This is a genomic window from Planctomicrobium aquicomposti, assembly GCF_051466325.1.
In the GTDB taxonomy this organism is placed as follows: Bacteria; Planctomycetota; Planctomycetia; order Planctomycetales; family Planctomycetaceae; genus Planctomicrobium.
The window spans coordinates 4,453,014-4,510,684 of the sequence record NZ_CP195792.1; the positions used below are offsets into that span (position 1 = coordinate 4,453,014).

45 protein-coding genes, 1 tRNA gene and 1 pseudogene (2 of these 47 cut by a window edge) are annotated in these 57,671 nt (G+C 58.0%); 28 read left to right on the forward strand and 19 right to left on the reverse strand.

The genetic code is table 11. From position 1 onward, the window contains the following. Nucleotides 1-872: the start of a molecular chaperone DnaK gene (gene dnaK, locus SH664x_RS17145; protein WP_437202964.1), read on the reverse strand. The gene continues 1,018 nt to the left of window position 1, outside the view; the window shows 872 of its 1,890 coding nt (coding positions 1-872); the start codon lies at nucleotides 870-872; its stop codon lies beyond the left edge, outside the window. Between the two features lie 534 nt (nucleotides 873-1,406). Between dnaK and SH664x_RS17150 the strand changes: the two genes are divergently transcribed. The 3 genes from SH664x_RS17150 (at nucleotide 1,407) to glpK (ending at nucleotide 4,214) form a co-directional block, all read left to right on the forward strand. Further along, entirely contained in the window at nucleotides 1,407-1,610 is a 204-nt protein-coding gene (locus SH664x_RS17150) for a carbon storage regulator (RefSeq protein ID WP_437202966.1), read from the forward strand. Nucleotides 1,611-2,232: 622 nt separating this feature from the next. Further along, nucleotides 2,233-2,604, forward strand: a complete 372-nt coding sequence (locus SH664x_RS17155) for a VanZ family protein (protein WP_437202967.1) — start codon at nucleotides 2,233-2,235, stop codon at nucleotides 2,602-2,604. Between the two features lie 128 nt (nucleotides 2,605-2,732). After that, nucleotides 2,733-4,214 (forward strand): glycerol kinase GlpK, encoded by a 1,482-nt coding sequence (gene glpK / locus SH664x_RS17160; protein ID WP_437202969.1) that lies wholly within the window; start codon nucleotides 2,733-2,735, stop codon nucleotides 4,212-4,214. 70 nt (nucleotides 4,215-4,284) lie between these two features. Here the strand turns inward: glpK and rpiA are convergent, their stop codons facing one another. Next, on the reverse strand, nucleotides 4,285-4,974 hold the full coding sequence (rpiA, locus tag SH664x_RS17165; protein ID WP_437202970.1) for a ribose-5-phosphate isomerase RpiA: 690 nt from the start codon (nucleotides 4,972-4,974) through the stop codon (nucleotides 4,285-4,287). Between the two features lie 180 nt (nucleotides 4,975-5,154). Between rpiA and SH664x_RS17170 the strand changes: the two genes are divergently transcribed. Continuing rightward, nucleotides 5,155-6,516: a cytochrome B6 gene (locus tag SH664x_RS17170; RefSeq protein WP_437202971.1), complete on the forward strand. Its 1,362-nt coding sequence runs from the start codon at nucleotides 5,155-5,157 to the stop codon at nucleotides 6,514-6,516. Between the two features lie 231 nt (nucleotides 6,517-6,747). Here SH664x_RS17170 and SH664x_RS17175 read toward each other — a convergent pair whose 3' ends face one another. Beyond that, nucleotides 6,748-7,074, reverse strand: a complete 327-nt coding sequence (locus SH664x_RS17175; RefSeq protein WP_437202973.1) for a YbjQ family protein — start codon at nucleotides 7,072-7,074, stop codon at nucleotides 6,748-6,750. A 330-nt stretch (nucleotides 7,075-7,404) separates the two neighbouring features. Here SH664x_RS17175 and SH664x_RS17180 point away from each other — a divergent pair, with 330 nt between their 5' ends. After that, nucleotides 7,405-9,210, forward strand: a complete 1,806-nt coding sequence (locus SH664x_RS17180; protein ID WP_437202975.1) for an ATP-binding cassette domain-containing protein — start codon at nucleotides 7,405-7,407, stop codon at nucleotides 9,208-9,210. A 117-nt stretch (nucleotides 9,211-9,327) separates the two neighbouring features. Here the strand turns inward: SH664x_RS17180 and SH664x_RS17185 are convergent, their stop codons facing one another. From SH664x_RS17185 to SH664x_RS17195, 3 genes are all read right to left on the reverse strand, one after another. Then, nucleotides 9,328-10,701: a DUF1552 domain-containing protein gene (locus SH664x_RS17185; RefSeq protein WP_437202977.1), complete on the reverse strand. Its 1,374-nt coding sequence runs from the start codon at nucleotides 10,699-10,701 to the stop codon at nucleotides 9,328-9,330. A 171-nt stretch (nucleotides 10,702-10,872) separates the two neighbouring features. Next, entirely contained in the window at nucleotides 10,873-13,179 is a 2,307-nt protein-coding gene (locus tag SH664x_RS17190) for a DUF1588 domain-containing protein (RefSeq protein ID WP_437202979.1), read from the reverse strand. 413 nt (nucleotides 13,180-13,592) lie between these two features. Beyond that, on the reverse strand, nucleotides 13,593-14,042 hold the full coding sequence (locus tag SH664x_RS17195; protein WP_437202981.1) for a Fur family transcriptional regulator: 450 nt from the start codon (nucleotides 14,040-14,042) through the stop codon (nucleotides 13,593-13,595). Nucleotides 14,043-14,736: 694 nt separating this feature from the next. Here SH664x_RS17195 and SH664x_RS17200 point away from each other — a divergent pair. The 9 genes and pseudogenes from SH664x_RS17200 to SH664x_RS17240 all read left to right on the forward strand — a co-directional run bounded on the left by SH664x_RS17200 (nucleotide 14,737) and on the right by SH664x_RS17240 (nucleotide 24,700). Further along, nucleotides 14,737-15,528 carry an IS5 family transposase gene (locus tag SH664x_RS17200; RefSeq protein ID WP_437202983.1) on the forward strand — a complete coding sequence of 264 codons (792 nt, stop codon included), beginning with the start codon at nucleotides 14,737-14,739 and terminating at the stop codon, nucleotides 15,526-15,528. A gap of 45 nt (nucleotides 15,529-15,573) precedes the next feature. After that, the gene (locus SH664x_RS17205; RefSeq protein ID WP_437202984.1) at nucleotides 15,574-17,877 is read left to right on the forward strand and encodes an RHS repeat domain-containing protein; all 2,304 of its coding nucleotides are present in this window, start codon (nucleotides 15,574-15,576) and stop codon (nucleotides 17,875-17,877) included. A 23-nt stretch (nucleotides 17,878-17,900) separates the two neighbouring features. Next, a complete protein-coding gene (locus SH664x_RS17210; protein ID WP_437202986.1) occupies nucleotides 17,901-18,434 on the forward strand; it encodes a DMP19 family protein in 534 nt (177 codons plus the stop codon). Between the two features lie 1,098 nt (nucleotides 18,435-19,532). Beyond that, complete coding sequence (locus SH664x_RS17215; protein ID WP_437202988.1) at nucleotides 19,533-20,174, forward strand: hypothetical protein; 642 nt, start codon at nucleotides 19,533-19,535, stop codon at nucleotides 20,172-20,174. Between the two features lie 421 nt (nucleotides 20,175-20,595). After that, a complete protein-coding gene (locus SH664x_RS17220; RefSeq protein WP_437202990.1) occupies nucleotides 20,596-21,249 on the forward strand; it encodes a class I SAM-dependent methyltransferase in 654 nt (217 codons plus the stop codon). After that, nucleotides 21,137-22,915, forward strand: a pseudogene (locus tag SH664x_RS17225) (glycosyltransferase); the annotation flags it as partial. The gene SH664x_RS17220 and the pseudogene SH664x_RS17225, both read left to right, overlap by 113 nt. 3 nt (nucleotides 22,916-22,918) lie before the next feature. Continuing rightward, nucleotides 22,919-23,815 (forward strand): tetratricopeptide repeat protein, encoded by an 897-nt coding sequence (locus tag SH664x_RS17230; RefSeq protein WP_437207257.1) that lies wholly within the window; start codon nucleotides 22,919-22,921, stop codon nucleotides 23,813-23,815. Beyond that, entirely contained in the window at nucleotides 23,815-24,192 is a 378-nt protein-coding gene (locus SH664x_RS17235) for an iron-sulfur cluster assembly scaffold protein (RefSeq protein ID WP_437202992.1), read from the forward strand. Before SH664x_RS17230 ends, SH664x_RS17235 begins: the two co-directional genes overlap by 1 nt. Nucleotides 24,193-24,217: 25 nt before the next feature. After that, the gene (locus SH664x_RS17240; protein WP_437202994.1) at nucleotides 24,218-24,700 is read left to right on the forward strand and encodes a DUF6171 family protein; all 483 of its coding nucleotides are present in this window, start codon (nucleotides 24,218-24,220) and stop codon (nucleotides 24,698-24,700) included. On the opposite strand, the gene SH664x_RS17245 is transcribed toward SH664x_RS17240, so the two are convergent. After that, nucleotides 24,701-24,904, reverse strand: a complete 204-nt coding sequence (locus SH664x_RS17245; protein ID WP_437202995.1) for a hypothetical protein — start codon at nucleotides 24,902-24,904, stop codon at nucleotides 24,701-24,703. 1,085 nt (nucleotides 24,905-25,989) lie between these two features. Here SH664x_RS17245 and SH664x_RS17250 point away from each other — a divergent pair. The 7 genes from SH664x_RS17250 to SH664x_RS17280 all read left to right on the forward strand — a co-directional run bounded on the left by SH664x_RS17250 (nucleotide 25,990) and on the right by SH664x_RS17280 (nucleotide 36,155). Continuing rightward, complete coding sequence (locus SH664x_RS17250; RefSeq protein WP_437202997.1) at nucleotides 25,990-29,580, forward strand: RHS repeat-associated core domain-containing protein; 3,591 nt, start codon at nucleotides 25,990-25,992, stop codon at nucleotides 29,578-29,580. Nucleotides 29,581-29,636: 56 nt separating this feature from the next. Next, a complete protein-coding gene (locus SH664x_RS17255; protein ID WP_437202998.1) occupies nucleotides 29,637-29,975 on the forward strand; it encodes a hypothetical protein in 339 nt (112 codons plus the stop codon). A 59-nt stretch (nucleotides 29,976-30,034) separates the two neighbouring features. Further along, nucleotides 30,035-30,820 (forward strand): RHS repeat domain-containing protein, encoded by a 786-nt coding sequence (locus SH664x_RS17260; RefSeq protein WP_437203000.1) that lies wholly within the window; start codon nucleotides 30,035-30,037, stop codon nucleotides 30,818-30,820. 314 nt (nucleotides 30,821-31,134) lie between these two features. Continuing rightward, a complete protein-coding gene (locus SH664x_RS17265; protein WP_437203002.1) occupies nucleotides 31,135-31,626 on the forward strand; it encodes a hypothetical protein in 492 nt (163 codons plus the stop codon). A 73-nt stretch (nucleotides 31,627-31,699) separates the two neighbouring features. Further along, nucleotides 31,700-32,584, forward strand: coding sequence for a hypothetical protein (locus SH664x_RS17270; protein ID WP_437203004.1), 885 nt, complete (start codon nucleotides 31,700-31,702; stop codon nucleotides 32,582-32,584). 761 nt (nucleotides 32,585-33,345) lie between these two features. Further along, entirely contained in the window at nucleotides 33,346-34,446 is a 1,101-nt protein-coding gene (locus tag SH664x_RS17275; RefSeq protein WP_437203005.1) for a hypothetical protein, read from the forward strand. A 212-nt stretch (nucleotides 34,447-34,658) separates the two neighbouring features. Next, a complete protein-coding gene (locus SH664x_RS17280; protein WP_437203007.1) occupies nucleotides 34,659-36,155 on the forward strand; it encodes a recombinase family protein in 1,497 nt (498 codons plus the stop codon). On the opposite strand, the gene SH664x_RS17285 is transcribed toward SH664x_RS17280, so the two are convergent. The 3 genes from SH664x_RS17285 to SH664x_RS17295 form a co-directional block, all read right to left on the reverse strand. Beyond that, nucleotides 36,137-36,210: transfer RNA gene (locus SH664x_RS17285), tRNA-Pro, on the reverse strand. The genes SH664x_RS17280 and SH664x_RS17285 overlap by 19 nt on opposite strands. A 752-nt stretch (nucleotides 36,211-36,962) precedes the next feature. After that, a complete protein-coding gene (locus SH664x_RS17290) occupies nucleotides 36,963-38,318 on the reverse strand; it encodes an NTP/NDP exchange transporter (RefSeq protein WP_437203008.1) in 1,356 nt (451 codons plus the stop codon). Nucleotides 38,319-38,549: 231 nt separating this feature from the next. Continuing rightward, nucleotides 38,550-39,497, reverse strand: coding sequence for an aldo/keto reductase (locus SH664x_RS17295; RefSeq protein ID WP_437203009.1), 948 nt, complete (start codon nucleotides 39,495-39,497; stop codon nucleotides 38,550-38,552). Between the two features lie 374 nt (nucleotides 39,498-39,871). On the opposite strand from SH664x_RS17295, the gene SH664x_RS17300 reads away from it, so the two are divergent. Next, entirely contained in the window at nucleotides 39,872-41,032 is a 1,161-nt protein-coding gene (locus tag SH664x_RS17300; RefSeq protein WP_437203010.1) for a D-2-hydroxyacid dehydrogenase, read from the forward strand. 240 nt (nucleotides 41,033-41,272) lie between these two features. Here the strand turns inward: SH664x_RS17300 and SH664x_RS17305 are convergent, their stop codons facing one another. Continuing rightward, the gene (locus SH664x_RS17305) at nucleotides 41,273-42,280 is read right to left on the reverse strand and encodes a zinc-dependent alcohol dehydrogenase family protein (RefSeq protein ID WP_437203011.1); all 1,008 of its coding nucleotides are present in this window, start codon (nucleotides 42,278-42,280) and stop codon (nucleotides 41,273-41,275) included. A gap of 212 nt (nucleotides 42,281-42,492) precedes the next feature. Here SH664x_RS17305 and SH664x_RS17310 point away from each other — a divergent pair, with 212 nt between their 5' ends. Both SH664x_RS17310 and SH664x_RS17315 read left to right on the forward strand, forming a co-directional pair. Beyond that, complete coding sequence (locus SH664x_RS17310) at nucleotides 42,493-43,599, forward strand: DUF4185 domain-containing protein (RefSeq protein ID WP_437203013.1); 1,107 nt, start codon at nucleotides 42,493-42,495, stop codon at nucleotides 43,597-43,599. 89 nt (nucleotides 43,600-43,688) lie between these two features. Continuing rightward, complete coding sequence (locus SH664x_RS17315) at nucleotides 43,689-44,816, forward strand: dienelactone hydrolase family protein (protein ID WP_437203014.1); 1,128 nt, start codon at nucleotides 43,689-43,691, stop codon at nucleotides 44,814-44,816. A gap of 60 nt (nucleotides 44,817-44,876) precedes the next feature. Here the strand turns inward: SH664x_RS17315 and SH664x_RS17320 are convergent, their stop codons facing one another. From SH664x_RS17320 to SH664x_RS17355, 8 genes are all read right to left on the reverse strand, one after another. Beyond that, nucleotides 44,877-45,632: a DUF1559 family PulG-like putative transporter gene (locus tag SH664x_RS17320; RefSeq protein ID WP_437203016.1), complete on the reverse strand. Its 756-nt coding sequence runs from the start codon at nucleotides 45,630-45,632 to the stop codon at nucleotides 44,877-44,879. A 43-nt stretch (nucleotides 45,633-45,675) separates the two neighbouring features. Then, complete coding sequence (locus tag SH664x_RS17325; RefSeq protein WP_437203017.1) at nucleotides 45,676-46,419, reverse strand: DUF1559 family PulG-like putative transporter; 744 nt, start codon at nucleotides 46,417-46,419, stop codon at nucleotides 45,676-45,678. A gap of 43 nt (nucleotides 46,420-46,462) precedes the next feature. Continuing rightward, the gene (locus tag SH664x_RS17330; protein WP_437203019.1) at nucleotides 46,463-47,224 is read right to left on the reverse strand and encodes a DUF1559 family PulG-like putative transporter; all 762 of its coding nucleotides are present in this window, start codon (nucleotides 47,222-47,224) and stop codon (nucleotides 46,463-46,465) included. Between the two features lie 40 nt (nucleotides 47,225-47,264). After that, nucleotides 47,265-48,017, reverse strand: coding sequence for a DUF1559 family PulG-like putative transporter (locus tag SH664x_RS17335; protein WP_437203020.1), 753 nt, complete (start codon nucleotides 48,015-48,017; stop codon nucleotides 47,265-47,267). 40 nt (nucleotides 48,018-48,057) lie between these two features. Then, nucleotides 48,058-48,810: a DUF1559 family PulG-like putative transporter gene (locus SH664x_RS17340; protein ID WP_437203022.1), complete on the reverse strand. Its 753-nt coding sequence runs from the start codon at nucleotides 48,808-48,810 to the stop codon at nucleotides 48,058-48,060. Between the two features lie 109 nt (nucleotides 48,811-48,919). After that, a complete protein-coding gene (locus SH664x_RS17345) occupies nucleotides 48,920-49,993 on the reverse strand; it encodes an AAA family ATPase (RefSeq protein ID WP_437203023.1) in 1,074 nt (357 codons plus the stop codon). A 229-nt stretch (nucleotides 49,994-50,222) separates the two neighbouring features. Further along, a complete protein-coding gene (locus SH664x_RS17350; protein ID WP_437203024.1) occupies nucleotides 50,223-50,807 on the reverse strand; it encodes a response regulator in 585 nt (194 codons plus the stop codon). 339 nt (nucleotides 50,808-51,146) lie between these two features. Next, a complete protein-coding gene (locus SH664x_RS17355) occupies nucleotides 51,147-52,169 on the reverse strand; it encodes an AAA family ATPase (protein WP_437203026.1) in 1,023 nt (340 codons plus the stop codon). Between the two features lie 420 nt (nucleotides 52,170-52,589). On the opposite strand from SH664x_RS17355, the gene SH664x_RS17360 reads away from it, so the two are divergent. The 4 genes from SH664x_RS17360 to SH664x_RS17375 all read left to right on the forward strand — a co-directional run. Next, entirely contained in the window at nucleotides 52,590-54,326 is a 1,737-nt protein-coding gene (locus SH664x_RS17360) for a hypothetical protein (protein ID WP_437203028.1), read from the forward strand. A 299-nt stretch (nucleotides 54,327-54,625) separates the two neighbouring features. Further along, complete coding sequence (locus SH664x_RS17365) at nucleotides 54,626-55,396, forward strand: hypothetical protein (protein WP_437203029.1); 771 nt, start codon at nucleotides 54,626-54,628, stop codon at nucleotides 55,394-55,396. Between the two features lie 216 nt (nucleotides 55,397-55,612). Continuing rightward, nucleotides 55,613-56,665: a thioredoxin-disulfide reductase gene (locus tag SH664x_RS17370; RefSeq protein ID WP_437203031.1), complete on the forward strand. Its 1,053-nt coding sequence runs from the start codon at nucleotides 55,613-55,615 to the stop codon at nucleotides 56,663-56,665. A 114-nt stretch (nucleotides 56,666-56,779) separates the two neighbouring features. Next, on the forward strand, nucleotides 56,780-57,671 hold the 5' portion of the coding sequence (locus tag SH664x_RS17375) for a hypothetical protein (protein WP_437203033.1). 380 nt of this gene lie beyond the right edge of the window; 892 of the gene's 1,272 nt are visible here — the first part of the coding sequence; its start codon is at nucleotides 56,780-56,782; the stop codon falls past the right edge of the window.

Genomic DNA, 57,671 nt, shown 5'->3' on the forward strand with positions numbered 1-57,671 from the left:
TTGAGCTGCAGGTGCTTCGCCTCGTAGATGAACGGAAGATTGATTTCCGTACTCTGCAGGGAAGAAAGTTCTTTCTTCGCCTTTTCACAGGCTTCGCGGAGCCGCTGAAGCGCCATGGGCTGCTTGCGCAGGTCGATCTTCTGCTCTTTCTCGAATTCGTCGGCAACGTAATTGATCAGCTTCTCATCGAAGTCGTCCCCCCCAAGGTGGGTGTCGCCGTTCGTGGAAAGCACCTCGACCGAACCTTCTTCGACTTCAAGGACGGAAACGTCGAACGTTCCTCCGCCAAGGTCGAACACGGTAATCTTCTCGTCTTTCTTCTTTTCCAGACCGTAAGCCAGGGCGGCTGCGGTCGGCTCGTTGATAATTCGGGCGACTTCGAGACCGGCGATCTGACCGGCATCCTTGGTGGCCTGACGCTGCGCGTCGTTAAAGTACGCCGGAACGGTAATCACAGCCTTGTTCACCCGGTGGCCGAGATAGCTTTCCGCAGCATCTTTCAACTTCAGCAGGATCTTGGCGGAAATTTCCGGCGGCGTGTACTGCTTGCCGTTCACTTCCACTTTGACATACTCATTAGTGCCCCCCACGATTTTGTAGGGGACAATCTTCTCTTCCGACTGCACTTCATTGTGGCGACGCCCCATGAACCGCTTGATCGAATAGATCGTGTTCTGCGGGTTGGTGATCGCCTGCCGCTTGGCGGGCTCGCCGACGAGAACCTCGCCCTTGTCATTAAATGCCACGACACTGGGGGTGGTCCGTGCACCTTCCTGATTGGGGATGACTTTGACTTCCCCCCCTTCCATAACGGAAACGACGGAGTTCGTGGTCCCCAAGTCGATTCCGATGATTTTTTCTGAAACGGCCATTGATAGCTCCTGAACCGAAACTGGCTGACTGCAAACTGAGACCCGCGAATTGCATGGCAAAGCCACGAGGGGGTCGCTCCCCCTAGGGCAAATGGCGCGCCATTTTCAGCGGCCTCAAAAATTGAACGTTACCAATTTCGTAGAAACGACTTACAGACATTAGCCCGCACGTGAACACCGCCACTTTGGCACGCCTATTCAGGGCTCCCGCCAACCTTGCCCCTGCCAGTTTTGCAGTATCCTCGTGAACGGCCTGATGAAGCACTGGTCGACCCGCAACCAGCACGATTGATGCATTTTGCGTCACCGCTAGATTCCCTATCTTGCAAAATTACGTAATTTCGCAACATTTTTTCCATTCGCCCCCAGATTTTTGGCCAATATTCTGGAGTGCCTAGAATGAAAAAGCGTTTTTTTTCGTTCTGGCCCTGAATTCGCTAAAGATTTTTGGATCCTGGAGCCGGCGATTCCCGTCTAAGAATGTGGACGACGCTGTCCAGAAACTCGCATACAGCAATAGTCACGGAGGAAGAAATGCTGGTCTTAACTCGCAAAGTGGGCGAATCCATCATGCTGGGGGACAATGTCATGTTGACAGTCTCCCGGATTTCCGGAAACCGGGTTCGAATCTCGATCGAAGCCCCGCGCGAATGTGCGATCAACCGCTCTGAATGCGCTGAGGCGAAGGCTGGCCAGAAAAAGCTGTCCGCCGCACCTGTTCCCGTCGCCGCCCGTTAATCTGCTCCTGCCATTGCGGTGCTGCGGAAGAATTCCGCGTTGTGGGGGTGAGGAGCGTCTCGATCGGTCACACTGCGTCGGTAGGCGACCGGGGGCATCTTCCGTCCAGCCTGCTCCGATGAGGTTGGGCATGGTCGGAGCGAAGCTGATCGAGAGGTCAGGAAGTCGACTGGGCCACACTTGGCGAGTGTGGCAGGGATGTCGTCGGATCCATTGCTGCTCCTGCAGTCAGGCTGGAAGCACCGCTCTCCCGACACGGTGAGCGTTTTCCTTGGGCATCTTGTGGTGAAATTGCCCCGTCCTCACGACTCGGAGGTCAGCATTTTCACCAGACGAAATGCTTGCTGCGCAGCCACGGGACAGGGACCAAGTGCACTCAGGCTTATAGTCTGCAACCGTATCGCATCGTTGAATTGACAGCGGGAACGCGAAATTTTGTCGGCTCACATTGGTCCGCCCCCAGAGTTGTCTCTGCCTGCGCAAGGATCGCTCGGTTGGCTAGACCCGAACAGGGCGGACCTCCTCCTGGTTGGCAAACCACTCTCCAACGGCGACCACTCTCCCGACGTATGCACTGCCATCGTTTCAGTCAAAAACAGCGTGCAGAGAACGGCGGTGCAGTGTGACCATCCATTCCGGGAAATGGCGAGTCTTCTGGCTTGCCTGTTGGGCAGGCCTGATTTTTGGCACCTCGTGCACCGTCATCACCACCGATCAACTGTTCGCACTGGTCGGAGCGGTCGCGGGCGAGGGGGCAGCCGAACGATTTCAGATCTTTTGGGGAATCGTCTGGTTCAGCGTCGTCAAAGGCTGGCACGTCACCGAGTTCCTCATCCTGACACTCCTCCTGCAGCTCACTCTGCACCATTTTCGTCCCCGAGCCCGGGCGAGAAATCTTCTGATCGCAGCAGGCTGTGCGCTGGTCTATGCAATGACCGATGAATACCACCAGTCGTTCATCCCCGACCGGATGGGACGATCTGGGACGTCCTGATTGACAGTCTTGGTGTCGGTCTGGCAACCTCCTGGGGACTGGCGCGGGAACGCCGCCGTCGCCTGACAGAAACCGACGGTCCGTTGACGTCGACATTGAAGCTCCTGGAATCGGAGACCTGAAGTTCCATGCCCGCCATCCTCGCGCTCGATCAAGGAACCACCTCCAGCCGTTCGATCCTCTTCGATGAGCAGGGCCTTCCACTGCATCTGTCACAGCAGGAGTTTCCCCAGCAATTTCCCCAGCCGGGGCATGTGGAGCATGATCCGGAAGAGATCTGGTCCTCGCAGTTGAACACCGCCAAAAAAGTGCTCGGCCAGATCGCCCCCTCGGAAGTCGCCGCCATCGGAATTACCAATCAGCGTGAGACGATCGTTCTCTGGGATCGCCAGACCGGCAAACCGCTCGCGAATGCGATGGTCTGGCAAAGCCGCCTGACCGCCCCCCGCTGCGAGCAGTTGATTGCCGACGGACATCAGAATCTGATCCGGCAGAAAACCGGGCTGGTGATCGACGCCTACTTCTCCGCCACGAAGATCGAGCACCTTCTCAAGACCCTTTCCGGGGCGCGTGAACGGGCAGCGAGGGGAGAGGTCTTGTGCGGCACCATCGACACATTCCTCATCTGGCGACTGACGGGAGGACGGGTTCACGCCACCGACGTCAGCAATGCCAGCCGGACCATGCTGTTCAACATTCATACTCTCGACTGGGATGAGGAACTCCTCAAGCTGTTCAACATTCCTCGCCAGATGCTGCCGGAAATCCGATCGAACAGCGAAATCTACGGAGAGACGTCTCCCGAACTCTTCGGACGCCCGATTCCGATCAGTGGCTGCATCGGCGATCAACAGGGAGCCACGTTCGGGCAGGCCTGTTTCGAGCCCGGAAATGCAAAGAACACTTACGGCACCGGCTGCTTCATGTTGATGAACACCGGCTCAAAGCCTCATTCCTCGGAGAATGGCCTGCTCACCACGGTCGGCTGGAAAGTCGGCAATGAAGTCACTTATTGCCTGGAGGGGTCGGTCTTCATTGCCGGGGCTGCAGTCCAGTGGCTGCGGGATGGCCTGAAGCTGATCGAGACATCCGAAGAGATTGAACCGCTGGCCAATTCCGTTCCCGATGCCGGTGGAATTTATTTCGTCCCGGCGTTCGTCGGCCTGGGAACCCCTTATTGGGATCCCAATGTCCGGGGGACGCTCGTCGGACTCACACGCGGGACCACCGCCGCCCATTTCGCCCGAGCGGCAGTGGACGCGATGGCGTATCAGACGATGGACGTGCTGCGCATCATGCAGAGTGACGCCGGCATTCCGCTCACGACGCTGAAAGTCGATGGGGGGGCCTCGGTAAACGACTCCCTGCTGCAGTTTCAGGCCGATCTCCTCAACGTCCGCGTACAACGTCCGCGCGTGGCGGAAACCACCGCTCTGGGAGCGGCCTATCTGGCGGGACTGGCCGTCGGCCTGTGGGACAGCCAGACAGCGATCGCCGCCCACTGGGCACTCGATCGCGAATTCGAGCCGGAGATGTCAGCCTCCCGGCGAGAGGAACTCGCACGGGGTTGGGGCCGAGCCGTGCAGGCTGCCCGCAGCTTTGCCGAGTGAGTCACGCGTGCATTCGCAACGAGTTCTCGTTCCTCGCCAAATGTCGGGCGCCAATCCACCTCCGAAGGCTCTATTCCGCCTGGAACCGTGTGACGGTCTCTCCATCCCCCATCAGCACTTCATCTGCCAATCCGAGAAACAGCCCGTGCTCGACAACGCCGGGAAGCGTCGCCAGTTCCGCAGCCAATTCCTCAGGCTGAGCGACGACCGGCAAATGCAGGTCAATAATATAGTGCCCTTCGTCAGACAGAAACGGATCACCTGCTGAGGTCCGTCGAAGACGGGGGTGCAGATCCATTCTTTCGAACCGAGTCATGAGCGGAGCCGTCCCGAAGGGAACAACTTCGACCGGGACCGGAAAGCCGGAGAGGGGATTCGAGCGTTTGGCTGCGTCCGCGATAATCAGCACCCGGGCGGAGGCAGCCGCGACGATTTTTTCCCGGAGCAGTGCCCCTCCTCCTCCCTTGATGAGATTCAACTGGTCGTCAAACCGGTCGGCCCCATCAATCGTCAGATCGATCGCAGGCGACGAATTGAGATCGGTCAGTTTGATACCGGCCTCGATCGCCAGCAAACGGGATTTTTCCGAGGTGGGGATGCCAAGAATCGACAGCCCTCCCGCCACGCGACGGCCAATCCCCTCAATCGCGAATCCTGCGGTGGCACCGCTTCCCAAGCCGACAATCATTCCGTCACGGATCTGTTCGACCGCTGCCTCGGCAGCGTTCTTCCGTTCCTGATTCCGATCTACCGTTTGCATGAACAATTTCACCACTCGGGAAGTCGGGGCGGGCGGCCGGAGATCAGACGCCACTCCCCTGGAGGTTGAAAACCCGCAATAAAGCGACTTTTTTTCTTATGGAGCAGTTCCAATCCCAGACTATAACACAGGAAGGGATTTTGTCCGTCCTCGCCAGACCCGCTATTGAGGAACTTGCTCATGAGTACCCGTCTGTCTCAGCGCCTCTTCCAGGCGACCCTCGGAGCAGCCTTGCTGCTGCTTCCTCAGGGAACTCGAGTCTTCGCTCAGGAAGACTTTCAGGCCCTGGTGAAGCAGCTGGAAGCTGAAAAGCCGAAGTTTGCGGAACGTCAACAAAAACTTCTGAACGAACGCTATGACCTGTCTGACCGACCGGGGGACACAAAGATGTCTCGCGGTAAACCGGTGCAGACGGGGGTGAGGGTCAAGTTGCCTGCTGGCCAGACGTGGGACTCTCTCAGCAACATGTCCCCCGCCGAGATCAAAGAAAAAGACTTGTGGCCGGCCGGATTCTATCCCCTGCCCCATCCCCACCATGAAGCGGGGGGCATGGTCTTTCCGAAGCCGCAGATCGAGGGAATTCTTAAGCAGGACCGTCGTGACCTCACCCGATTCGACCTGGATCACGACCTCCCCCTGCACTTCATTCCCGAACTCCCCGCCCCGATCTATCTGACCACCCGGCCTGATCTGGGCGACGTCTCCAAAGGCCAGCTGGTAACGATCGACAACTACTACGAGTTGTTCAAAGACTGCCTGAACCCCAAACAACTCGACGGCTTACGTCTGCTGTTGACTCCCTTCCCGCAGCAGCAGTTCAACGCCACGGATGATCGCCGCAGCCTGCACGCCTCGCTGGGGGTCGCCTGCTTCGATTGCCATTCCAACGGCCACACCAACGCGGCCACGCACACCGTCGGTGACATTCGTCCCAACGAACACCGGCACCGCATCGATACCCCCACGTTGCGGGGAGTCAACATTCAGCGTCTGTTCGGGTCTCAACGGGCACTGAAAACAGTGGAGGATTTCACCGAATTTGAACAGCGGGCCGCCTACTTCGATGGCGACATCACCACCGCCGCGAAGAAAGGGATCAACCCGCTGGAACGGGGGAGCCAGGTGCAGTTCATGGCAGAATTCCAGGAACTGCTCGACTTCCCCCCCGCCCCCAAGCTGAATGTGTTCGGGAAACTCGACCCCGCCAAGGCGACCCCCGCCGAACTGCGGGGACAGGAGCTGTTTTTCGGAAAGGCCCAGTGTGCCACGTGCCATACTCCCCCATATTACACCGACAACCTGATGCATAACCTGAAGGTGGAACGATTCTTCAAAGAGAAGATGATCAACGGTCGTCTCGCCTCCGCCGATGGCCCGATCAAAACCTTCCCGTTGCGGGGCATCAAGGACAGCCCGCCGTACCTGCATGATGATCGTCTGCTGACACTCGACGACACGGTCGAGTTCTTCAACCTCGTGCTCGAGCTGAAGTTGAACACGCAGGAAAAAGCCGATCTTGTCGCCTTCATGAAGGCGCTCTGATCTGCCGACGCGGCTCACCAGGCCCGTGTCGATCTGATGTGGATTGCCACGAAAACAGGGGCGGTCGCCGGAACGCGGTCGCCCCTGTTGACGTTGATGGAATGGAGCTGATCCAGATCCTGGAGCATTTTGAACGCTGATGCCCCCGTTCTCGCCACGCGGAAGTCCCCATTTCACCTGGCGAGACGCTGGCTGCGCGGGCACTGGAAAGGACAACCTGCTCGAAACGTTCTAACGGGGAGTCACCACCACCGCGGTTCCATAACACAACACTTCGGTCGCTGACCCCTTGCTGACGACTTCGGATGCATCGTAGCGCAGGCCGACGATGGCATTGGCCCCCAGCTCCTGAGCATGTTCAATCAGCAGCTGATAGGCATGTTCCCGGGCCTGTTCGCACATCTCGGTGTAGGCGCCAATCCGGCCACCGATGATGTTCTTCAGCCCCCCGATAATCCCCTGCGCGATCGTAGGAGATCGAACAGTGATCCCCCTCACGACGCCCTTGTATTCCTCAATCCGGTAGCCCCCGATGTCGAGCGTGGTCGTCACAAACATCGCAGATCCTCTCCAAGGGTATGATGAGCCGGGAGCAAACCAATCAGGAACGGCTTGATTGTGAAAAAGTCGATCCCCATCCCACAAGTCGCTCCCTCGTGAATTCCGGTCGGGGTTGCTGCTGCGTGTCCCCGTGCAGCGGTTGTCTGATTGACGAGTCGCACAACTCCACGCGGCATGTCCGGGGGGACCAACAATCAAGAGGCTCCCCGCCCCTCCGGAGGGAGTCGTGGGCGCAGCAGGCATTGCGAGGGGGCTCCGGTTGTTTCCCCGCCAGTCCCCTGTAGACTGGCAGCCCGGGACATGCCGTCCCGATTGACGGAGAACCGGATGTCGCTGCTGAGTTTGCGTGGGGTCACCTTTACATGGAGCGGACCCGCATTGCTGGAAGAGGTCAGTCTGGAGATCGAGCGGGGAGAGCGGATCGGCCTGCTCGGCCGGAACGGGACTGGCAAATCGACCCTGATGAAGATGCTCGCGGGAGAACTCGCGCCCGATGACGGTGTGATCAAACCGGCTGCGAACATCAAGATCGCACGGCTGGTGCAGGAAGTCCCCGACAGCAGTTCGCAGCTCAGCGTGGCACAACTCGTCGCGCAGGGACTCGGTGCCGACGAGCATCCGGCCGAAGCCTGGAAGACTGAACAGGCGGTGGAACAGGTGCTCGCGCGCATGGGACTGCAAAGCGAACAGTCCTTCGACACGCTCTCTTCCGGGATGAAGCGCCGCGCTCTGCTGGCACAAGCGCTGGTACAGTCTCCCGACATTCTGCTGCTCGACGAGCCGACCAACCATCTCGATGTCGATTCCATTACCTGGCTGGAAGGATTTCTGCAGTCGTACGAGGGGACACTCGTCTTCATCACGCACGACCGGACGTTTCTTCAATCGCTGGCCACACGCATTCTGGAGATTGATCGGGGCAAGCTGTTCGACTGGACCTGCGACTATGAAACTTTTCTGAAGCGCAAGCAGGCACAGCTCGATGCCGAAGAAAAGCAGAATGCGCTGTTCGATAAACGACTCGCGGAAGAAGAAGTCTGGATCCGTCAGGGAATCAAGGCGCGACGCACCCGCAACGAGGGGCGTGTCCGAGCTCTGAAGGCGATGCGCGAAGAACGAAGCCAGCGTCGTAACAAAATCGGGAATGTCCGGATGCAGGCAGGTGAAGCAGACCGCTCCGGACATCTGGTAATGGAGGCGAAAGGAGTCGGTTTCAGCTATGGCGATCGACTGATCCTGCAGAATTTCTCCACCATCATCACACGGGGCGACAAGGTGGGGATTATCGGCCCCAACGGAGCGGGCAAAAGCACGCTGCTGAAACTGATTCTGGGAACTCATCAACCGACGAGTGGCAGTATCCGGCATGGAACCAATCTGCAGGTGATCTACTTCGATCAGCTGCGTGAGCAGATCGATGAAGAAAAGACCGTCGTCGAGAACGTCGGCGAAGGTCAGGAAACGCTGCAGATTCAGGGGCAGTCGCGGCACATCTACGGCTACCTGCAGGACTTTCTGTTTTCTCCCGAGCGAGCCCGTCGACCCGCGCGGTATCTGTCGGGGGGAGAACGGAACCGAATGCTGCTGGCGAGAATTTTCAAACGCCCCTCGAATGTGATGGTTCTCGATGAACCGACAAACGACCTCGACGCGGAAACGCTGGAGCTGCTCGAAGAGTTGATCAGCTCCTACGCGGGAACCGTGCTCCTCGTCAGTCACGATCGAACGTTCCTGAACAATCTCGTGACCAGCACGATTGTTCTGTCGGGCGATGGAACCGTCAGGGAATATGATGGGGGCTACGACGACTACATCCGCCAGCGGGATGCGGCTGCGAAGTCAGAGTCTCCCACACCTGCGGTGACAGCCAAACCGGCCACCGCCGCTCCCCCGACCGCGCCGAAGAACAAACTCAGCTTCAAGGAGCGCAAAGAACTCGAGCAACTCCCCGAGCGGATTGAAGAACTGGAAAACGAGAGCAGCCAGATTCACGAGAAAATGGCCTCGCCGACGTTCTTCAAGCAGCCTCCCCGGGAGATTGCCCTGGTCAACCAACGGCTGGAGGAGATCACGGCCAATCTGCAGAAGCTCTACGCCCGCTGGGAAGATCTGGCCGCCCGCGAGTCGGACTGAACGACTGACTCCGAACAGAGACACGGACACGAAACCCTGATCGCTGACAGGCTCAACGTCTGTCGCCGCCTCAGGGAGCGCGTCCTGACAGAAGATGAGCCTGAGCAGCGTCTGCCATCAGCTCAGTCCGGGCAACGCGCCGGTGCTGTCTCCGAACTGATCTGTTTCCACGCCCATGATATTCAGCATCGTGACGTAGAGATTGCACAGCGGCGTGTCGACCGCATAGCGCAGTCGGCGTCCGGGACGAATGGCCCCCTGCGCCCGCCCCGCAAGGATCAGCGGCAGGTCATGATTGTTGTGGGTGCTGCCGCACTTCAGGGTCGAGCCGAACATCAGCATTGAGTTGTCGAGCAGCGATGTCCCTCCTTCATCGAGCTGACGCATCTTCTCGACCAGATACGCAAACTGACCGATGTGCCACGTCCCGATCCGCTCATACGGATCGCGCTTTGCCGGGTCTTCCAAATGATGCGAGAGGGCATGGAAGCCATCTTTCACACCATCGAGGAAGGTGCAGCGCATTCCCGACTGCGCATTCCCAAACATGAACGTGCTGATGCGCGTGGTATCGGTCCAGAAGGCGAGCACCATGAGATCCAGCATCAGCTGCACATGATCTGGTCGCATTTCCGGGATGCCCGGCTCCGGACGTGAGATGTCGAGATGGGCTTCGTTGATCCAGCGTTTCTGAGGGGCCATTGTCGCCTCGATCCGCTGCTCGACAGACCGCACCGACTCCAGGTACTCGTCGAGCTTGGCACGATCCTGATTGCTGATTCTCCGCTCCAGCGCTTTGGCATCGTCACGGACCAGATCGAGTACGCTGGTGTCATCCCGCTGCAGCGCATGAATCACTTCCGGCCGCCGCGGATTGAACCCCGACAGAACCGGGCCCGCACTCGCCGTGCGAAACAGCCGGTCAAAGGCCAGTTGCGGCACAATCTCTTTGGGAACCGGAGTATGCTGGTCGCGCCAGGCGATGTGAGAACCGTAGATCCGCGAGAAGCCACCGCCGATGTTATCGACACCGGTATAAACAGGTTCGACACCGAGCTCGAATGACGGGAGCGGCGTGCGACTGCCAATTTTCTGCGCCAGCACCTGATCGAGCGAGATGCCGCCGACGTCAATATCCCGGCCGGAAGTCCGGATCACGTAACCTCCCGACAGAAAGGCCGGCACTTTGACCCAGTGGCCATTGCGGCCCGTCGTCTTTTCATGCCACAGGTTTTCCAGCAGGACCAGCTCATCTTTGACATTCTTGAGCGGCTGCAGCATGGGTGTCAGCTCCCACTGTTCACTTTCTCCGGGGGGAGTGTAGTGATCGGGAACCACACCATTGGGCATGAACAGAAATGCCGTCCGCAACGGCGGCCGCGTCAGTTGTTCCGTGGAACTGACAGCGGGGGCCATGGACTCCAGCCAGGGGAGAGCCAGGGCGGCCCCCAGTCCCTTGAGGAGATGTCGGCGTGAAATTGGCTGAAACATGCGTGGCTCCCTCAGGCGGGCAGAAACGGGGCACACTCAGGCAGGCGATGATACATTATCGGATTTTGATAACTGAGTTCCACTCAATTCTTCACACGCCCCGGGTTCTCCACTGTCTGACGGAGGAGCGTGACGATCGTTCCGGCACGGAACACGAGCCTTCAGCAGATATTAAGGCCGGTTCACCCCGTCCACAGGTGCTGGCTCCAGCACAGGCGATCCGTCCGCATGCACGAGTTGCTGGCTGCGAAACGGAACACTGAGCACGATTTCCTTGACGAGTTGTCGGGCCCGATAGTCGTTCGCCTGCAGCCGATCGGCGATTCTTTCAATCGTACAGGCATCCTGATCCAGCAAACTTCGCCCCAGGGCGTACCCCAGCAGCTTCTGTGTGAAATGCCGGACATACTGGGGCTGCCGCTTCAGAAGGACACGCTTTAAATCGGCAGGGCCATTGACTGCTTCGCCATCCGGCATCACACCAGAGGAATCAATTGCCTGGCCGCCAGCGGAATCCCGCCATTGGCCGACAAGATCATAATTCTCCAGCGCAAATCCGATCGGATCGATAATGTTGTGACAGGCAGCACACGCGGGCGAATCGCGGTGCGCGAGCAGTTCATCGCGGACAGTCACATTGCTGGTTCTATTCTTCGGCTTGAGCGGAGGAATATCGGGAGGTGGTGACGGCACGGGTGTTCCTAACAATGTCTCCAGCACCCAGGCCCCTCGCAACACCGGACTGGTGCGAGTCGCATTCGATGTCACCAGATGCACAGCCGCCATCCCCAAAACGCCGCTGCGCAGACGTTCCGGATCGGGAACCGGAACAAACTCAGTCCCATCCACATCCTGCAGCTGGTAATAGCGCGCGACATTGGTATTCGCGATGACGTAATCGGCATCAATCAATTCCAGAATGCTGCGATTGTGATCCAGGAGAAACTTCCAGAGATAAACCGGCTGATCTCTCAGGTCCACAATGGCCCGATTGATAATATCCCGATTGGCCGGACGCTCTGGAATGACTCGACGACCGACTTCGCGTGTCCCCAGCCACTGCCCCATGAAATCTTCCATAAACGCCAGCGCATGATCACTGTCGAGCAGCCGGTCCACCTGCTGCATCAACACGTCCTCCCGTTGCAACTTCCCCTCACGGGCGAGTTGCAGCAGCTCTTCATCGGGCATTGTCCCCCACAGGAAGTACGAGAGTCGCGAGGCGAGTTCATAGTCATCCAACGGATGAATGCCGGGTCTCGCGGGAGGCTCCTCGATCCGCATCAGAAATCGGGGAGAGACCAGAATCCCCTTCAGCGCCAGCTTGATCCGCTCGGGATATGGGTCACCCCGCTCTGTCGCTCTGTCATACAGCTTCAGGTACGGTTGCCAGACTTCCTCCGCCACAGGACGTCGAAAGCCCCGCTCAGCGAAGGCGGCGATAATCCGCTGCGCCTCGTCGCGCGTCTCCAGTCCTGATCCCGGTGCGGCTCCCATGATCCGCTGATGGGCCAATTGCTGTTGCGGCGTGAAGTTTCTTTCCGCCTCACGCAACGTCAGCTGCTGGATGACAATTGGCTGCCCCGTCTGCTGATTACGGAACTTCAGCGTGTGCAGTCCACGCGTCAGTTGCAGTTCCGCGGAGATCGACTGCTTTCCCGGGACAACCTGTTGGCTGTTGACCGGCAAATCGTCCACCAGCAATTCGAGCTGCGAGGGAAGCGATTCCCGATTCGTCAGCCGCAGTTGAATAATCGACTTTCCGTTGCGATACAGACTGATCAGAACTCCCGCTTCTGCTCCAGGGGGGAGGAGCAAACCCGCTTCGGACTGCTCCCCGAGTTCACTGACGAACTCCGACGCGGGGAACTCCCGCTGCATCGGCGGAGTGTCGATCGCCGTCTCGAGAATCCGCTGGGCGCTCTCGACATATTTCTCCATCAGCATCGGCGGGAGGTAAAGCGTCTCTCCGTTGTTATCGAATCCCTCGCCCCCGCCTCCATCGGCCGGAAAGGTCTCACTGAAATCGAAGCGGAGTCCGATCAGGTCGCGGATGGTCCGCTCATATTCCCTCAGGTTCAGCCGTCGCGCGACGACAGCGCCGGCATAATCCCCCTGATCGCAGGCGGTGGCCCGCAAAGTGTTATTGATCCAGTGTGCGATCTCCATGCGTTCCTGTTCAGAAGGCTGTACTTCCGATGCGGGGGGCATGGTTCGATTGAACAGCTGCGCGGCGACACTGTTCCAGAGTGTCCGCTTCCCGCCGATCCCCTGTGCAAACTCGGGAGTGAGAAACTGCACATGATTCGAGAGATCATCCGGATGATGGCAATCGCCACAATACTTCACGAGCAGGGGACGAATGCGATCCGGAAAGTAATTCTCCGGTTCCGGTCCGAGTCCCGCCTCCACGCGCGGAGCACCCGCGAGAAGGAAGAACAGAACTCCAGACTTCAGCAGCGTTCTGGACCAGAGCATGGTTCACATCCGAACGTCGAGGCAGGAACGGAAGCAGGCAGGGAGCCACTCGGCAGGTCTCAGAGCATGTTGTCGTTTGCTTGCCCCGTCCTCGCCACGCGGATGTCAGCATTTCACCAGATGACACGCAGGCTCAGCGAGGATTGAAAGTAGCAAACTGCTCACATTCAGTTTAGGAAATGCGTTCGGGCGGCGAAAGTTGGAAGCTGTGCAAGAGAGTGTGCAGCATGATTCGCATTGAAACCGCGAAGGACTCGCGCTCGCGTGACGGGCTCAATCCCGTCGCCACAGCGGAGGGAGGGAGGCCTGACCGGAATATGTGTCCCGGAGACATTCACAGCGATCAGGGCTCCCCCCGACCTCAGCCCCCCAATCTTCCGACCCGCTCCGGCCCAGACGCCGACCACCCCACCCTACCCCGCTGCCCCGGCACACGTCACGCAATGCCCCTTTAAAAGAATCTCCGTGATCTGTCCGATCTCACTGGAGCGTTTTCGCGAAGCGGTCGTCAACTCCACATCAGACAGACACGTGACCCCTCCACAATCGACACAGACAAAGTGCGGGTGGTCATCAGTATGCGAGTCGGTTCCCCGCAACTCGAAACGCCAGACGTGATCCCCCAGTTCCGTCCGCCGAACCAGATTCACGTCGGTCAGATCGTTCAGGTTCCGGAAGATCGTCGTCTTGTCGAACCCCGCCGGGACCAGCCGTTCGGTCAAATCCGCATGCGTCAGCGGAGAAGTCGCCGCCTCCAGTTCAAGCAGCACCGAAATCCGGGCCGGAGTGCTCCTCAAGCCTGCAGCCCGCAGAATCTCGCGGGCCCGATCCACTTGTTCAGGCGAAGAACGACGCGCAGCCATGCAACTCACTCCAGAGAATCCGCACTCAACAACCACAATCCTGTCTCGATTCTAATGCGACTGCGTCAGCGAGACAAATGCAATCCGACTGCAAATCGAGCCGCCTCGCTGCTCCAGCACCGTCAGGACTGGATGACCATCCCCCCCCGTGACATCGAGTAAACGATGGCACGGCCCACCCGCCAGTCAGGGTTCGGCATCGATACTGATAAGAAATGCGTCTCGGGGCTGCGTACAATCAACTCCAATTGGAATACAATGCAGGGATTGGCACTCCCCTTTCAACGCCAGCGCTGGCTGACTGAAAACAGCACTCGAGCCCACGAGATGAAAACATTCCGGATACGGTGATATCGCTCGTCTCCCGCACATCACAAACGATCATTCCCCTGTAGACGAATGCCGTATCGATGCAGATCGAATGCAAGTATGCTGCTGGCCTTCGCAAAGATTCAGCCCACAATGACGTAGTGGAATCATGAAGAACAGAAGCACAGTGACACTCAGCGGAGGACACTCCGACACCGCATATATCAAACTTCCTGGCCATCCTGACCAGCCTCAATACGGCATCGTGACCAAAACGATCCGCCTGGATTCTCTCTTAGAACGTGTTATGAAATTGCGATGAATTGAAAAAACGGCTACTGCTCCCTTGCGAACATCTTGGCAATCCCAGGAAGGAGCCGCAGGCGTGTTGAGGACGAAGTATTCCAGCAATCTCTCGGATGAGCAGTGGCAACTGATCCGGAAATACCTTCCCCAACCTTCCCGTCGGGGGCGTCCTCCCATCGATCGGCGGTGGGTTTTGGATGCCATCTGGTACGTGGTCAGAACCGGTTGCCAATGGAGATTGCTCCTTGGCGATTTTCCCAACTGGAGTACGGTCTATGGCATTTACCGACCATGGGTTCGCAGTGGTCTCTGGGAACAAATTCACCGGCACCTGAGGGAACAGCTCCGCCGGGCTTGGGGAAAGAAAAAACGTCCCAGCGTGGCGATTCTGGACAGTCAGTCCGTGCGGACCGCAGAAGGGGGATTCGAGCGGGGATACGATGGGGCCAAGCAAATCACAGGTCGCAAGCGGCACATTGCCGTCGACACGCTGGGCCTGATCGTGGCCTTGGTCGTGCACGGAGCGTACTGGCAGGATCACGACGGAGCCTGCTTTCTGTTGATGAAGTTGAGGCAGGTCTGTCCCAGATTGAAGGTTTTATTTGCCGACTCAGCCTATGGGCGTAAGGAACTGCCAAAGTGGGTTCGGCAGACATTCGGTTGGGTCTTGCAGGTTGTCCTCAGGCCAGTTGGGCAAAAGAAGTTAGTGGTCTTGCCGAAAAGGTGGGTTGTGGAGCGGACCTTCGCCTGGCTGGCCCGCTATCGACGACACTCCCGAGACTACGAACGAACACCCGAGTCGAGTGAAACGGTGACCGACATCGCCATGATCAACCTGATGAGCAAACGCCTCACTCGGCTTCAAAACTGATTTTTCAAACACGTTCTCAGCCGTCCTCGGGCGCAGATCAATGCCTTGGGGAACCGCACCTCCACCGTTTACGATGCCGCTGGTCAGTCGATCGCCCAGATCAATGAACTCAACAAACGCTACTCGCTCACTTATGATCTGGCGGAGCAACAAATCCAGCAAATCGATCCGCTGAACCGCCGCATTACTTCCACGTACAATGCCGACGGCAACCTGCAGACCCGCCGCGATGCTCGGGGAAATCTCACCACGTATGTCTACGATGCAGGCCATCGCGTGACCCAGCGGCAATATCCCGATGGCTCCCGCTCCACGTTTGTGTACAATGCACTGGGAGCGAGAACAGTCATGGCCAATGCCACCGGTCGCTATACCACGACCTACGATGAGCTGAACCGCAAGCGGTCGGTGACCCAGCCGAGCGGAGCGATTCTGACCTACAGCTACCAAGCGGCTGGCCAGCGGCGACAACTGCAAGCTGCCGGTGCCGGCGTGTTCACCTACTCTTACGATGCGAACCAGCAGCTGACTGTGGTCCGTAATCCCCAGAACGGCCGCACGTCATTCGCTTACGACAACGCAAGTCGCCGTACATTGAAGCAACTGGCCAACGGTACCCGCGCCACCTATAGCTATGATGCTGCCAGCCAGTTGACCGGAATCTCGAACCGCAAATCGACCGGTGACACGATCTCTGGATTCAGCTATCAATACGACAAGGCCGGGAACCGCACGCAGATTCTCACCGCCAGCGGCACCGTGACGACCTGGAGCTACGACAGGACGTATCGGCTCACGGAAGAGCATCGAACCGGAACTGCGACAGAACCGGGTTGGGCTCCATTCACCGCTGATCAATGGGATGCCTTCACAGCTGATCAGTGGAACTTGTTTGGGATAGACGGAAGCTCGCCGGGTAGTTTCCGGAATACATTCACCTACGATGCAGCGGGCAACCGGCTGGTGAAGAATGCCAACGGCGCCCGCACGACGTCGACATTCGATGCGGCCAATCAGACCATCAGCAGCATCGATGGCACAGGGACCACGACCTATACGTTCGATGCTGACGGGAACCAGACGGTGGTGCTCAAGCCCAGCGGCGAACGGACCACGACCACCTGGGACTACGAGAACAAGTCCACGCTCATTCAGCTGCCCAGCGGCTTACGCAACACCATGGCCTACGATCCCGACGGGCTGCGAGTCCGACTGGACGACAGCACCGGGACGAAGAAGTTTATCTACGACGGCCAGGCGTATCTGCTGGAAACCGATGCGGGGAATGTGCTGCAGTGCGCCTACACGCAGGAGCCTGCCACTTACGGCAACCTGCTGAGCGAATATCGGCTGGCCGGCGGAATCTGGACCCCGCGCTGGTATCAGCAGGATGTTCTCGGCAGCACCACCGAACTAACCGACGTCGGCCAGAACATCACCGATACGTTCGAGTACGATGCCTGGGGAGACGTGCTGGTCCGCACGGGCAATACGCCGACACCGTTCGAATGGATCGGCGGCGTGGGCTACTACAAAGACCCCGACACCGGGATCTACTACGTCCGGGCGAGAATCTACCAGCCGACGATCGGAAGATGGTGGAGCGTGGACCCGCTTGGGTTCGTCGATGGCATGAATCTGTACGCGGGACATTTTGTGCCTCAATGGATTGATCCCACGGGGTTGGCGCCCTGGGATCACCACTGGTTTCCCCAAAACCCACGACAACTCGAGAAGCTGCGCAAGCTGTGTGGGTGGTCTAATGCTCAAGAGGTGCAGGACTTCGTCAATCAATTTACGACACGATATGACCCTGGCTGGGGGATTGGATCTGAACATCACACCGTCCACCACAAACTAGGTGGTGGAACGTACATTGACCAAGTAGATGCAATATACGACAACGCTCCAGACTGTTGCTCCGCATTGAAAGGCATCAGATCGCTGATATACCAAGCGACATCGGAATTAAAAATGAGGCCTGGAAATATCGGTCCGGTCCCGTTTCCACACATTGGACCCTATCGTGGAGATCATACCGGTCCGTCGAACTTGGACTTCCTCAATAATGTTATCAATAACATGTGCGCTCCTCCCCCTCCCCCACAGCCACAGCCACAGCCACAGCCACAGCCACATTTTCGACCAATTGGGGCACCGCCATCAAGGGAATCCATAGCAGCTGCCTGTGGAGTGGGAGTAGGCGTGATTACAATCGCAGGAATAGCGGCATGCTCGGACCTTACACTTCCATTTGGAGATATGGCAGGAGCATGCATAATTGTGGGTGCGATAGCAATCAGCCAGCCAGGAAGTACAACCTACTGGGACGGGCCAAATTTTTTTTAATCCTTTCCCTTCTCGGGTTTACAATGCCATACACGAATGAGGAACGAAAAGTATTTTCACGCAATGTAAAGCGAATTGCCCGCTCCGGAATTGACAAAGTGAACTGGGACGTCGATCCGCATAAACCAGGAATGTCAGCGGAGTTTTTCTCAAGATGTTCTTCCGCGGAACGATATGCAGTTTTAATATTTGGGCTCATGCAAGATGTACTTATTGACGGATTGGTGGCATGGATCGGTCAAACTTGGGGGCACTTTTTCGAAGAAACCGTCGCGGCGTGTGAAGACATTGGGGCGCCAAAATACGCGACTTGCCTGCGCCAGTTTGGGATGTTGCTCGACGAACTAAATCAACCGCGAAGCCCGAAGGCATCCCAGGATATTCTGCATGAATATGGACTGACTCGAATAAGAGACATTGACAACACTATGGGAAATCTGTTTTTTGATCCAGAAGAGTGTATTGACATAAAGTTTATGGAATGGTACCGAAAGATTTCAAATGTTGACGACAACTTCGGCTTGCCTGAGTTCGATTCTGAGCAATCCTCCCCGTAGTGTAGTAACGGCCGGGTGCTCCGGTTGAGCGAGAATTGAGTGCCGGGTGCCCGGGTTGAGTGAGTGAGGATTTTGGGTGCCACGGCTCTGTGAGCCGTGCTGTTCGAGCGTCAGGGCAGCGGCTATTTCAATTTCCGTTCGCCTTGATGGATTGTCGTGAAAACTGTTCTTTGGCAACCTGCTTTCAAGTCTTGTTTCGCGGACCCAGAGTCCGCTGAATCGTTCCACGACCTACACGTTCGATGCCGACGGCATCCAGACGGTGGTGCTCAAGCCCAGTGGGCGGGGTGGCACTGTCGGCTGGTGAGGGATATTCGATTCGGAGGGGGTGCCACTGGCTCTGCCAGCGCCGATGTTCGGAGACTGAACCAACAGCGTTCGACGGGAGTCACGCAGTATGCGTCATCGGAAGCAGCGCAAACGATTTCACGAACCGGGCCACCTGCATGGGTTCACATTCTCCTGCGATCAGCGACGACCGCTGTTGACCAATGAAGTTGGGCTGAAGTGGCGGGCGGGAACGTTGACCGAAGCCTGCCGTTTCGAACAGGTCGACCTGGTGGCGTTCGTTTTATGCCGGAACATGTTCATTTCCTGGTCAATCCCCGGACTCCCGACCCTCAGTTGGGGAAATTCCCGACCCGGATCAAGCAACCGTTTTCCAAGCAGGTCAAATCTCAACTCGAACGAAGCAACTCGGCGTGACTCCATGAACTGACGATTCAGGAGCGGCCAGGGAAGACCTGCTTTCGGTTCTGGCAGGCAGGAGCAGGGTCTGACCGGAATCTCTTCTCGGCAGAGGCTCCGGCAGCCTCAGCATTGACAACATTCACAACAACCCCTGCAAACGAGGGCTGTGTGAGAGAGCGATCGACTGGAAATGGTCATCAGCCCGGTTCCATCTGCGACCTGAATCGGAACCAGATGACCCCGACTTGCCGAGCATCCACAGCCTTCGGAAGCACATTCAGAGCCTTCCTTCCATCGGCACTGCCACAGCCAGTGGCACACTTTGAGAGCAACGTCTGCACACGTGAAGCGTGCAGCTAAACAATCTTCATTTCAAGACTCGATTTAACCCCCTCAGGAGCTTGACCCATGGCGACGCTGACTCCCTACAAAGGTCTGGATGTTGTGGAAGGTGCCACCGGAGCAGGGGGCATCGCCCTCACCGATAACTTTAAAGAGCTGGCGGACCGGGCTCCGTATCAATCGGGCTCCAACCCGACCACCGGCAGTGACAGCAGTCAGGGCTTTGCCGTCAATGACCAGTGGTTGAACACCTCCACCGGCGTCACCTGGGTCTGTACAAATGCCTCCGTCGGAGCAGCAGTGTGGAAGTCGTTCTACTCCCGTTCGTCGACCTCACTGAACCTCATTCCCGCGGAAAGCAGCGAAGAGGTGACAGTGGCGGGTAAACTGACCGTCACTGGCACGGGAGACAGCAGCATCGCTGGCAATGTCGGTATCGGCACGACTTCGCCGGGCAACAAGCTGCATGTCTCCAGCAGCACCGGTTCCGCCGATGCCGCCCGGTTCGTCTCGACCAACAGCAATATGAGCGTGTATATTGAAAGTTATCCCACAGGCCAGGCGGTCGCCGGCCTGGTGCTGAGAAATGCCAGCACCGGTGATGCCGATCGGACGATGTTCCTGCGGACGCTCTCGACGCACGGAGCTGCCAACCGGCTGCTGGTCTTACACTATGTCAGCTCAACGCCGGGTGCCCGGGTTGAGTGAGTAAGGATTTTGGGTGCCACGGCTCTGCGAGCCGTGCTGTTCGAGCGTCAGGGCAGCGGCTATTTCAATTTCCGTTCGCCTTGATGGATTGTCGTGAAAACTGTTCTTTGGCAACCTGCTTTCAAGTCTTGTTTCGCGGACCCAGAGTCCGCTGAATCGTTCAACGACCTACACGTTCGATGCCGACGGCATCCAGACGGTGGTGCTCAAGCCCAGTGGGCGGGGTGGCACTGTCGGCTGGTGAGGGGTGATTGGTCCGGAGCGTGTGCCACTGGCTCTGCCAGTGCCGATGTGCAATGACTGAACCAACAGCGTTCGACGGGAGATATTTGACACCTGCCACTGGCGGGGAGGGGTGGGGGGGGAGCATTACGACTTCTGTCTCCAGTTGCAGCGAGCGGGCCAGCGGGTGGCCCAGGAGATGTCGATCTCCATCGACCACTACCCAGCCACACCAACATTGCCGGGTTATCGGGAACGTCGGCTGGACGTGGACCGCTGGCAGCAGTGGTTGCTCGATACGTGGGATCTCGACCAGGTGGTGCAGAACGGTCAGGTAATCATTCAGCGTCATGAACGTTCTCCTGTGCAGAGCTCCTCTGCTTCCAAAAATTCTTCGCTGCAGCCGCTCGTCAAATCCGCCACGTACTTCGAGCATGACCGTCCAGATGTGCTGGAGCTGGTGCCATCGACAGCGCAGCGGGTGCTGGACATCGGTTGCGGTTCCGGCCGATTGGGGGCAGCCCTCCAGCGACGACAGGGAGCCCATGTCACCGGTATCGAACTGAACCCCAAAGCGGCTGCACAGGCCCGACAGTCATTGGACGCAGTGTACGAGCGGCATCTCGAACAAGACCCACTGCCGTTCGAAACAAGCTCGTTCGACTGTGTGATCTGTGCAGAATGTGCTGGAGCATCTGCGCTCGCCGGAGACTCTGCTGCGGCAGATCCGCGAGTGGCTCACGCCGGAAGGTTGTCTGGTCATCAGTCTGCCGAACGTTCGCCATCACAGCGTGGTGCAATCCCTTTTAGCGGGGAACTGGACCTACGAATCAGCCGGACTGCTGGACGATGATCACGTCCGGTTCTTCACCCGCCGCGAGATCGAGAAGCTGCTGTACCGCACCGGGTTCGCGGTTGAGGAGTTGCGGATGGTGCCCGGTGACGGCTATCAGGAATGGCAGCAACAGGGGCAGCCGCAGCAGATCCGCATCGGCGCGCTGACGATGACCACAGCCTCACAGGAGGAAACCGCCGAGTTCTTCGCCTATCAATATCTGACACGTTCGCGGCCCCGGACCGAGCGCCCCTCCGGGCTGACCTCGATCATTCTGGTGACGCACAACCAGTGGGCCTATACGCAGGGCTGTTTGAACAGCCTTCGACAGCGGACTAATGAACCGTATGAGCTGATCGTGGTCGATAACGGCTCGACCGACGGGACACCGGAGTTCCTGAAGCAGGCAGGGATCGACGCGCTGATTCTCAATGCAGACAACTGCGGGTTCCCGGCAGCGGTGAACCAGGGGATTGCCGCTGCGCGGGGTGAGCAGATCCTGCTGCTCAACAATGACACGCTGGTGACTACCGGCTGGCTGCAGCGGCTGCTCGATGTGCTCCAGTTCGATGAAAGAATTGGCCTCGTCGGTCCGGTGACGAACTGCATCAGCGGTGAGCAGCAGATTGCCGTCGCTTACCAACAGCTGGCAGACCTGGACGGATTCGCCTGGGAGTGGGGACAACAGCATGGTCATGAGCTGGTCGCCACCGACCGGCTGGTGGGGTTCTGTCTGCTGATCCGCCGCAGCGTGATCGACAGCATTGGCGGGTTCGATGAGCGGTTCGGGATCGGCAACTTTGAAGATGATGACTTCTGCCGCCGCGCGCTGGCAGCGGGACAGCGGGCGGTGATCGCTCGCGGCGCGTTCGTGCACCACTTCGGCAGCGTGACGTTCCGGGGCAGTGATGTCGACTTCGTCTCTGTGCTCCGCAAGAACCAGCAGCTCTATAAACAGAAGTGGAACGGTTCTCATTCCGAGCACGCAACGTCACTTTCAGAGCACGAAGCGTCAGCGAGTGCTTTTAATCTTCCCGCACCCGCGCGTGCTGGAGAGGGAGGAGAACCACGGAAAACTGGGAATGTGACGGCGGGATTTCTCCCGGCGAGCGGTGGACATCAGTCCGCTGATGAACGTTCCCAGAAAACAAAACCTGAAACATGGAGGAACGCAGAGACGACGCGCGGGCATCATGCCGCGGTTAATGAGAAGTCTCCATCCCCCTCTGCGGTGCCACTTTTTTCTGCAGTCGTTTCCGTCCCTTCCGTGGTTCAAAATTCTCTCGTTCGTCACCCCCGTCCCCCGTTCATCCTCGGCCAGGCGGACGACGGCAGTCTGCAGCTGGAGCCGAACCCGATCCAGCTCTCCGTTTGCCTGATTGTGCGGGACAACGAACGGACCATCGGCCCCTGTCTGGAATCGATTCGTCCCTGGGTCGATGAAATCGTGGTCGTCGATACCGGCTCGACGGATCGCACGCCTGAGATCTGCGCCGAACTGGGAGCGCGGGTGTTTCAGTTCCCCTGGCCGGACAGCTTTGCCGCTGCCCGTAACATCTCGCTCTCCCATGCCCGCGGCGCATGGCTGTTCTGGATGGACTCGGACGACACCATCCCCGCCGACTGCGGCCGCAAGCTGCGCGAACTGGTGCAGGGTCCGCATCCTGACCAGATCCTCGGTTATGTGATGCAGGTGCATTGCCCGGGAAGGGAAGCTCAGGACGTGACCGTGGTCGATCACGTCAAGCTGATTCGCAATCTTCCCGAGCTGGAGTTCGAGTTCCGCATTCATGAGCAGGTGCTGCCCTCGATCCGTCGAGCAGGGGGCGATGTCGGCTGGACTGAGATTTATGTGGTCCACTCGGGAGCCGAACATACTCCCGAGGTGCATGCGAAGAAGCTGGCGCGTGACTTCCGGCTGCTCGAGCTGGAGCTGGCCGACCGCCCCGAGCATCCGTTTACACTGTTTAACCTGGGAATGACTCACGCTGACGCGGGCGACCATGCGCAAGCTATTAATTACCTGCAGTGCTGCCTGGAGGTCTCGCCCCCGCAGGATTCCCACGTCCGCAAGGCGTATGCCCTGCTGCTGGGAAGCCTGATGCAGGCCCGACGATTTGAAGAGGCCTGGACTGCCAGCGAACAGGGCCTGCAGCTCTTTCCCGACGACAAGGAACTGTTGTTCCGCCGAGCCATGCTGCTGCACCAGTTCGGAAGGCTACACGCAGCGAAGCAAACCTACTTACGCATCTTAAATGAACCGGTGGAGCGGCAGTTCTCCAGCGTCGACGTGGGGATCACCGACTACAAAGCCCGGCATAACTTAGCAGTCGTGTATGAAGACTTGGGTCAACTCGACGAGGCTGAGATGCAGTGGCAAATGATCCTGGATCAACACCCCGACTATGCACCGGCAAGGGAAGGACGCAAACGACTCGCCCGGAAGTGCGCCCCGCACTCCGAATCTCCCGCGCCCCCATCCGAGCACGCAGCGTCATTCCCAGAGCACGAAGCGTCAGCGAGTGCTTTTAATCTTCCCGCATCCGCGAGTGCTGTCGAATTCACCCCGTTGGAGATGCTGTGATGTCCCGATTTACCAGCATTGTGATGGAACATTTTCAGGAGCCCCGGAACCGGGGGCCGCTCCCGGACAAAACACACCTCGGCGTTGTCGGCACGCCCGGGGCCGGCCCGTTCTTTGTGCTCAATCTGAAAGTGGAGGATCACAAGATCGCTGCGGCCACGTTCGACTGCAACGCCTGCGGAGCGACGATCGCCAGCGGATCGGTGCTGACGGAATGGCTGATCGGCAAGTCGGTGAAAGAGAGCGCCGCAATGACGGCTGCACAGTTGGCCGACCTCCTCGGCGGCCTGCCTCTGGATAAACAGCATTGTACCGTCAGTGCAGTTCAAGCGTTGCAACAGGCATTCACCCCTGAATTCACCCTGGCGAACTCCTAACTCCTATTTCCTAACTCCTCCCTCAATGACCAATGACCAATCCCTCCCATCGTGCAACCTGCGGGTCTCGACCCCCGACCCGACGACGTTCCTCTGTCGGCACACGCAGGTGCGGGCTCCCGGTCAACGAGTCTCCGCCGAGATCTGTCGTCGGTGCAGTATGCGGGAAGTCCCCTGTCCCCAGCCGCGGGACCTGGAGACACTGGGAAAAATCCCTCCACCAGCCGCCCTCAACCGTGAACAGGCTGCTCCCGCACGGTTCCCGTCTCTGTTGCAGCAAGGCTGGAATCTGGCCAGTTCGCTGGCATCGTTTATTGCGGACGGCGCCCGGACGGTCAGCCCCGAAGAGTATCAACAACGCTTGGAGATCTGTGACACCTGCGAGCTCCGCCACGGCAGCCGCTGCCTGAAATGCGGCTGCCACCTGGCGGTCAAGGCCCAGGGAAAAGCGTTTCACTGCCCAGTGGGGAGATGGGCAACAACCTACCAAACCAATAACAGACAGTAATCATCCTTTGGACCTAGACAGTTCTTTATCTTTTATGTTTGGAGCAAATAATGCAAACAAGTCATACCATTGCATTAAATCGCCACCCAAGATACCTCCAAGTAACCTTTCCTGCCATTCACTTATCTGAACATCCAGACTCACACCTTCTTCAGGGCGACTACATTCTTGAACTAAAATCGACGTCAAATCGACGAGCAACATGGATTTCTGAACTCGATTCCGGCTGTGGTTATAGATACCTAATTGCGGACTTTACAAAACGAGACATGAAATCAGATTTCACCTTGAGATTAATTGGCGAGCAGGGCACAGCCACGTGGAAAGCAAGTGACGTCTCACTAGAATCCAGCCCAATTTCAGTCACGCTGCACACTGGCAGTTTATGGCAGCAATCGAATTTTCCGAGAAAGCACAGCGCCAGTTGGCCTGAATTATTAGAAGTAATTCCTCTGAAGGGTGAACTTGCAGACTACGCGACACTAGCAGCCTGCGCTGCGTGTACATGCGACAGCATGGGGCCTGCATCACTTGAAGTCCAAGGAGTCGCTGACGACTTCTGTGATGGGTGTTATCAATTCAATCGTTCATATGCCTTAGGTAAACTGGAAGACGAGTGCACATGGGAGATGCCCAGTGAAACAGTTGTATACTGCCACCACCCATTACCGCAGCCATTAGACGCGTACGCCTTTATATTGTTCTATGCCGACAGATGCATAGTTTCTGTTTTTGCAGGTGTCAGTATAAATAATGACTCAGACAGAATTAGTCTGTGGGCAGATTTGACACTCGATGAATTTATTGGAGCCTCTAGCATCAAGTTGACGGAGCTTGGCAGCTTCATCTACTGCGATGTCTCCGGTGTCTCGGGGACCCTAAACCTCTCTCCACCCGACGAAGCCACCTTTCTCGAAGAGTGCTTTGGCAAAAACCGCCCCGGACAGTGCTCCACACCTATCCCTGTGCCTGTGTCTGAAACCTGTACCATTGAAATTAACTGTTGCGGATGCGGAGGTGGCGGAGGAAGCTGTAGTGGCGGCAGATGCACGCAGCCAGATCCCAGCCAGGGAACCGTTGGGGGGACGCTGCCAACCCCGTCGTCCGGCACCGGCAATGCGGAGGGAGGTCCCAGTTCCGCCAGCGGCCCCAACATGGGGACAGCCATAATCAGTCTGCCTAGCGAGTATGTCAGAATCTACCAAGAGTGTGAGACAGCTTCCGTATATAAATGTGACGGTGCAATCCATTACTATGTTTGCCCGGACGACGGCGGAAAGTATAAATCCGTGGGAAGCAATACCTCTAAATTCCAGAAAAATGGAGACGATACGTTCACGGAAACGGATGATGACGGGACAGAATACGATTACGAAGCCGTTGGCCCTGACTCGACGGGAAGAGTTTATCGAATCAAAAAAGCCTGTAAGGATGGAAGTGGGGGCGGACAACGATTGCTTGCGACTCCCGGGTTGTACATCTGGACCATCACCCGCGACCCCGGCGTGACCTATATCACCGATCCGTTCAGCCGACGTAATACGATCCTCTACGACGGCAATGGGAACCAGAAATCCTTTGAAGATCCGTATAATCGTCGCACCACATACAGCTATAGCCCGGGAGGGCTGCTGCTCTCAGCGACCACGCCTGAATTGTGCCAAACAGAGTTCCGCTACGACGGCAACAATCGGATCCTGGCTGCCATTGCTCCAGACGGCTTGCGGACCAGCTATGCTTATAATGGAATTGGAGCTGTGATTCGGGAGCAGGCTCCGGACGGCGGCATCACCACTTTCACCTATGTTTCCGGTGAGATCACCACCATCACCAAACCGCTCGGGCAGGTCACCACCCAGATCTACGACCTCTACCGCAATCTCGTCGGTGAAATCGATCCGCTCGGCAACCGCAGTACGTACGTCTACGACCGGCAACTCATGACCGTCCGCATCCCTCCCGTCGGCGGACGCACGACCTACACCTATAAAACCTTCTCACAGAACGTTCGCTGGCTGGAAGTCGAGCACACTCCCGCCGGCCGCACGACCTACGTCTACGATAACGATGAGTACCACATCGCCACCGTGACCCCCACCGGTGCTCGCACCACGCTGGTCCGCAACGTCGACGGCCGCATCATTGCCGAGGTCAACCCGCTCAATGCCCGCACCTCGTACCTCTACAACAACATGGGGCTCAACGAGACGATCATTGATCCGCTTAATCGCCGCACCACGATGCTCTACGATTCGCTCGCCCAGCTGATCACCACGATCGACCCCCTGGGAAACCGCACCAGTTACAGCTATGTCAACGGCCAGCGGGTCCTGACCGAAGATCCGCTCAGCCGCCGCACGACCGTGCTGTACGACCTGTCCAACCGCATCCTCGCCAATGTCGCTCCCACGGGGGCCCGCACCAGCTACCTGTACGATGCCGGGTGCCGCCAACTGGCCGAGATCAACCCCGCGGGCTATCGCACCACCAACGTCTACAGTTATGCCCGCCTGACAGCGAATATCGATCCGTTCAACCAGCGGACCAGCTATACCTATAATCTCAACGGCGAGCGGATCGCCACGACCAACGCGCTGAATCAGGTCAGCACCACGGTCTACGATGCTGCCGGTCGACCGATCGAGACAATCAATCCACTGGGAGCGGTCTCGACCACCATTTATAACGGCGTGGATCAGCCGACAGCGACGATTAATCCCCTCGGGTTCCGCACCAGCTATGTTTATGACTCCTCGCTGCGAACAATCGCTGTCGAAGATCCACTCGGCCATCGCACGACGACCATCTACAACGCCGACAGCCAGGTGATCGCCACCGTCGATGCGCTGAACCACCGCACCACCACGGTCTACGACACTGCCAGCCAGCCGATCGCCCAAATCAATGCCCTCGGCCACCGCACGACGACGGTCTACGACGCAGCCGGGCAGGAGATCGCAATGGAAAACGCGCTCGGCCGGCGGTACACTTATACCTATGATGCCGACGGCCAGCGGACACAGATCATCGATCCACTGAATCGTCGAACGACATTCCTTTACGATGCTGCCGGACAGCGCACCGTGCGCATCGATGCCCGGGGGCTCCGCACGTCCTATACCTACAACGCCAACGGCCAGGAACTGACCCGCCGGTACCCCAACGGCACCCGGACGACGTTCGCGTACGACATCCTCGGCAACCGGGTGCTGTCAGAAAATGGTGACATCCGCACCACGCTGGCGTATGATGCCCTGAGCAGAAAATCTTCGGTGACGACTGATATGGGTGCCAGCAAGCTTATCGCCTACAGCTACGACGCGGTCGGGAACCGGTCCAGAACAATCGACCCCGACGGTGGCCGGTTTACATACAGCTATGATGCCAACCAACGGCTTGCCGCGTTGCAGAATCCCCAAGGGAATCGGACCAGCTTCAGCTATGACGTCGCCGACAGAAGAACGGTGAAGCTCCTCTCGAACGGCACGCGGGCGTCGTATACGTACAACGCTGCCAATCAGCTCACACGACTTGCGAATCTGAAATCCGAGAGCACGACCATCAGCAGCTATGCTTATCAATATGATGCTGCCGGTCACCGCACCCGCATTGAAGATGCGAATGGCGTGGTGACGACTTACTCTTATGACGCCATTTATCAACTGACCCGCGAACAGCGCAGCGGCAGCACGGGAGGTTCGTGGGAAACATTCACGGCCAACGACTGGGACGCGTTCACCGCCGATCAGTGGAACGCGTTCCCCGCCACCGCTGCGGGCGCAGCTTATGACAATGAGTACGTGTACGATTCCGTCCGCAACCGGACCCTGGCCATTAAGAACGGTGACCGCACCACCACGACTTACGACGACGCCAACCAGATCGTTTATGCAATCAATAGTAGCGGCCGGACGACGTACACGTTTGACGCCAACGGCAACCAGACACTCATTCTCACCCCAACCGAGGAACGGACGACCACCACCTGGGACTATGAGAACCGGCCAGTTCTCAAGCAGTTGCCGTTGGGGATTCGAAACACAATGGCCTATGACCCGAACGGATTACGCATCAAACTGGAGGACAGTACCGGCACGACGAAGTTTCTCTATGACAATCAAGCCTACCTGGTGGACCTGAACGGCAGTAACGCCACCGTCGCGGTCTACACGCAGGAACCCTCCATGTACGGCAATCTGATCAGCCAGCATAGAGGCTCAGCAACGAGCTGGCACCACCAAGACGCCCTCGGCAGTACCATTCAACTGACCGATATCAGCCAGAATGTTACTGACACCTATGCGTATGATGCTTGGGGAGAGATTCTGGAACACACCGGAAGTAGTCTCAATTCGTTTCTGTGGATCGGCTCCGTCGGCTATCGATATAACACCGACACGGACGATTACTACGTCCGCCAGCGAGACTACGACGCTCCCACCGGCCGCTGGACACAGCCTGATCCGTTCCTATTCGCTGATGGGCCAAATCTGTACGTGGCGTACTTTGTGCCCGATGGGACGGATCCTTCTGGGTACAAGTTTATTGGCGACACAGACAAGTGTCCCGACGCCATGGGAAACTATGTTCGATGCAATGGTCGCAACATTGCATTTTATGCGGCGTGCATGGGAGAAGCGCATGGGCCATCGCTTCTGGTTGAAGTTACATGCGCCGGGGTTTGCGGATGGCTTGCCTATGCGGAAGTGGTAAGCTTTGTCGTTTGCGTCAGCACATGTACAATATTCGGATTCGCAAAACTTATTTGCGACAAATATGTGTGCGATGACGCGCTGCTAACACATGAGCTCCGATGTGGCAATCAGTTGAATCGCGAATGCTTCGCGGAAGCAGGAATTGAGCCATATCGGCCAGATTAGTTGTTGTAGTTTAATATTGCTGACCTAACTTTTATTATAAATAAAGATGAACAAGAATGTTATACTGCATTTACTACATATTGGGAATGTTGATTTCCGTGGGAATGTGGTTTCTCTCTAGTCGCCGTGCTGGCATAATGAATAAATGCCAGCTGCTTACGGTACGAGCCTGCTTGATGGTTTCGTTTGCATGCTATGCGATATTGCTGTTAGTTATACTTGACGGACATAAGCAGCTTGGAGTGATTGGTCGTTTTTTTGGTGTCGGACAGGACCGGCGCGGTGCTGCCTTTGTGGTATCACTTCTTGTTGCTGCAAAAGCGGGCTTATTTACATCATTCTTTGTTTTCATTTATGCATTGATTGCAGTGCGCGACCGCGGAAGTGGCCAGTAACACAGGGTCGATTCGACCGGCCGGGGAGTCCGGCATTTGCGGCCATTACAAGCGGCGGGGTGGGGTACTACAAAGACCCCGACACCGGGATCTACTACGTCCGGGCGAGAATCTATCAACCGACCAGTGGCAGATGGTGGAGTGTGGACCCGCTGGGGTTCGTCGACGGGTTGAATCTATACCGGGCGTACTTCGTGCCGGGGGGAGTGGATCCACTAGGAACCCAATGCGACAAAGTGTTTAACTCCGGCACGTACAATCAGGGTCGACCAACGATCCCTGAAGGTCCAACATACGATGTTTACCTCAATGAGTCGCAGGTTGGCTACGGTCCGTGGCTAATTAATGGATTTTACGAGTTCATAGGAAACCAAGGAATCATCGATTGGTATTATGGATCTGGCGATCCAATTTATTACATGCCCGGTTCTTTTGTGAATGAATATCGTCAACTCGAAGGTGTAAAGGCAGCCGAGAGCCGCGTGCACGACTTTCTTAAGCCATCGCAGCCTTTCCCTAAATGCAAAGAGACGTGGTGTTCTCTGTTTGGTGGATCAGTCGAGATACTCCCCCGCCTTTCCGAGATCGACATGAGACTGTTTGTGCAAAGACACTATTTATTTTGGAGAGCGAACTGCCAGTCGGGGCCCCCATCGGGGAACAAGAAATGCAAGTCGCCATTTAAGTGCACCGTCACCTGGGTTATGCACGACCTGTATGACTTCGAGCCTTGGAATCCATTGGGATTGCTAGGAATAGTTAATGGTGATTTTTACATTAGAGCGCAATGGCAGACGTCTGTGTCTGGTTTCGTTGAGGCCAAGGATTGCCGCTGTGATAAATAACCATAAAAAATGGACTTTATGTTTTGTTTAGAAACATATTCTTAACTTTATCTTTACTTCTGGTTGTTGTATGGATTACGCTGATCATTGTTGAGTTTGCATGTGGCTCAGTTTTGATTGATGATTATCTATCCGGTGTTATTTCTTGGTCGGCCATCTTTATGGCGGCTGGATTAGCGTGCCACAAAAAGCATAATCGGCGGGGTGGCACTGTCGGCTGATGAGGGGTGATCGGTCCGGAGCGTGTGCCACTGGCTCTGCCAGTGTCGATGTGCCATGACTGAACCAACAGCGTTCAACGGAAGTCACACAGTATGCCTCATCGAAAGCAGCTCAAACGATTTCACGAACCGGGCCACCTGCATGAGTTCACATTCTCCTGCGATCAGCGACGACCGCTGTTGACCCATGAAGTTTGGCTGAAGTGGCTGGCGGGGACGTTGACCGAAGCCTGCCGTTTCGAACAGGTCGAGCTGGTGGCGTTCGTTTTCATGCCGGAACAGGTTCATTTCCTGCTGGCTCGCAAAGAACCGATTCACGAAATGCGGCGGATTCCGGCAGCCATCCAGTCACCAGTTTCCCGGCAGGCGAAAGTGTTCCCGCCAGCTGCCGGGGAAGTGGATGGGCTGCAGCGACTGACGGTGGAGCGCGGGGACCGGACGGAGCGTCCCACGGATTGGAAATGGTCGAGTGCTCCAGTCACCCTCGCTCACGCTTCGGGCTCTGGGATCGACTTACTTGGACTTCGAGCGGGGGGCTGTGACTGGGCAGTTATCACCGAAATAGCATACATTAATCCCGGTTAAGATACGTAACGTATAACACGTCAATAAACTTCCGTAGAACCGATCGTCTTATTCATCAACAGGAGCTTTCCCCATGGCGACGCTGACTCCCTATAAAGGTCTGGATGTAGTCGAAGGTGCCACCGGAGCCGGGGGCATTGCGCTCACCGACAACTTCAAGGAGCTGGCGGACCGGGCTCCGTATCAGTCCGGCTCCAACCCGACGACAGGCAGCGACAGCAGCCAGGGCTTTGCGGTCAATGACCAGTGGCTGAACACCTCCACCGGCGTCACCTGGGTCTGCACGAACGCATCCGTCGGCGCAGCGGTCTGGAAGTCATTCTATTCCCGCACATCAACAGCATTGGAACTCATCCCCGCGGAGAGCAGTGAAGAAGTGAAGGTGGCTGGCAAGCTCACCGTTAGCGGGACGGGTGACAGCAGTATCGCGGGTAATGTCGGCATTGGCACAACCTCGCCAGGGAATAAGTTGCATGTCTCCAGCAGTACCGGCTCTGCCGATGCCGCCCGGTTCGTCTCGACCAACAGCAACATGAGTGTGTTCGTCGAAAGTTATCCCACAGGTCAGGCGGTCGCCGGTCTGGTGTTGAGAAATGCCAGCACCGGTGATGCGGACCGGACGATGTTCCTGCGGACACTTTCCACGCACGGAGCAGCTAATCGGTTGCTGGTCTATCACTATGTCAGCTCAACGCAAGTGGCCCTGCTGGAGATCAACAATTCCGGTCAGGTCTCGCTGTCGTGCAACGGCAACATCGGGCTAGGGGTGACCGCTCCGAAAACGAAGTTGCATTCTACTGGTTCGACGATTGTGGGAGCAGCGACCGCAGCTACGGCCGACGCGAACTTGAACAACAACGAAGTCAACATGTGGGTCGACGAGACCAACAACCAGCTGAAGTTCAAGGTGAAGTACAGCAACGGCACGGTCAAGAATGGCTCCGTGGCGCTGACTTAATCGAGGCTGCTCTCATCGCCGTCGATCAAACCGGTGGCGGCCAGGGCGGTGAGATCTCACAGTTCGAGCAGGTTGCTCTTTCCAGTGCCCGCGCAGCAAGCGTTTCGTATGGTGAAATGCTGACATCCGCGTGGCGAGGACGGGGCATTTAAAAGTCAAAATGCTCTAAAACCTTTTGTCATTCCTCGAAGTAGGGGGCATGCCTAGCGAGCCCCCTACTTCTGAGAGACGAGAATGCCAGGCTGCCCAAACTCGGTCCACGAGACTTCCGATTCCCGACACATTCTGCAAAATCAATCTTGACCACGCGTTGAAAACTCGCACAATGCTGCTCAAATAGTTTGCTGTCCGTGTCCGATCTCAACAACAGGTAGGGCCCTACCACGCAAGTCCGCAAAGTCCCATCAAGCACCGCAGTGCCAGGGCGCGAGCGTGAGACAGGGGGGGAGCCTGAACGGTTCACGATGAAGAGATGGCAATGCTTGCCGTGACTGATCGCGATGGATTCGTGATCTCTCTGATACTCTTCTCAGGTTCTCCTCGTGAACACCCCTCGACCGCCACATTCCGGCGCGGAAGCTCCGCGTCTCCGGATGTCCCCATTGTCCGAGCCGGAGGGGAGCGGACCCGCCCGCAGCGTGAGCGAGGACGGGACGCGACCCACCGGCTCGCAGCGCTCCCGGCGTCCTCGCAGGGCATCGTCTATAACATGCCCTGCTCACTATACAGAGCCGCAGGAATGGCAGTTCCTGGCGGCAGGCGTGGATTCGCTGGATGTCGGCCTCTATGTCGACTGGAGCTTGGCGGGGCAGTCGTTATTTTCAGATCTCGCAGACGGGAAGCTCCGGGCAGCGGGAACTGGCGGGGTTCCCTTTGGAGACGACGGAGCCTGCCTGCTTCTGCCTTCCGGTAAGCCGCCCTCATATGCTTATCATCTGCAGTATCCGGAATTCCACCTCTTTCTGGCGAATACAGAGACCCCGCGCTACGGCACTCCCAATGCTTATCTCTCGCTGAATTGCAGCCTGCTCTGGAGCCAGTGGATTCCCGGCTGTCTGAATGAACCGCTGGAAATCATTGAACGCTTGGGCGGGGAGTGCCAAGGCGTCAAGCCCAGCCGCCTGGATCTCTGTGCGGACCTCTTGGTCCCAGGTGGATTTCAACTCGAATACTTACAGAAATGCCGTTCTCCCCGCGACAACAAACAGCGACAGGAACTGGATGGCGAACGGCTGGAGACGTACTACGTCGGTGCGCGGCAATCCCCCATTCAAATGCGGCTGTATGACAAAGGCCGGGAGATTCGACACGGGGGAACCAAGTACTGGTTCAATGACATTTGGGGGACCGAGACAGTGGCGGACGTGTGGCGGACTGAGTTTCAGCTGCGACGTCCGGTTCTTAAAGAATATCAGATTCATGATTGTGAATCGCTGCTGGAATCATTGCCCGGCATCTGGCACGACTTGACCACCAAGTGGATCACGTTCCGGCATCAGGGAAATGACTCGAATCTGTCTCGAGCTGTTTACGCACCCTGGTGGCAGGCTGTCATCGATGCCGGAAAGACCTTCGGTGCGTTCACTCCGGTCAGTCGCCAGCGGACGCAATCCGCTGCTTCCATAGAATGGTATCTCTCCCATATCGGTGGTTGCTTAATCAGCTTTGCGGCTCGACGTCATCATCCGCATCTGGATGCGGCTCTCTACGATCTGACCCAATTGCTCCAGACTCATCTCTATCTCCAGTGGCGGGAAGCCTATTTCGAGAAATGCGTGAAGCTCGGTATTGATCCGGGATACCTGCTCCGGGCATCACCTCCCTCCGAAGGAGGCCCTGGTCCAGCGGGGGGCGATCCATGAGTAATCACCATGCGCCTTGCCCTAAGACTCAACTCAGCGAGAGATCTTCTGTTCCCCTTCCTGCTGGGACGCCGAACTGGATCACGCCGGAGCTGGTCGAGCAGACCCTGAAAACCTGGCAACCGCATTACTCTCAACTCCTGACGGTCGAAGAGGCGATTGCTATGATCCGCAATGCAGGTCGTCTCTTCGATGCTCTCTCCGGGAAATAGATGATGAAGCAGTTCGTCGCTTTGGCTCGTGTCAGCAGCCGGGAACAGGAACGCGAAGGGTTTTCGCTAGAGGTTCAGGAAGACGCCCTCAAACGCTATGCCGAGCAGGCGGGTGGTGAGGTCGTCAAGTTCTTCAAGATTGCGGAAACCGCCAGCAAAGGCGAAGAGCGGAAATCATTCCGCGAACTGATCGCCTACGCCAAGAAAAACGCTTTCGCCCTGGATGGCCTACTGTTCTACAAGGTGGACCGAGCCTCCCGGAACCTGTTCGATTATGTCGAGCTGGAACGGCTGGAGTCGGAATACGATCTGCCGTTCATCTCCGTCTCACAGCCCACCGAGAATACTCCGGCTGGTCGCATGATGCGGCGGACTCTGGCCAATATGGCCAGCTTCTATACCGAACAGCAATCGGTTGATGTCCGGGAGGGTTTAGCAAGGCGTGTCAAGGACGGCTGGTTTGTCGGTCTGGCGCCTTACGGCTACCGGAATGCTCGGAAAGAGGGTCGGGGCATCGTCGAAGTCGATCCTGATCCAGCTGCCAACGTGCAGCGGATCTTCCATCTCTACGCTTACGAGAACTGCACGCTCGATGGTCTGGTGGAGACGATCAACAGCGAAGGGCGTCTCTGGCGGAAGTCCCAACCGACATTTCCCCGCAGTTCGATCGCCAACATCCTGAAAGATCGAGCCTACATCGGTGAATTGGAGTACAAGGGGAACTGGTATCCCGGCAAGCACAAACCGCTGATCGACCGGGCGACTTGGGACCGCGTGCAGGCTCTCCTCGGTAGCAGTGTCTACCATTCCACGACGCTGACCTACGCCGGTCAGTTCATGACCTGCAGCCACTGCGGTCATCCGATCACCGGCGAACTGGTCCGGAAGAAACGCAAAGACGGCGGCATCAACGAACACGTCTACTACCGCTGTACCCGGTACACGAAAAAGAATCATCCCCGAGTTCGGGTCAAAGAAGCCGACATTGAGCAACAGGTGCTGGCGTTGTTCGACAGGATAAAGATCGAGGATGAATCCGTCCGGGACTGGTTCAAGGTCGTGCTGCGTTCCCAGACCAAGGACGCCCAGGCCGACGCTCTGGCACAACGGCAGGAACTCACCCGGCAGCAGACGCTGCTCTCCAAGCAGCAAGACCGGCTCATCAACATGCGGCTGAATGAAGAACTCGACCAGGATCTGTTTGCCAAGAAGCACCAGCAAATCCGCGACCGCATGGCCTCCATCAAACTGCAACTGGATGTATTGGACCGCTCGAAGGACGAAACAGCCGAATTAGCGGTGAAAGTGTTTGAACTTTCACAAACCCTGAAAGAGAAATGGCTTACCGCCGACTACGCCACCAAACGCCGATTGCTTGAAATCGTCTGGTTGAACTCTGTTCTCGACGGCGTAACTCTTGTCCATGAAATAAGAAAGCCCTTCGACGTTCTCGCCGAAGGGCTCGTTTCTGAAAGAAGTCGGGACGACAAGATTTGAACTTGCGACCTCTTGACCCCCAGTCAAGCGCGCTACCAGGCTGCGCTACGCCCCGATCTCCTCACAACCACCTCCGCCAATGCGGGTCTGACCGCGAGGAATGCGGATCGTAGTCCGTACGAATTGATGCTGTCAATCCGTCCGGCCATCCCGGGAGGCAACATCCTCATTTCTCCCCCTTCCGCGAGGAACGCGGGAGCCGTTCTCGCCTCTCCGTGGCGAGCGACTCAAGAAGGAACACCGCTTTCCAACGAGCTCCTACCAACGAGTTCCTACCGTCAGTCCCCAGAGATTTCAGGGCGATCCCTCGTTGCGTGGAGACCACGTCGTGCCGTCGTCGGCGAGACTTGCCCCGGATAACTTTACCGGGAGATTGCACGCGTCGAGCGGAGTGAGCGGCAAGTCCGCCTGCTGTGCACCGGGAAGCAACAGCAAGCTCCATCGCAACGACGATCAGACGCCTGTCGATTCACTCCGAGATGACCAGCCCACGAGCTGGCGGGGAATCGCTCATCCCCAGCCATTGAGCCCAATAAGCCTCCTGCTGTGGGCGGATGACATATCGTCCGCGCGCAGGTCATGTTCTAACTGCCCAACTGGCTGGCTGGAACATGTTGCTCGTTCCAGTCCCCGCGCTGCAGGTGTTTCGGAGGGTTGAAAGGCTGACGTCCACGTGGCGAGGGCGGGGCAATCGAAAGGCGAAAATGCCCTGGCAGGCCGGATCCGGGACTTTCTCACCGAATGCGAGAAAGTCCACCAACCCGGTCCGCTTGCAACCATCCTCGCTCGATCGACCTGTCGTTGTCTCTATCGGGGAGCGACGATCGCGGGGGCCTCGCCGGTGACGGGGTCCGGTTCCGGGAGCAGTGCCGTAGCGGCGTCGAGTTCCTGCTGAACCTGAATGGCACCGCTCTTGCGGCCGAGCCAGAAGCCGAGCACACCCCACACGAGCGTAATCGGAATCGCCACAGAGGCCAGCCCCACCATTCCCATTCCGAGGCTCTTGATGACGGCTTCAGTCTGCGCGCCGATCACATCGCCGCCGCGATACACGAAGGTGTCGGTAAAGGCTTTGGACTTATACTTGTCCGCGCGACTGACCACGGTGAACAACGTTTCGCGGGCCGGTCTCATGATCGACCGTTGCACTGACTTGAACATCACGTCCAAAGCCACCAGTACCCCCAGCGAGCTGAAGATCGCCAGCCCGAGGAAGCCCCCGGCCATCATCAAGGGGAGCAACGCCAGTGCGACGGAGACTCCGAATCGCTTCATGACGTGACCGGCAGCCACCAGCTGCAGGACCAGCGTCGCGATCTGGGTGTACAGGTCAATCTCGGCAAGAATCTTCGTGTGGGCATCCGTTTCCTTCTTCAGTTCCGCCACCATCTGCAGACGGGTGAAGTAGATGAAGGTCGCGATCACCGACAGGATGAGCATATAGGCGGAAATCCCCAGCAGGTAGCGGGAACGAAACACGGCCCGAATCCCTTCCCAGGCGCTACCGCCGATGATGGACCGGCTGTCCTGTTCAGCCGCTTCCCCCCGCTCGTCGCGCTCTGGCTGCATCATGCCGATCACCCAGGCAGTCACGATGGAAACTCCCAGAAATCCGGCCGCAACCAGCAGCAATGCAGGCGTTCCCCAGGTTGGTGCCAGTTTGGTCGCCAGCCAGGGGCCTGCGATGGCTCCGAGCGTTCCCCCGACGGCAATCGTGCCGAAGAGCCGTTTGCTTTGTTCGAAGGTGAAGCGGTCCGCCATCAACGCCCAGAAGATCATCGTGCAGAACAGATTGAAGACGCTGAACCAGACGTAAAAGACCATCCCGCTGGCTTCACCGACAGACTGGGGCGCGCGAGTCAGCAATCCGTAGAAGCCGATCAGGCTCACCATAAAGAAGCCATACGCCAGGGTGATAAACGTCACCCGATTGAAGCGGCTGACCAGCCAGCTGAAGACCGGATTCACCGCCAGTGAGACGAACGCTGTCCCGATAAACAACCAGCGAATGTTGTCCATTCCGCTTTTCATGCCGAGGGCATCGCGCGCCGGCCGCAGGATCATCAATGCCGTCAGGACGCAGAAGAAATAGAACGCTGAAACCAGGAGCGGTGCAATTTCTTCGCGCCGAACATTCACAAATCGCTGCAGTACGGAAGTCATGAAGTCCCTTACGGAAGGAAATAAAAGGAAGGGCAGCAGAGGGGGCGGTCTCACGGAGACCTCTTTAGCAGCCAGCAGGAGAGCGGTCCCGGAGACGGAGAACAACGTCGACCGTCTCCAGGAACAGAGACTTTCCGCTGGTCAAAAATGCACATCAGCAACACGAGCCGGTTGCCCATATCGACGGGGGAAACTTCATGTTCCCCCCGATCAAGCCGCTTCGCGATGGAATCAGCTCAGAGTATCCCAGTACTTTTCAATCTTCTGACGCATCGCAGCGTCCGGCAGTCGACCCCGTCCGGCCCCCTGATTGTCGAGCATGTGCTTCAGCTTGGTCGTTCCGGGAATGGCCACCGTCACCGCGGGATGTGAAACAACGTACTTCAGGAAGAACTGGGCCCAGCTGTTGGCGTCGAAATCGGCAGCCCACTCGGGGAGCGGGCGATTCGCGACCTTCGAGAAGGTGGAGGCTGCCTGACGACGACCGCCAAACGGCATATTGATCAGAACTGCCAGCTTCCGTTCCTGAGCGACTTCGAGCATCTCTTCCGCGGCATTGCGGTTTTCGAGCGAGTAGTCGACCTGAATGAAATCGAGCGGATAGGTTTTCATCGCTTCCAGCATCCGCGGATACTGGTCATCGGACGAGGTGCTCATGCCGACATACCGGATGCGGCCCCCCTTCTTCGCGTTTTCCAGAGCCGGCATCATCTTCTCGACACCGCCGAGCTGATGGATCTGCATCAGGTCGATCACGTCCGTCCGCAGCGCCTTGAAGGAGACATCCAGGACTTCTTCGGGGTTGGAGAAATCTCCCTGAATGGGGGTCTTGGAAGCGATGAAGTAGCTCTTCCGGTTCCCCAGATTTCCGAGCAGTTCACCGATCACTTCTTCCGACTTTCCGTAGGCACGGGCCGTATCGATCAGCTTTCCACCCGCTGTCGACATCTGCTCGAGCACTTCGCGCAGCGGCACTTTTTCGTCTTCGGTCTTGGCCCCATAGGCATTGGTTCCCAGTCCAATGACCGGCAGCTTCTCACCCGTGGAAGGAATCGCCTTGAGAATTTCAGGCAGGGCGGATTTCTCGGCAGCCATCGCTGCGAGAGACTTCCCCCAGACCAGACTGGCCAGCATCCCCGCTTTGATCGCATCGCGACGGGAGATCGATTGAAGATTCATCGTCAGTGCTCCTGTGTTCGCCTCAAGAGTGAGAAGGGAGACCGCTGCGCACGTGATGAAACCTGGGGTGCGGCCACAGCAGGTTTGACTTAATTGCAGCAACAATCTTGCATTTGTAAGATCGTAAGGACATCTTTTTAGGCGTCAACGATGCGGCCGCTTGAATTGAATGCTCAGTACGATTTCACTGACCGACTGTCGTGATCTCTGGAGAACTACAGCCTGACAAAAGGCGGAAGCGGGAACGTTTCCACTTTGTGGGCATTCGACACCATCCCGGCACAGTTACTGAATCAGTCACGGCGACTGGATCAATCACGGCTGCCGAAGAATTCTGCCGTCGACACTCGAACTCTCTTCTGGAAAGTCCCGCCATGAAATACTCCCTCTGGATGGTTGCAACAGCAGGCCTGGCTGTTGCCTCCACAGTGGCCCCCTGCCAATCATTCGCTGAAGAGGTCAGAAAGGCCCCTGCCTCAGCGCAGGCAAAGCCATCGCAGCAGGATCTTGCCGAGGAAATCGGTTCGCTGCGCAATGCCCGGGTCGCGATTCCGACAGACGGTGGCAAAGTTGAGGTCACCTATTTCGCCAGTTCTCTGTCTGACTCTGAGGTGAAGAAGCTCAAGGAGTTGGCTCCGAATGTCCGGATTGTCACCGGTCTGAACGCAGCAGCCGCCCTGGCCCGCGCTGGGGAAGCACACGGCATTGATGCCCGCTATGCCACTCCGGAGTTTCTGGCCAAGGCCGACAAGCTGGTCTGGATTCAGGTTCCCAGCGCCGGCGTGGAACGGTTCGCGACAATGGAACCACTCGCCAGCAACGACAAGATTGTGCTCACCAACTTCCGGGGAGTTCATGGACCGACGATTGCCGACCACTCCATGGCGATGCTGCTGGCCGTGACCCGCGAACTGCCGATCACCGCCGCCCCTGATGCCCGCCGCGGTTCAGGCCGTCGTAAGGAAGCGGGGCCCGGTCCCATTGCACTCGAAGGCAAGACCATGCTCGTGGTTGGACTGGGAGGAATCGGCACCGAGATTGCGCAGCGGGCACACGGCTTCGGAATGCGGGTGATCGGCACCCGTCGCAGCGACTCTCCCAGCCCTGACTACATCGCCAAGGTTGGAAAGCCTCAGGATCTGCTGTCGATGCTGCCCGAGGCTGATGTCGTCGCCATCGCTGTGCCGCTGACGCCGGAAACAGAAAACCTGTTTAACGCCGAAGCCTTTGCCGCCATGAAGCCCAATTCCTATCTGATCAACATTGCCCGCGGCAAAATTGTCGACACCAACGCCCTGCTGCAGGCACTGGAAAGCGGCAAGCTGGCTGGAGCCGGTCTCGATGTCACCGATCCGGAACCGCTGCCGCAGGATCACCCGTTGCGGAAGTTCACCAATGTGGTGGTCACTCCCCACGTGGCTGGACATTCTCAGGTTACCCGGGAACGGGGTGCTGCCCTGCTGCAGGAAAATCTTCGACGCTTTGGAGCAGGTGAACCGCTGCTGAACGTCGTCGACAAGAAAGCGGGTTACTAGATCGTTGTGGCGATGCGCTCTCTGCCGGCCGCACCGCGTTGAGCACATCAGCCACGGATTCCTGGCTGCGTCAGATCTGGAGCAAGTCCCTGTTCCACGAACAGCGGACTTGAGTTCGGAAAGCCCTCCATCTCTTAAAGAACGCATGCAGATCGGGGCATCGCCCTCCCTCTGCATGCGTTTTTTTCTTGAAGATCAGCCATCTGCCGCAATCGACAGCGACCGTTGTCCCCTGCCCCGTCAGATGTCGAGCACAATCTTGCCGAAGTGCTGGTTCGACTGCTGATGCCGGAACGCCTCCACAATTTCCTCCAACGGGAAATGGCGGTCGATCACGGGACGAATGCCGGTCGAGTCGAGAGCACGAATCATCTCCCGCTGCTGCTGTCGATTCCCCACCAGCACTCCCTGCAGTCGCAACTGCTTGATTAACGCCGTCAGCACCGACAGCTTCCCTTCCAGTCCGGTCAGGATCCCGATCAGCGAAATGTGACCTCCGATCCGGGCCGCAATCATCGATTGCTCGAGTGTCCCCGGCCCACCCACTTCAATCACGTGATCCACGCCCTCCCCTCCTGTAAGTTCCAGGACCTTCTTCCCCCACTCCGCCGTCTCGCGGTAATTCAGCACCTCATCCGCTCCCAGTTCCTTGAGCCGCTCCAGCTTGGCCTCGCTCGAGGAGGTGGCGATGACGGTGGCTCCCATCGCCTTCGCAAATTGCAGTGCAAAGACGGAGACGCCGCCGGTCCCCTGCACGAGCACGCGGTCTCCCGCTTTCAACTGTCCATCGCTGACCAGTGCCCGCCAGGCAGTCAGGCCCGCGGTCGTCAGTGTCGCGGCCTGTGCATGAGTCCACCCCTTCGGAGCATGGGTGAAGTAATTCGTGTGGACCGTCACCACTTCCCGGGCGTAGCCATCAACGCCGTCACCAGGCACCGTTGCAAAGTCCGTGACCTCAGGTTCACCATCGAGCCATCCGGGGAAAAACGTGCTGACGACAGAATCGCCGACTTTGAATTCGGTCACCTGCGGTCCGACGGCGACGACTTCACCCGCCCCGTCCGCCATCGGAATCCGACGTTCCGTCGGTCCCCACAGGCCGCTGACCACCGCCAGATCGTGATAGTTCAACGAACTGGCGCGCAGGCGGACAGTCATCTCACCCGCCTGCGGAGCCCGGGCAGGAGCGTTCCCGAGGACGACCTTGTCGTAACCTCCACCGGGCTCAACGAAGACTGCACGGTCCATCACACCACCTCCACACCAGAAAACCAGCAAACCGCTTGCGCTGCCACACAGGCCATACGAGTTCCCGCAGTTCACTCCGACTCATGAAAGTGTACCCGAGACCGGGGGTTCTGCGAACCGGCCCCGGCAGGAAGTCGGTCGCCCGTAGCACGCCGAAGCCCACGCGACGTCAGAACAATTTCGAGTACCATGGTGAGTCTGGAGGCAAACCCATGACGCGACCCTGCACGCTGATCGTCCTCATCCTGTTCACGCTCCCCTTGCAGGCCGGGCCGCCGGTCATTCGCTCCGCCCGTCCCGCTCCCGATCTGGACGCCCTGTTCCAGCAGACTTCCGGCTGGATCGGAGCTGACGGTGCCTACTCTGTCGCCGGCCCAGAGAGCCGCACACTCTGGCTCTTCAGTGACACCTTTGTCGGCAGCATCGAAGGAACAAGGCGAATCGACAGCACGCTCGTCAACAACACCGTCGGCGTCCAGGAGGGGATCGGCGGACCGATTCGATTCTTCATTCGCAAGGACTCATCCGGAGAGCCCGCAGCCCTGTTGACTCCCGCAGATGGGATCGGCTGGTTCTGGATGCAGGCCGGCGTCCAGGTGGGAAACCGACTCTGGTTATTCCTGACCCAGGTGGAACGGCAGACCGACGACGTTTTCGGCTTTCGGTTGATCGGCCAGTGGCTGGCGGTCGTCTCGAATCCCGATGCCCCACCCCTTGAGTGGCAGGTTCGACAGATCCAGCTGCCAAATACTCTGTTCCTGTCACAACGCACACTCTCGTGGGGCGCTGCTCTGTTAAAGAGTGGAGACGATCTTTACATCTATGGGACCGACGAGCAGCGACAGGCAGGAGCCGTGCCGAATCGACAACTGATCGTGGCTCGCGTGCCGGGATCATCCGTTGGCGACCTGACCACGTGGCGTTACTTCTCTCAGGGGAAATGGGTCAGTGATTTCAGGCTGGCGAGTCCGCTCGCCGGTCTGATGGGGACCGAGTTCTCCGTCACGCCGCTCGGCGACGAGTTCCTTCTGATCACGACCGAATCCGGTCTCTCCCCCCGGGTCATCGCCCGCACGTCGAGTCAGCCTGCGGGACCGTGGTCCGCACCGAGCCTCGTCTACACGTCCACTGAAACATCACGCGACAAAAATCTCTTCTGCTATGCCGCCAAGGCCCACCCGACTCTCTCCACTCCCGATGAAGTTGTGATAAGTTATGTTGTGAACTCGTTCGATTTCTCCCAGTTGACCCGCGACGCGACCCTCTACTGGCCCCGGTTCGTGCGAGTTCAAATCGAATCCTCCCCTCCGCAGCGCTGAACGCCTTTTCGGGAATGCGCACTCTCCCGGATGCGGTCGCTGCCGGACAGCCCACCTTGTCTCCCTCTCCCCCCTTTGTGAGTCCTGTGATGTCTTTGATTTCCCGTAGCGGCTTCAGTGCATTGTTTGTCTGGAATCTCATGATGCTGTCGACGATGCCTGCAGCGGCCGCCGATCTGAACTGGCTCGCGACAGCTCTGACCGCTCCGAACGATGTCCCCTCCCCTTCGCGGCCGTTGCAGCCACTGCTGCGAACAGCGGAGGGCCGCACCATCACCACCGAACAGGAGTGGCAACCGGTCGCCGCAGACCTGAAGAAGAAGTGGCTGGAGTTTCTCGGTCCGCTCCCTCCCCAGCAGGCGGAACTGGAGATCAAGGTGCTGCAGACCGATGAACTGGAGAACGTGACCCGCCAGTTGCTCGAGTACAACACCGAGCAGGGTCGACGGGTGCAGGCGTATGTTGTCCGCCCTCGCGAAACCACCGTGACACCGCGACCGGGGCTGGTCGTCTTTCATGGGACGACGCCGGACGTCAGTCGTTCGGATGTCGGACTGGGAACGGTCAAGCCGGGACGCGACATCGGGCTGAAACTCGCCGAGCGGGGTTATGTGGTGATCTGTCCCAATAACTATCTCTGGGAAGAGTCGACCTACCTGAAGGCGGTCGCGGCCGCCAGAAAGAGAAATCCTGAAAGCCTGGGGATGGCGACAATGGTCGCCGACGGCATGCGGGCGGTTGACGTGCTGCTCACTCTTCCCGGCGTCGATGCGAAGCAGCTGGGGACCATCGGCCATTCCCTGGGGGCCAAAGAGGCTCTGTATCTGACCGCTCTGGACGATCGGATTCAGGCGGGTGTCGCCAGCGAAGGGGGCCTCGGCCTCGACTCCACCAACTGGGAGGCAGACTGGTATCTCGGGAAGGCGATTCAATCTCCCGATTTCCCCCGCAATCATCATGAGCTGGTGGCACTCATTGCTCCCCGTCCCTTTCTGGTTCTCGGTGGAGAAACGGGCAAGGGTTGTGCCGACGGAAAACGCTCGTGGCCCTACATTGAAGTGGGGCAGCAGGTCAGCAGACTTTATGGAGTCGAGCCCCGCCAGGCACTGCTGATTCACAACGAGGGGCACCTGTACTCACCCGAGTCGCAGAACAAATCCTTCGACTGGCTGGAGCATTTCCTGCCGACGAAGTCGCCATCGCCCGCCGGGTGGTGACCAGCCTCCTCACAGGCAATGCCAGATGGGTGAAACGGTCTGGCAGACCATTCACGCTGACTACTCGGTCAGCGATTCGTTGCCCGAAACGGTCAGCACTCCCTCCCGGTAGGCGCGCGATGCCTGATCCGAAATGTGCCGCACTGTCCCATCAGCAGACAGGGTCGCGAGCATGGATGCGTGCGGGATTTTTGTCTTGCTGTTGAATGTCAGAAAGAACTCGGGGCTGGCGTCATGGGGGGACATCCAGTGCACTGCTTCCGTGGCAGTTGTCTCGAAAACCATCAGCGTGGCGGAAAGCGGATCGGTGATCTCCGACAGCGGCCGAGGGCGATCCGGCAGGAAGCAATAATCCGGTCCCACTGCGGCCATGTAATTCGTGAAGCCCGCCGGAAGTTTAAGCCCCGGACACTGATAAGCAGGCAGAGTCTGTTCCCAGGCGAGACGGTTGGCCGGATCATCCCACGGCTTCGAGAGGTCAATCCTCTTATAGAGCGGAGCCTGATCCAGATAGGGCAGAATCAACGTCCGCCAGCTGTGCAGGCGGTTGCCATTCCCATCGACCGTATACGCCGGCGGCAATGCTCCCCAGCGATCGACATAATTGTGCAACGCCAAGCCGATCTGCCTCAGGTTATTCCTGCACACTGAGCGTTTCGATGCGGGACCGCTTCCCACGGCAGGGAACAGCAACGTGATCACAAATCCAATGAAGACAGCAATCGCGACTGCTGCCAGAACCCAGCCCGAGAAGACAATCGCGAGCAACTTCGACGTCACTGGTTGCACGCCATTGGAGGAATCTGGACTGTCCATCGTCGCACTCCTCGCTGCAGTTCACAGCTGCCACCAAATCGCTTCAATACTCACCGAGTCGTTCATTCCCCGAAACCGTGAGCAACCCCTGCCGGGTTACGTGCGAAGTCTTTGAAGAGATTGCTCGAACTCTTCCATCTGCCAGCAGAATTTCCAGGACTGCATTGTGCGGGATTTGTGCCTCGCTGTTAAATGTCAAAAAGAACTCAGGGCTGGCGTCATGAGGAGACATCCAGTGGACTGCTTCGGCCGCGTTTGTCTCAAAGACCATCACGGTGTCGGCAAGTGGGTCGGTGATTTCCGACAGCCGCCGGGACCGATCCGGCAGGAAGCAATTGTCCGGTCCCACCGCTGCCATGTAATTCGTGAAGCCAGCCGGAAGCTGGAGACCGGGGCACTGATACGCCGCAAGATTCTGCTCCCACGCCGGTCGATTTACGGGGTCATCCCACGGCTTCGAGAGGTCAATTCTCTTATAGAGCGGAGCCTCATCCAGATATGGCAGAATCAACGTCCGCCAGCTGTGCAGGCGGTTCCCATTGGCATCGACTGTATACGCCGGGGGCAATGCTCCCCAGTCATGGACATAGTGGTGCAGTGCCAGACCAATCTGCTTGAGGTTTCTCATGCAATCTGTTCGTTTCGTTGCCGGGACCGAGCGCGTGACGGGAGTCAACATCGTGATGATCAACCCGCCGATCACGACGGCTGCTCCCAGCCTCAACAACCAATCGGTCCACGAGGAACCGCCGGCCGACTTAACGGATGCGGAATCTGAGCCTTCCATCTTCACACTCCTCGCTGCAGTTCACAGCTGCCACCAAACCGATTCAATACTCTCCCACTGGCTCATCGCCCGCGACCGTCAGCAACGCCTGTCGGGTTACGTGCGAAGTCTCTGAAGAGATTGCTCGAACTCTTCCATCTGCCAGCAGAATTTCCAGGACCACATTGTGCGGGATTTGTGCCTCGCTGTTGAATGACAAAAAGAACTCAGGGCTGGCGTCATGGGGAGACATCCAGTGGACTGCTTCGGCCGCGCTTGTCTCAAAGACCATCACGGTGTCGGCAAGTGGGTCGGTGATTTCCGAAAATGGCCGGGCTCGATCCGGCAGGAAGCAATAATCCGGTCCCACCACTGCCATGTAATTGGTGAAGCCCGCCGGAAGCTGGAGACCGGGGCACTGATAAACAGGCTGGTTTGTATCCCACGCATGTTTGTTCACCGGGTCATCCCACGGCCTTGTCAGATCGATCAAATGATACAGAGGAGAACTATCCAGATACGGAAGGATCAACGTCCGCCAGCTGTGCAGGCGCTTGCCGTTCGCATCGACTGTATACGCCGGAGGCAGCGCTCCCCAAATGTCAGCATAATTGTGCAGTGCCAGACCAATCTGCCTCAGATTGTTCCTGCACTGGACATGTTCTCTGATCGGGCGGGGTCCAAATGCATTCATCAGGAAGTGAATCACAAATCCCAGGACGACGGCACTCGCGATTCCAGCCAGAAACCAGTCCGACGAGACAACCGCGAGCAGCTTCGACCTCGCTGGCTGTACGCCAGTTGAGGAATCTGGACTCTCCATCATCACACTCCTCTCTGCGGGTCGCTGCTGCCAGCAAACCGATTCAATACTCACCGAGTGGCTCGTTGCCCGAAACCGTCAGCAACGCCTGCCGGGTTTCGCGAGGCATCTCCGTCGATAACGACCTGGCTGATCCATCCGCAAAAAGGATATTCAAGACTCCGGCGTGCGGGATTTTTGTCCTGCTGTTGAATGTCAAAAAGAACTCAGGACTGGCATCGTGGGGGGACATCCAGTGCGCCGCTTCTGCTGCAGTTATCTCGAAGACCATTAGCGTGGCGGAAAGTGGATCGGTGATCTCCGACAGCGGCCGGGGGCGATCCGGCAGGAAGCAATAATCCGGTCCCACCACTGCCATGTAATTGGTGAAGCCCGGCGGAACTTCAAGACCCGGACACTGATAAGCCGGCAGATTCTGCTCCCACGCCTTCTGATTGACCGGATCATCCCACGGCTTCGAAAGGTCAATTCTCTTATAGAGCGAAGCCTGATCCAGATACGGCAGAATCAGCGTCCGCCAGCTGTGCAGGCGGTTCCCGTTGGCATCGACTGTGTACGCCGGCGGAAGGGCTCCCCAGCGATCAACATAACTGTGGAGTGCCAAGCCGATCTGCTTCAGGTTGTGTCTGCATTGATGGCGTCTCGCAGATTGAACCCCATCTGAGGGAAGTGGGGGAAGAAAAATCAGAATCAGCACTCCAAAGACGATGACGATGGCCGCGACGTTCAAAATTCTGGCGAACCACGAGGAACCGGTCACCGACTTCCCGGATGCAGAATCTGGACTCTCCATCATCACACTCCTCGCTGCGGGTCGCTGCTGCCAGCAAACCGATTCAATACTCACCGAGTGGCTCGTTGCCCGATACCGTCAGCAACGCCTGCCGCAGCTGCGCACTCCCATCCGCTGACATAAAACGGGGACTGCCCTCCCCCATCAACACCTGCAGCCCCCCGGTGTGGAAATGCTGCGTCTCGGGGTTGAAGTTCACAAAGAACTCGGCACTCGTGTCATACGGAGACATCCAGTGCACAGCCTCAGCGGCATTCGTTTCGAACACGACAACGGTATTCGAAAGGCCATCCTGAAATTCTGACAACTGACGACCGCGATCCGACAGGAAGCAATAATCCGGCCCCACCGCTGCCATATAGTTTGTGAATCCATCCCGCAGCTGAGCGCTCGGGCATTGATAAACTGAGACCTCAGTCTTCCAGGCAATCCGGTTCACCGGGTCGTACCAGGGTTTTGAAAGATCGATTGTCTGAAACAGTTCTTCCTGTCCCAGATGTGGAAGAAGCAGTGTTCGCCAACTATGCAGACGGTTGCCACTCGCATCGACTGTATAAGCAGGCGGAAGCGACTCCCACATGTCGCTATAACTGCGCAGCGCCAGCCCGATCTGAAAAAGATTGCGTTTGCATTGGCTCCGTTCCACTGCCGGTCGAATGTCGCGAGTGAACGGCAGCAGCAGGACCGCGAGCAGCAGACAGATTCCAACTCCCTGCCAGATGCGAACACTCTTCCGAGATTTCTGCGCAGGCTGCTGAACTGCAGACTGCTCGTCAGATTCCGGTTGAGAATTCATTTCTGGCCCTCTGCACGAATTCACGCGCACTCGATCTCTCAACTACGCACAGCCAGGCCGTGCCGCTGGAAATTTCTGGCCCGAAGCAAAGAAAACAGAGCCGCCCGCTTTATCGCAGTTTTTTTGCTTTTTCCTGGATCGGCTGCGGAACGAGTTCAATCAGCTGCGCAATGACATGCTCGGGGGTGATTCCGTCGCTGTCCGCCTGAAAGGTGGTGAGAATCCGATGCCGCAGCACCGGAGCCGCCACGCTGCGGATATCTTCCGTTGTCACATGGAATCGGCCGGCCAGAATGGCCCGGGCCTTGGCCCCCATGATCAGATATTGCCCGGCGCGGGGACCGGCTCCCCAAGCGAGGTACTTCTTTACGAAGGGGGAAGCCCCCTCCTCTGCCGGACGAGTCGCCCGTACCAGATCACGGGCATACACAAACACATGCTCCGCGACCGGCACCTTCCGCACTACCTCCTGCAAGGCGAGAATCTGCGCACCGGTCAGTGCCGGCTTCAGCTCAGGCTCATGGCTGCTGGTGGTCTGCTTCAGAATGCGCAGTTCCTCCGCAGCGGTCGGATATTGGACCACCACGTTGAACATAAAGCGGTCAAGCTGAGCCTCGGGGAGCGGATAGGTCCCCTCCTGCTCAATCGGATTCTGGGTCGCCAGCACAAAAAAGGGAGAAGGAAGCCGGTACGTATGTGAGCCGACGGTGACGTGCCGCTCCTGCATCGCCTCCAGCAGCGCTGCCTGTGTCTTGGGAGGGGTCCGGTTGATTTCGTCCGCCAGCAGAATATGCGTGAAAAGCGGTCCCTGCATGAACTGGAACGTTCTTCGCCCGGTCTCCGGATCGTCCTGCAGAACATCGGTCCCGGTGATATCCGAGGGCATCAGATCGGGAGTGAACTGGATGCGACGGAACGACAGCTGCAGAATGCGGGCAATCGTGCTGACGAGCAGCGTTTTCGCGAGCCCGGGGACCCCCACCAGCAGGCAGTGTCCCCGACTGAACAGCGAGATCAACAGCAGATCGACGACTTCATCCTGGCCGATAATGACCTTGCCGATCTCTTCCCGCAGTCGGGCATACGCGGAAGCCAGACCCCGGATGGCCTGAGCCTCCATGTCGGCAGCACCGCGGGTCTGAGTCGATTCTTCGCTGCCGGCAGTCCCCGCCAGATCGGTCATGTTCTGTGCGCTTTGTCAAAACGAAATGAGCGTCGTCCCCGTATCATACGGAATTGGACGCAGCGCGTTCAATTCGCATGGCAGCAGGTGCGACGCACATTATGCCCGGACCGCCGACCGACGTTGGCCCGGGCCAAACGTTCTCTCCGGGATGCGCAGAGCGGCGAGGCCTCGAGAGGCCCGCCGCAGTGTTCGCGCGACGGACCGGGGCGATCCGTGATGGACCGGTTTACGAGGAGGCGAGATGCACATCCAGATCCAGCAGCCGGCAGGCACGCTGAATCAGCGTTTCGACTTCGAACGGTTTCTGCAGGAAGTCATTGGCACCCGCATCACGGAGTTCCTGAATGCGGTCGGCTTCGACCATTCCGGAGATGCAGACGATCTTGACGTCGTCGAGTGACGGATCGCTCCGCACCCGCTGGCAAACTTCCTTACCGTTAATATCGGGGAGCATCACATCGAGGATGATGACGTCGGGCCGGTACTCCTTGACCATCATTCCGGCGTCGAAGCCGTTGTTGACGGTGCGAATCTCGAAGCGGCCATCGGCCTCAAGAGAGTCACGCAGCAGTTCCACCAGATCGCGGTCATCGTCCACGATCAGCGCTTTGCGCTTCCCGCTTTCGAGTGCATCGGTCGGGATACCGTTATCCTTCATGAACTTATAAAGGATGTCGCGCGGGATCCGGCGGAAGCGCGAGCCGGGAACCCGAAATCCTTTCAGCTGACCTGAGTCGAAGCAGCGGATGATTGTTTGCTGGCTGACCTTGCAGATCTTGGCTGCTTCACCGGTCGTGAAAACCGTTTTCATAGGTGCTCCATCCTCCTAACAGCCTGATCACAGGCCGAGCACTGGCTTCTCCCGGACGGACGAAGACGAAAACGCGAGGGGAGGCATCTTCATCCGTGAAGAGTTCGCCGAGACTGTTAATTCCGCCGCAGATGCGGATTTTACCGAAACTTCCATGTGATCCGATTGTATCCATCCTGCGGAATCGGTCAATGGGGGTTTGAACCACCCGGCTTTCCCAGCCGCACGGAACATCGCCCTTCCTAAACTCATACCATCATGACAGATTGGTGTTGAGTCCCGGCTTCCTCCACAGTCGGATGGGACGAACCGCGGACGCCGACCAAATAGGCATTTTTGCTAAGTCGGGCGGTATTTCGGGATCGCGGGTTCCGGAACTTCTTCCAGCAAGCGGGTAATGATGGAATCGCTGTCGAAGCCCTCCGCCTGAGCCTGAAAGTTGGGGGAGATGCGGTGCCGCAGCACTGGAATCGCCACCCGGCGAATGTCTTCGAAAGAGATCGTCGGCCGGGCATCCATCGCTGCGACGGCCCGCGCCCCGTGGATCAGATACTGCCCCGCCCGCGGGCCAGCCCCCCAGTCGATCAGTTCCTTGATGAACTTGGGAGCCCCCGAGTCCTTTGGACGGGTCGCCCGCACCAGCCGCGCCACGTACGTCACGATGATGGGGGCGATTTCGATCATGTTGATCTGCTTCTGCAGATACTGGATCGACTTGGCGCTCAGCACCTTGCGGACTTCCGGACGCTCACCCCGCGTCGTCGCGCTCAGAATCTTCTCTTCTTCTTCCAGGTTGGGGTAATCGACCTTGATATTGAACATGAAGCGGTCGAGCTGTGCTTCCGGAAGAGGATAGGTTCCCTCCTGCTCGATCGGGTTCTGGGTGGCGATCACGAAAAACGGGTCGGGGAGCTTAAACGTCTCCTGCCCGGCGGTCACTTCCCGTTCCTGCATCGCCTGCAGCAATGCCGCCTGGGTTTTCGGCGGCGTCCGGTTGATTTCGTCCGCGAGGAGAATGTTGGTGAAGACCGGCCCCTGCACAAAGCGGAACTCCCGCCGACCCGATTCGGTCTCTTCCAGGACGTGCGTGCCGGTGATATCCGAGGGCATCAGGTCGGGGGTGAACTGAATCCGCTTGAAGTCGACATCCAGAATCCGGGCGATGGTGCTGACGACGAGAGTTTTGGCCAGTCCCGGCACCCCCACCAGCAGGCAGTGTCCGCCGGTGAAGATCGCGGACAGGATCTGCTCGATGACGGCATCCTGCCCGATCACCACTTTATGAAGCTCGTCCGTCATCAGTTCGCGATGGCGTTTGAACTTCTCCAGAAAGTCATCGAAGTCTCGCTTATCAGCAGCCAAGTGCCCCTCACTCCCTGTTGTGCCGTCGGCGCGGCGAACGGAGCCGCCTCATGTGGAACCGTGGCAGACGTTACGTCCGTTCAGTCATGCTAACGTCCCGGGGTGAACTTGCGAACCGACCATCTCCGGCAGTTTCTGCCGATTCGCGGGGGTGATGCGAATCCACTCCGAGCTTCGTACGCAGCGGTAAGCAGCGGTGCGAAGGCGATTTGTGGAAAAACCCGTGAATTGCTCCCCCGGGGAATCACCCCTTGCATTCGCCACAACCAGCACCCACGGAAAAAGCGGCACCCACGGCACAATCGGTACAGTTTGACTGATCGCGAATCCGATAACAGTCTCAGGTCCGTTCCCGGCGCGCCCAGATCGTCCATTGTGACGGGCGAATCGGGACGGCCCACAAGGAACTGGATTCCTGTAATGTCGCCCCGCCAGAACGGATGCGGGTTCGGCCAACCAGTCAAGGACGTACTGATGCGGATTCAGCCGTGGATGAAAGCGGTCACGGGCGCGGCACTCATGCTGGGAGCTCAAGCCAGCGCTTCGGCCCAGCAGCCGATCGCTTACGGGCAGCCGGCCTACGCAATGCCAGAGGGAGCCACGTATCCCTTGTCTGGAGCAGGCGGCTACTACGGCAGCCCCGGCCCCGGCGGCTATCAGGCCCCCTCACCCGCCATGCCCGGCGGCCCCGCAGATCCGGCGACGCTGTGGCCGGCCGGTACGCCCGCGGGCTTTCAGCCCTGGCCCGAAATCAGCCCCTTCCAGGCGGGGAATGTCGGCCAGACTCAGCACTACAACGACAACGGGCTGTGGTTCAAGGAGATGTTCTATCGCCAGCGGAAATACTATGGCTCGTTCGAGTTCATGGCATTCCGTCCGCGCGATGTCGGGAACGGCACGATCGGCTCTCCGTACGCCAAGGCCCTCTATAATGATCCTTCGATCGCCTATCCGTACGGGATGTTCCAGTCCCCGCTGTATGGACCGTTTGTCGAGTCACCGAACGTCGATCCGGCGCCGATCGGAAACTTTGTGATCGACCCGCGGGTCATTCCCTATCCAGCCCTTTCGGACTCGGCCTACACCGACAGTGCCTCGCCGGCGTACTTTCCGATCCGCTCCGGCAACACGATGCCGGCTCCCGATCCGACGCTCGGCCTGACCGGTCGCCTCGGCTACATGAATGAAGATTACACCGGAACGCAGGCCACCGTCTGGTGGGCCTTTGACACCGGCTCTAACTTCACTCGCGGCTACGAGTACATCAACGGGGTGAAGGTCAATCAGAATATCACCACCGTTCTCGAAGGTCAGAATCTGACCACCCTCGGCGGAAACATTCCCCTCTACAACGGTGAAGATGTCGCCGGCCCGAGTTTCGGTCTGGGATCGACTGCCAAGTATGACGTCCTCTACAGCCTGACCTTCGAAACACAGGCCGGGGGTGGAAACGTCAGCTTCTATCAGCAGCCCGCGTATCGCAACAACGGAATCATGATCCGACCGTTATGGGGTCTGCGTTACATGTACCTCGCCGAGCGATTCGCCTTCCGCGGGATCGACAGCGGTTTCAACTACAGCGTGGATGAGGAAACCTTCCGGCCCGATTCCATCGAACTGCTCTACGACCAGTACGAAGCCAACCTGTCGAACTCGATCAAGTCGAACATCGCCGGTCCTGAAGTCGGCTTCCGGATTGACCTCGGTCAGCCCAACGGCCGCGGCTTCAGGATGTGGACGGAAACCATCCTCGGAATCGCAGCCAATCACCAGCAGTTTGATCTTGCCGGAGACAATATCGGCGACCCGCTGGTCGACGTGCGGTTCAAGGGATACCTCGTCCCGCGCATCCTCGACGATGCCAACTACAACTCGGCCTTCAGCCAAAGCAAAAGCTCAACTCACGTTTCACCGGTGTTCCAGCAGTCGATCTTTGCCGACTTCAACATTCTCGACACCGTTCCGGTGATTCGTGAAATGGAGCTGTTCGAGCATGCCCGGCTGCGGGTCGGCTGGACCTTCACTTTCGTTGGCGAAGTGGCCCGCCCGATCGATTCGATCAAATGGCAGGGGTTCCCCCTCTTCCCGGAAATTCGTGAACGTCGGGAATCGTGGTGGGCCAATCAGCTGAACGTCGGTTTCGACTGGAACTTCTAGAGCCGGTTACTTTTTCCAGTCCCCGCGCAGGGTGCATATCGCCTGATCGAAGCCACAACTCGACCAGCGTGAACACGGGAGAACATACTCCGAAAAGTTCCCGACCTGATTGCCCGGCAGTCTGCAAACATCCGATCTTCGCGCTGGGCGTCTTGATCGACCATCAGGACGCCCGGTTTTTTCTTCGGCAGAGAGCACTCCCGTCGAAACCGGTTGACTCGTCGATGCCGACTACGAAATTCCCGAGTTCGACTGCTTACATCTTTCCGCAACAGTCCTTGTGCCCCGGAGCACCCCTGATGCGATTCCTTTCTGAACAGCTGACAGGTCCCCTGCTCCGGACAGCCCTGCTGGGAGTTGTCTGCCTGACGATCGTTGGCTGCTCGGGATCGTCTTCACCCTCGGCAGCATCGTCGGCAACGCTGCCCGTTGTGACGATCGACGTCGCTCCCCTTTCTGAACCGCTGCGCCCGAAAGATGTCGCCGCCTTCATTCAGGTCGTCCGCAATCTTCCGGGGCAGACCTCGCCGGAATTCGTCAAACAGGACTTCACACCACTGCAGCTGACGAACCTGCGCGCGGAATTGCAGCAACGCCAGCTACAATGTCAGCAGGCGCTCGACCCGGTGGTGCAGGGAGAGTCCTGGAGCCGCGATGCCAGTCTTCAGCGGGCATTCAAGTCTGTAGATATCCAGCCGGAAGCGTTTGCCTCACTCGCCGTGCGCATCAGCTGTGCGTGGGCCCGTCAGAGTCTCGGGCCCGACTTCAATCTGCGGGAAGCCCGTTTGAGGTCCACCATCCATCTGCGGGAGCTGGTCCAGGGAATCGAGAATTCTGCCCGCCCTGTCACCGCGAACGAGCGCCAGTTCCTCACACAGCAACTGGAAGCGGCTGTCTCGCTGGCGGAGTTCCTCAATCTGCTCGAACAGGTCCCGCCGGAGAGCTGTCAGGTCGTCGCCGCAGCGGCACATGAGCTGCGCGAATGCCTGCCACAATCAACAGCCCTGCCGCAATTCGAACAGCATGTGGAAAGCCGGGCCGAAGTGATCCGGGTGGGACATCAACAATAACGGCCCCTCGAGAAGGGTTCAGAGCACTCTGTAAGTCGAGTCGGGATGGAATGTACCGTCCAGTACATCCAGTCGCCGTTCCTTCGGCCCCACTGGCTCGCGAAATCCCCTCGGCATACGATATGGTTCCGCGTTGCCCATCCAACTGAACAAATCAGCAGATCCACCGTTTTTGAGTGCGTGATCATCCCTTGATCACACAAAAGGAGTCAGAGAATGACGTCGGAACAGGTTATCATCATTGGTTCAGGTCCTGCTGGCTGGGCGGCAGCGATCTACACCGCCCGTGCCAATCTGAAGCCGCTGGTGATCGAAGGAGCCATGACTCAGGAGAACTGGGACCTCGGCCGTCCTCCTCTGGGGCAGCTGGCGATCACCACCGAGGTCGAAAACTTTCCGGGCTTCCCGCATGGAAACCTGGGGCACTACCTGGATCATGCACTGCCGAAAGAACGTCGGCAGATGATGGCTCCTCATCGTGGCGAAGGGGTCAGCGGTCCGGAACTGATGGAGCTGATGCGCCAGCAGGCGATCAACTTCGGCACACGCACACTGATGGAAGATGTCACCGAAGTCGACCTGTCCAAGCGTCCGTTCGTCATGAGGACTTCGGATGGTCAGACATTTTCAGCTCGATCGGTGATCATTGCCACGGGGGCCCGGGCAAACTATCTCGGTCTCGATTCGGAAAAGCGTTTCAAAAACATGGGGGTTTCCGCCTGTGCCGTGTGCGATGGAGCACTTCCCCGCTTTCGCGATCAGCCGCTGGTCGTCGTCGGCGGTGGCGACAGCGCGATGGAAGAATCGGACTACCTTTCCAAGTTTGGATCGAAGATCTACATCGTGCATCGTCGTGATTCGTTCCGCGCCAGCCCGATCATGGCGGAGCGGGCGCTGAAGAATCCCAAGATCGAGCCCAAGTGGAATTCCGTGATCGACGAAGTGCTCGGAACGGATGAAACCGGAGTGACCGGTGTGCGCATCCGCAGCACCATCGACTCTTCCAAAACGGAAGAGTTGCAGGTCACAGGTTATTTCGCTGCCATCGGCCACACGCCGAACACCGATTTCCTCAAAGGTCAGCTGGAAGTGAACTCCAAAGGTTACATCAAGTGGACCGTTCCCTTCCGAACGAACACCAGCGTCGAAGGGGTCTTCGCAGCCGGCGACGTCGCTGACGACAACTATCGCCAGGCGATCACGGCGGCCGGGTCCGGCTGCATGGCTGCCCTCGATTGCGAACGCTGGCTCGCCCTGCAGGGACATTGATGATCCGATCGGGGCAGCAGCGACTCCCCTCATCATTCCTTTGCAGTAAAAGATCCCGATATACTCGGAGCCCTCACGGTCTTCGAGTATTTTCGTTTCTGGAAGGGGACATCGATGACTTGCAATGCGTTTGCTGGAGGCCTCCGCTTTTCCTTCTGGATCTGCCTGCTGCTGGGAAGCCTCACGACCCGTGCCGGTGCGGAAACGGGGTACACAGTTCGCCAGATCACTCACGGTCCCCACTGCCACTTCTTCGGTTACATCGGCCATGTCGGCACGACCCCCTGGAACGCCAGCGGCCGGTATCTGCTGGCCCTGCAAACCGACTTTCAGGACCGCATGCCGCACCCGGGGGAAGCGGCCAATGTGGTGTTGATCGACACCCAGCGTGACAACGAGGTCCGTGTCGTCGATCAGTGCCGGGCCTGGAATTTTCAGCAGGGGACAATGTTCTACTGGAATCCGCAGGCGCCGGAGACACAGTTCTTCTTCAATGATCGCGATCCCGAAACGAACCGTGTGCGGACGGTCCTCTACGATCTGCAAGCGGGCAAACGCGTGCGTGAATTCGAGTCTGGCGAGACTCCCTTCGGCAACAGCGGCGTGGCCCAGCAAGGGGGCCAGTTCCTCGGCCTGAATTATGGAAGGATGGCTCGACTCCGACCGGTGACCGGTTACCCGGTCGCGTTCGACTGGACGGGAGAAGCACCGGCGCCCGCGAACGACGGTATTTTTCTGACCGATGTCGCCACCGGCGAGAGTCGACTGCTCGTCTCCTTCGCGACGCTGCAGTCAGAACTACAGCGACACTTCCCGATGAAGTGGAAAGATCTCGACCGCAAGGGGCTGTTCATTAATCACACGCTCTGGAACCGTGATGGAAGCGAGATCTACTTTTATTGCCGGGGAGACTTCGAAGATTTTCCGGCAGAGGATCGGGTCAACGTCCCATTCACCATCCGGCCTGACGGCACAGGACTCACCGTGCAGGAATTCATCGGCGGTC

Coding starts and splice junctions, on each gene's coding strand:
- SH664x_RS17150 (WP_437202966.1), top strand. CDS start 1,407: ATGCTGGTCTTAACTCGCAAAGTGGGCGAATCCATCATGCTGGGGGAC.
- glpK (WP_437202969.1), top strand. CDS start 2,733: ATGCCCGCCATCCTCGCGCTCGATCAAGGAACCACCTCCAGCCGTTCG.
- rpiA (WP_437202970.1), bottom strand. CDS start 4,974: ATGCAAACGGTAGATCGGAATCAGGAACGGAAGAACGCTGCCGAGGCA.
- SH664x_RS17170 (WP_437202971.1), top strand. CDS start 5,155: ATGAGTACCCGTCTGTCTCAGCGCCTCTTCCAGGCGACCCTCGGAGCA.
- SH664x_RS17175 (WP_437202973.1), bottom strand. CDS start 7,074: ATGTTTGTGACGACCACGCTCGACATCGGGGGCTACCGGATTGAGGAA.
- SH664x_RS17180 (WP_437202975.1), top strand. CDS start 7,405: ATGTCGCTGCTGAGTTTGCGTGGGGTCACCTTTACATGGAGCGGACCC.
- SH664x_RS17185 (WP_437202977.1), bottom strand. CDS start 10,701: ATGTTTCAGCCAATTTCACGCCGACATCTCCTCAAGGGACTGGGGGCC.
- SH664x_RS17190 (WP_437202979.1), bottom strand. CDS start 13,179: ATGCTCTGGTCCAGAACGCTGCTGAAGTCTGGAGTTCTGTTCTTCCTT.
- SH664x_RS17195 (WP_437202981.1), bottom strand. CDS start 14,042: ATGGCTGCGCGTCGTTCTTCGCCTGAACAAGTGGATCGGGCCCGCGAG.
- SH664x_RS17210 (WP_437202986.1), top strand. CDS start 17,901: ATGCCATACACGAATGAGGAACGAAAAGTATTTTCACGCAATGTAAAG.
- SH664x_RS17215 (WP_437202988.1), top strand. CDS start 19,533: ATGGCGACGCTGACTCCCTACAAAGGTCTGGATGTTGTGGAAGGTGCC.
- SH664x_RS17220 (WP_437202990.1), top strand. CDS start 20,596: ATGTCGATCTCCATCGACCACTACCCAGCCACACCAACATTGCCGGGT.
- SH664x_RS17230 (WP_437207257.1), top strand. CDS start 22,919: ATGCAGGTGCATTGCCCGGGAAGGGAAGCTCAGGACGTGACCGTGGTC.
- SH664x_RS17235 (WP_437202992.1), top strand. CDS start 23,815: ATGTCCCGATTTACCAGCATTGTGATGGAACATTTTCAGGAGCCCCGG.
- SH664x_RS17240 (WP_437202994.1), top strand. CDS start 24,218: ATGACCAATGACCAATCCCTCCCATCGTGCAACCTGCGGGTCTCGACC.
- SH664x_RS17245 (WP_437202995.1), bottom strand. CDS start 24,904: ATGTTGCTCGTCGATTTGACGTCGATTTTAGTTCAAGAATGTAGTCGC.
- SH664x_RS17255 (WP_437202998.1), top strand. CDS start 29,637: ATGTTATACTGCATTTACTACATATTGGGAATGTTGATTTCCGTGGGA.
- SH664x_RS17265 (WP_437203002.1), top strand. CDS start 31,135: ATGCCTCATCGAAAGCAGCTCAAACGATTTCACGAACCGGGCCACCTG.
- SH664x_RS17270 (WP_437203004.1), top strand. CDS start 31,700: ATGGCGACGCTGACTCCCTATAAAGGTCTGGATGTAGTCGAAGGTGCC.
- SH664x_RS17280 (WP_437203007.1), top strand. CDS start 34,659: ATGATGAAGCAGTTCGTCGCTTTGGCTCGTGTCAGCAGCCGGGAACAG.
- SH664x_RS17290 (WP_437203008.1), bottom strand. CDS start 38,318: ATGACTTCCGTACTGCAGCGATTTGTGAATGTTCGGCGCGAAGAAATT.
- SH664x_RS17295 (WP_437203009.1), bottom strand. CDS start 39,497: ATGAATCTTCAATCGATCTCCCGTCGCGATGCGATCAAAGCGGGGATG.
- SH664x_RS17300 (WP_437203010.1), top strand. CDS start 39,872: ATGAAATACTCCCTCTGGATGGTTGCAACAGCAGGCCTGGCTGTTGCC.
- SH664x_RS17305 (WP_437203011.1), bottom strand. CDS start 42,280: ATGGACCGTGCAGTCTTCGTTGAGCCCGGTGGAGGTTACGACAAGGTC.
- SH664x_RS17310 (WP_437203013.1), top strand. CDS start 42,493: ATGACGCGACCCTGCACGCTGATCGTCCTCATCCTGTTCACGCTCCCC.
- SH664x_RS17315 (WP_437203014.1), top strand. CDS start 43,689: ATGTCTTTGATTTCCCGTAGCGGCTTCAGTGCATTGTTTGTCTGGAAT.
- SH664x_RS17320 (WP_437203016.1), bottom strand. CDS start 45,632: ATGGACAGTCCAGATTCCTCCAATGGCGTGCAACCAGTGACGTCGAAG.
- SH664x_RS17325 (WP_437203017.1), bottom strand. CDS start 46,419: ATGGAAGGCTCAGATTCCGCATCCGTTAAGTCGGCCGGCGGTTCCTCG.
- SH664x_RS17330 (WP_437203019.1), bottom strand. CDS start 47,224: ATGATGGAGAGTCCAGATTCCTCAACTGGCGTACAGCCAGCGAGGTCG.
- SH664x_RS17335 (WP_437203020.1), bottom strand. CDS start 48,017: ATGATGGAGAGTCCAGATTCTGCATCCGGGAAGTCGGTGACCGGTTCC.
- SH664x_RS17340 (WP_437203022.1), bottom strand. CDS start 48,810: ATGAATTCTCAACCGGAATCTGACGAGCAGTCTGCAGTTCAGCAGCCT.
- SH664x_RS17345 (WP_437203023.1), bottom strand. CDS start 49,993: ATGACCGATCTGGCGGGGACTGCCGGCAGCGAAGAATCGACTCAGACC.
- SH664x_RS17350 (WP_437203024.1), bottom strand. CDS start 50,807: ATGAAAACGGTTTTCACGACCGGTGAAGCAGCCAAGATCTGCAAGGTC.
- SH664x_RS17360 (WP_437203028.1), top strand. CDS start 52,590: ATGTCGCCCCGCCAGAACGGATGCGGGTTCGGCCAACCAGTCAAGGAC.
- SH664x_RS17365 (WP_437203029.1), top strand. CDS start 54,626: ATGCGATTCCTTTCTGAACAGCTGACAGGTCCCCTGCTCCGGACAGCC.
- SH664x_RS17370 (WP_437203031.1), top strand. CDS start 55,613: ATGACGTCGGAACAGGTTATCATCATTGGTTCAGGTCCTGCTGGCTGG.